We start from the raw sequence: 57,671 nt of genomic DNA, 5'->3' as shown, positions 1-57,671 counted from the left end.
AAGGCGGTCTTTTTGGATACGGAGCCTGCGCAATTCCAGATTGACGAGGACGCACTTCGTGCTTGCGTGACGCCGGCGACCAAGGCCATCGTCATCTGCACGCCCAACAATCCTACGGGTTGCATCCTCAACGCGGCTTCGCTCGACGCCGTGGCGCGCGTGGCAGAGCAGGCGGGCATCTACGTGGTCTGCGACGACGTATACAACCGCCTGGTTTATGTGGATGGCTACGAGCGCTTTGCCCAGCGTCACCCGGAGCTGCGTGAACAGACGGTCATCATCGAGAGCTTCTCCAAGCCCTGGTCCATGACCGGCTGGCGCCTGGGCTGGCTCGCGGCAGCGGCACCCGTCATCGCCGAGATCGCCAAGGCTCACCAATACTTAGTATCGAGTGCCGTCTCCTTCGAAATGGACGCCGCAGCGCGAGCCCTGACCGTCGACCCCACCCCCATGCTCGAAGTCTACCGAGCCCGCCGCGAACGCGTGCTCGCAGCCTTAAACGCCATGGGCCTCGACGTAGTTGAACCGGCGGGAGCCTTCTACGCCTTCCCCAGCATCAAACAGTACGGCCTAACCAGCGAAGCCTTCTGTATCAAAGCCATCAAAGAAGCAAACGTAGCCCTAGTCCCGGGCGACTGCTTCGGCACCGAAGGCCACATCCGCTTAAGCTACTGCGTAAGCGATGAAAATCTGGACGAAGGCCTCCGCCGCCTGTCCGCCTTCATTTCAACTTTGTAGCCCTAAGGGATGCAACACATCAGCCCACCGACCCAAGCATTATGAGTGGGGCGCGCCGGCCAACGGAAAACCGGGCTGCCCCATAGTTGACGCAGGCCGCGCCGCCGAAGGCCAGGCGCAAGGTTTTCGTAGATTCCGCACGAGCCGAAGAGCACTTAATGTGCTCTTCGTGCGAGCCAGGACTTGACCGAGCGAAAACCTTGCGCCTGGCCTTCGGCGGCGCGGCCGGATGGTGGAATTGTGTACAGCCCGGTTTTCCGTTGACCGACGCCGGGGTCCCCGCCATAATACTTTCGGTTCACGCACGAATCCGCTGCCAGAGACAGCCGGCGCAAACGGGCATTGCCCGCGAGCTTAATGGGATATCCCGCCAGCCGAGGTGGTCGAGTAGATATGTCTTCTCGCCCCCGTCGCTCATGCAGCGCGGGGGCTTTCTTTTTGGACATGCCCCCGTCACGTCCTTGTGGCGGACCGTGCCCGGAAAGAATTCGAGGAGGTGTAATTCATGCCCCAGCAGTACAAAATCGACAAGGTTGCAGAGATCGAGTCCCGTATCGCCGAGAACGCCGGTCTGTTCGTCGTCAACTACAACGGTCTGACGGTTAAGCAGGCTCAGGAGCTGCGTCATCAGCTTCGCGAGTGCGGCGCCGAGATGAAGGTCTACAAGAACAACCTGGTCAAGATCGCCCTCAAGAACCAGGAGCAGCCCGAGCTCGACGAGATTCTCGCCGGCCCCGTCGCTTATGTGTTCTACGAGTCCGAGCCGGTCGAGGCCGCTAAGGCCCTTAAGGACTTCTCCGCTAAGTCCAAGGGCGTCCTTGAGATCAAGGGCGGTATCTCCGACGGCAAGGCCGTTTCCGCTGATGATGTTAAGGCTATCGCCGAGCTGCCCACCAAGGATCAGCTTCTCGGCCAGATCGCCGGTCTCATCTCCGGTTTCGCTCGCGACATCGCTGTCTGCGTCAACGGCGTTTCCTCTGGTCTCGCTCGTTCGATCCAGCAGGTCTCCGAGCAGAAGGCAGCCTAGTCGCTGTTTTCACCCGCGGCGGCAACGCCGCACCCCTGGCGCATTCGCGCCGTGTTTTAACTGATCTCCGTGCACAGACACGGAAACCGAAAGGACTTAGAAATGGCTAAGCTTACCACCGATGAGATCATCGATGCTCTTAAGGAAATGACCCTTCTCGAGGCTTCCGAGCTCGTTAAGGCTATCGAGGACACCTTCGGCGTTTCCGCCGCTGCTCCTGCCGCTGTTGTCGCCGCTCCCGCTGCTGGCGCTGCTGAGGCCGAGGAGAAGACCGAGTTTGACGTCGTGCTCGAGGGCTTCGGCGACAACAAGATCCAGGTCATCAAGGCCGTCCGTGAGCTCACCAACCTTGGCCTGAAGGAGGCCAAGGAGGTCGTCGAGGGCGCTCCCAAGGCTGTTCTCGAGGGTGCCAAGAAGGAGGACGCCGAGGCTGCCAAGGAGAAGCTCGAGGCTGCTGGCGCTGCTGTCACCCTCAAGTAATCAGGCTCTCTCGCCAGATTTCTTTGCAGACGGGGCTCGCTATGCGAGCCCCGTCTTTTTTGTTTTGGCCCCTCTATTTTGCTGGCTCGGTATGCAAATTGCTGTCGTTTGCGGCGCTTTGGGATCGCTACCGTTGGGCGATAAAATTGCACCATTCGCGCAATAATTTGCGTTGACCTGCTGAAGAATTGCGTTTGCCTTACGGCGACGTATGTCTCCGGCGGTAAGATACTTCGGTATCGCAATTTGGTCTGCGGCCGTCGCGCCGCACGCATAGGGCGCATTTTGCGCCTGCGAAAGGATCCTTGAATAACATGAAGGCAATCATCCCCGCCGCCGGTCTTGGCACGCGTTTTCTGCCTGGCACTAAGTGCACGCCCAAAGAGATGCTGCCGGTGCTCGACAAGCCGGTCATTCAGTATGTCGTTGAGGAGGCGCTCGACCCCGAGGAGGTCGACGACGCCATCATCGTTACCTCGCCCGGCAAGCCCGAGCTGCTGAGCTACTTCCAGCCCGATCGCTCGCTCGAGAACCTGCTGCGCGAGCGCGGCAAGGATGCTTACGCCGATGCTGTTGCCCACGCAGGCGGCATGCCGGTCGACTTCCGTTATCAGTACGAGCCCAAGGGCCTCGGTCATGCCATTCGCTCTGCTGCCGACGCCGTGGCAGGGGAGAACTTCCTGGTTCTTCTGGGCGACTACGTTGTGCCCAACCGTGACATCTGCGACAAGATGCTTGCCGTTTCCAAGGAGCACGGTGGCGCTTCGGTTATCGCCGTTGCCGCGTGCGCTCCCGAGGAAGTCAGCCGCTATGGCGTCATCGCCGGCGATCGTGTGGGTTCCCTCGAGGGCTTCGAGAATGCTGCCGACGACGAGCCCGGTGCCGTTTGGCGCATCGGCGGTTTGGTCGAGAAGCCTGCTCCCGAGGCGGCTCCGTCCAACCTGTACATCGTCGGTCGCTACCTGCTGAGCCCGCTGGTCATGGACCTGCTCGCCGATCAGCAGGCCGGCAAGGGCGGCGAGATCCAGCTCACCGACGCCATGGCACGCTCGCTCGATCGCGAGGCTATGTACGCTGTCGTCATCGACCCACTCTCGGGCTACGACACCGGCACCCCGTCTGGCTGGATGGCCACCAACGCCCTCATGGCCGCAAGCGATCCTCGCTTTGCCGGCGCCTTCTGGGACGCCATCGACGAGCGCGGCGGCTTGATGCGCAAGTAAGCCTTCGGACATCGACATTTACGGGCGCGGACCTCGGTTCGCGCCCGTTTTTTATAAGAGCTGCGATTGCCGGCTCTCTGTTCACAGAAAATATATGAACAGATGTTCGGTATACCACTATCTACCTGTGTGTTTTCTGTCGAAAAACTTTGCTACTCCAAAAACTCAATCGCGTCAAGGCTTTTCTTGCCCAACGGTCGGTACCTGATAAACTATTAGGTTGCGATAACTGGCGAAGCTATGCCTCGCCAACCCACCGAGCATTTCCGTGAAGGAGGAAAAACCTGGTGACCTACGCATACACTGCCACTGAGCGCAAGCGCGTCAGCTTCGGGAAAATCCCGGAGGCCATGGAGCTCCCCAACCTTATCTCTGTTCAAAGGGAATCCTTTGAGCGTTTTAAGGACGAGGGTCTTCGTGAGGCGTTCAAGGAATCCAGCCCCATCCAGAGCCAGAACCATGTTCTCGAGGTTACCTTCGGCGAGCATCAGTTCGGCGACCCCGCGCACACCGTCGAGGAGTGCCGCGAGAAGGATATGACCTATCAGGCTCCGCTTCTGACCGACGTCCGTCTCACCAACAAGGAGACCGGCGAGATCAAGGAGCAGCTCGTCTTCATGGGCGACTTCCCCATGATGACCGATCAGGGCACCTTCATCATCAACGGTACCGAGCGCATCGTCGTCTCGCAGCTCGTCCGCTCCCCGGGCGTGTACTACAGCTCCGAGATGGATTCGGGCAAGCAGATCTACAAGGCCCAGATCATCCCGTCCCGCGGTGCCTGGCTTGAGTTTGAGGTCGACAAGCGTGACCAGCTCATGGTCTCCATCGACCGTAAGCGCAAGCAGAGCGCCACGATGTTCCTGCGTGCCCTTGGCATCGCCGTCACCAACGACGACATCATCGAGCTGCTCGGCAACTCCGATGTGATCAAACGCACCCTGGAGCGCGACACCGCCCTCACTCGCGAGGACGCCCTCATCGAGATCTACCGTCGTCTGCGCCCGGGCGAGCCTCCCACCGTGGACGCTTCCCGCAGCCTGCTCGAGGGCCTGCTCTTTAACCCGCAGCGCTACGATCTGGCCCGCGTCGGTCGCTACAAGGTCAACAAGAAGCTCAACCTCACCACCGAGGAAGAGGTCACGGTGCTCACCGACGAGGATATCGTCGCGACGCTGCGCTACCTCCTGTCCCTCGCTGCCGGCGAGCAGGGCTTCAAGGTCGACGACATCGACCACTTCGGCAACCGCCGCATCCGTACCGTCGGCGAGCTCGTCGCCAACCAGTTCCGTATCGGCATGAGCCGTATGGAGCGCGTCGTCCGTGAGCGCATGAGCTCCCAGGACATCGACGAGATCACCCCGCAGTCGCTCATCAACATCCGCCCGATCGTGGCCTCCATCAAGGAGTTCTTCGGTTCCTCGCAGCTCTCGCAGTTCATGGACCAGGCGAACCCCCTGACCGGTCTGACCCACAAGCGCCGTCTGTCCGCACTCGGCCCTGGCGGTCTTGCCGGCCACAAGTCCGGCTCCAGCCGCCGCACCAACGTGCCGACGGCCGTCCGCGACGTTCACAACTCGCACTACAGCCGCATGTGCCCGATCGAGACCCCCGAAGGCCCCAACATCGGCCTGATCGGCTCGCTCGCCCTCTACGCCCGCGTCAACGAGTACGGCTTCATCGAGGCCCCGTTCCGCCGCGTCGAGAACGGCGTTGCCACCGATCAGATCGACTGGATGACCGCTGACGAGGAAGAGAAGCACGTCATCGCGCCGGCCAACACGCCGCTCGATCCCAAGACCAACGAGTTCATCACGACCGACGCCGAGGGCAAGATCGTCCGTCCGCACAGCGTGATCGCCCGTACCCGCGACTTCGACGGCTCCTTCGGCGCTCCCGCCGACGTGCCCGTCGAGGACGTCGACTACATGGACGTCTCGCCGCGTCAGATGCTCTCCGTCGCAGCCACGCTGATTCCGTTCCTGGAGCACGACGACGCCAAGCGTACGCTGATGGGCGCTAACATGCAGCGTCAGGCCGTGCCGCTGGTTCACCCCGCCGCTCCCTATGTCGGTACCGGCATGGAGCGCCGCGCCGCTCTGGACTCCGGCGAGGTCACCCTGGCCAAGAACGCCGGCGAGGTCATCTTTGCCGACGCCGCCAAGATCATCGTCAAGCATGCCGGCGGTATGGACGAGTATCACCTGGCCAAGTACCAGCGCTCCAACCAGTCCACCTGCATCAACCACCGTCCGCTCGTTCGCGTCGGTGACACCGTTGAGCAGGGCGAGCCTCTGGCCGATGGTCCTTCGACCGATCACGGCGAGCTCGCACTGGGCCAGAACCTCACCGTGGCCTACATGCCGTGGGAAGGCTTTAACTACGAGGACGGTATCGTCGTGTCCGAGCGCCTGGTGGCCGAGGACCTGCTGACGACCATCAACATCACCCGTCACGAGATCGACGCCCGCGACACCAAGCTCGGTCCCGAGGAGATCACCCGCGAGATCCCGAACCTCTCCGAGGACATGCTTGCCAACCTCGACGAGGACGGCATCATCCGCATCGGCGCCGAGGTCGGCCCTGGCGACATCCTGGTCGGCAAGGTCACGCCTAAGGGCGAGAGCGCTCTGACTGCTGAGGAGCGCCTGCTGCGCGCCATCTTCGGTGCCAAGGCCCACGACGTCCGCGACACCTCCCTTAAGATGCCTCACGGCGCTTATGGCCGCGTCATCGACGTCGTCCGCTTTAGCCGCGAGAACGGCGACGACCTGGCTCCCGGCGTCAACGAGCAGGTGCGCGTCTACGTCGCCCAGCGTCGTAAGATTCAGCAGGGCGATAAGATCGCCGGCCGCCACGGCAACAAGGGTGTTATTTGTAACGTTCTGCCGGTCGAGGACATGCCCTACATGGCTGACGGTACCCCGATCGACGTTATCCTCAACCCGCTGGGCGTTCCTTCGCGTATGAACGTCGGCCAGCTGCTCGAGTGCCACCTTGGCTGGGCTGCTGCCTGCGGTTGGGATACCGAGCAGGCCGACTCCGACAAGTACGTCCCCGGTCCGTTCTTCACCGCGACGCCCGTCTTCGACGGCGCCAAGGAGGACGAGATCGCCGAGGTCATCCGTCGTGCTAACAAGAACATGCTCAACAAGGCCACCGCTGCCTTTGGCGATCACATGCGCCCCGAGTTCGTCACCCAGCTTGACGAGCGCGGCAAGACCCGTCTGTTCGACGGCCGCACCGGCGAGGAGTTCCGTGAGCCCATTACCGTGGGTACGTCCTACATCCTCAAGCTCGGCCACATGGTCGACGACAAGATCCACGCCCGTTCGACCGGCCCCTACAGCCTGGTTACCCAGCAGCCTCTGGGCGGCAAGGCCCAGTTCGGCGGCCAGCGCTTCGGCGAGATGGAAGTTTGGGCACTGTACGCTTACGGTGCTTCCAACGTCCTGCAGGAGATCCTGACCGTCAAGTCCGACGATACCGTGGGTCGCGTCAAGACCTACGAGTCCATCGTCAAGGGCGAGAACGTTCCTGTCCCGGGTATCCCCGAGTCCTTCAAGGTTCTCGTCAAGGAGATCCGCTCCCTCGCACTGGACATCGAGCCCATGCACGATGCCGACGAGGACGCCTCCGCCCCTGTGACCGCCGAGGAGACCTCCGCTCTCGACGACCTGGCTGCGCTCGCCGGCGTTGACGCCGACGTCGAGGCCGAGGATGCCGAGACCGCCGAGGCGCCCGAGGCTGTCGCCGCCACGACCACTGATAAGGAGTAGTTGACTGTGGCAGATTTCGAAGCTACTGATTTTGACTCGGTAAAGATCTCCCTTGCCTCCGCCGACCAGATCCGTTCCTGGTCGCACGGTGAGGTCAAGAAGCCGGAGACCATCAATTACCGTACCCTCAAGCCCGAGAAGGACGGCCTGTTCTGCGAGAAGATCTTCGGTCCCGCCAAGGACTGGGAGTGCTCCTGCGGCAAGTACAAGGGCATCCGCTTTAAGGGCATCGTCTGCGAGCGCTGCGGCGTCGAGGTCACCTCGGCCAAGGTGCGTCGCGACCGTATGGGCCACATCGAGCTCGCCGCTCCCGTGTCCCACATCTGGTACTTCAAGAGCCCCACGAGCTTCCCGATGAGCCGTATGCTCGACATCAAGTCCAAGGACCTCGAGAAGGTTCTGTACTTTGCCAGCTACATCATCACCGAGGTCGACTACGAGGCTCGCGAGGCGGACGCCGACGACCTGCGCGAGGAGCTCGCCGCCGATCTGGAAGAGATCGATGCCGAGTGCGCCCGCCAGATCGAGTCCCTCAAGGAGCAGGGCAACCCCGAGAACTTTGACGAGTTCTCCGACGAGGAGCCGCTGACTCCCGAGGAGATCGCCTCTGGCATCGTCGACATCGAGGAAGAGTGCAAGGACGAGAAGCAGCTCCGCACGGACGCCTTCAACGCCTTCATGAAGCTCAGCGAGCGCGACCTCATTTCCGATGAGCCGCTGTTCCGCGAGATGACCCGCTACTACTCCATGTACTTCAAGGGTGGTATGGGTGCCGAGGCCGTCCGCGACCTGCTCGCTGCCATCGACCTCCCCTCCGAGGCCGAGAAGCTCAAGGCCATCATCGCCGACGAGGACTCCCAGAAGCAGAAGCGCGAGAAGGCCGTTAAGCGCCTCGAGGTCGTTGACGCCTTCCTGAAGGGCGGCAACAGCCCCGCGAACATGATTCTGGACGTCATTCCGGTCATTCCGCCCGATCTGCGCCCGATGGTCCAGCTCGACGGTGGCCGCTTCGCCGCGTCCGACCTCAACGACCTGTACCGTCGCGTGATCAACCGTAACAACCGACTCAAGCGCCTGCTCGACCTGGATGCCCCTGCGATCATCGTGAACAACGAGAAGCGCATGCTCCAGGAGTCCGTGGACGCCCTGTTCGACAACGGCCGTCGTGGTCGCCCGGTCTCTGGCCGTGGCGGTCGCCCGCTCAAGTCGCTCGCCGAGGCCCTCAAGGGCAAGCAGGGTCGTTTCCGTCAGAACCTGCTGGGCAAGCGTGTCGACTACTCCGGCCGTTCGGTAATCGTTACCGACCCCAAGCTGCTGCTGCACCAGTGCGGTCTGCCCAAGACCATGGCGCTGGAGCTCTTCAAGCCCTTCGTCATGAAGCGTCTGGTCGAGCTTGGCAAGGTCGAGAACATCAAGGGCGCCAAGCGCGCTATCGACCGCGGTGCCACCTTTGTGTGGGATATCCTCGAAGAGGTCATCGACGGCCGCGTCGTGCTGCTCAACCGTGCACCGACCCTGCACCGTCTGTCCATCCAGGCCTTTGAGCCGGTGCTGGTCGAGGGCAAGGCTATCCACCTGCACCCGCTGGTCTGCTCGCCCTTCAACGCCGACTTCGACGGCGACCAGATGTCTGTCCACGTGCCGCTGTCCAGCCAGGCTCAGGCCGAGGCTCGCGTGCTCATGCTCTCTGCGAACAACCTGCGCTCGCCGGCATCCGGCAAGCCGGTCAACATCCCTTCGCAGGACATGATCATCGGTGTGTACTACCTCACCCAGGTTCGCGAGGGTCTGCCGGGCGAGAACCACGTGTTCTCGAGCTTCGATGACGCGCTGCACGCCTATGACTGCCGCTCCGAGGTCGACATGCAGGCCAAGATCCAGGTCCGCGTGTCCGCTGCCGATGCCAACGTCATCAACGAGGACGGCACCCGTATCTTCCGCGTTAAGAACGGCAAGAACGAGTTTGTCGACTACGACGTCACCGGCAACAAGACCGCGCGCTTCGAGACCTCTATCGGCCGCATCATCTTCAACCGCCAGTGCCTGCCCGAAGACTATGAGTTCATGAACTACAAGATGGTCAAGGGCGATGTGGCCAAGCTGGTTGCCGACTGCTGCGATCGTTACCCCGAGGCCAAGGTCGGCCCGATCCTCGACGCCATCAAGTACTCCGGCTTCCACTACGCTACCCGCGCCGGCCTCACCATCTCGGTGTGGGACGCTCTTATCCCTGCCGAGAAGCAGGAGCTGCTCGACCGCGCCCAGGCCAACGTCGACCAGATCAACGAGTACTTCGAGGAGGGCTTCATCAACGAGACGGAGCGCCACATCGAAGTCGTTAACGAGTGGACCGCTTGTACCGATAAGGTTGCAGCGCTCATGCTCGACATGTTCGACGAGGAGAACCCGCTGTACATGATGGCCGACTCCGGCGCCCGTGGTTCTAAGACCCAGCTGCGTCAGCTCGGCGGCATGCGTGGCCTGATGGCAGACATGTCCGGCGAGACGATCGACCTTCCCATTAAGGCGAACTTCCGCGAGGGTCTGCTGCCGCTCGAGTACTTCATTTCGACCTACGGCGCCCGTAAGGGCCTGGTCGATACCGCATCCCACACCTCGGACTCTGGTTACCTGACCCGTCGTCTGGTCGACGTGGCCCAGGACGTCATCGTCCGCGAGGAGGACTGCGGTACGCACGAGGGCGTCACCTACAACCTCATCATCCCCGGCACCACCGACCTCAACACCGACCTTGTCGGCCGTTGCTTCATTGAGGACGTCGTGGCTCCCGATGGCACCGTGCTCTTTGAGCAGGACGGCTACATCGAGAAGGTCGCCGACATCCAGAAGATGGTCGATGCGGGCCTTAAGAAGGTCAAGCTTCGCGCGCTGCTCACCTGCCGCTCCAAGTACGGCGTGTGCCAGAAGTGCTACGGCTGGGATCTTTCCACCCGTCGTCCGGTCGCCATCGGCACTGCCGTCGGCATTATTGCCGCCCAGTCCATCGGCGAGCCCGGTACGCAGCTTACGATGCGTACCATTCACTCCGGCGGCGTCGCTGGCGTCGACGATATTACGCAGGGTCTGCCTACGGTCAGCCGTATGTTCGATATCGTCGGCAACGTCAACGAGAAGATTCTGGGTCGCGAGGCCGAGCTGGCTCCGTACTCCGGTCACCTCTCGATTAAGCCCGAGAAGTCCGAGTACGTGCTGACGCTCACCGACTCCGAGGACCACACCCGTGTCCTCGACGAGCGTCGCGTCCCCGCTTCGGTGCGCTTTATGCCCGAGATCGAGGACGGCTGCGAGGTTCGCGCCGGCGATCAGATCACCAAGGGCTTCGTCAACTTCCGCAACCTGCGCAAGCTGACCGACATCGAGTCGACGATGCACACCTTCGTCGAGAGCGTCAAGGACGTCTACACCAGCCAGGGCGTCGACCTGAACGACAAGCACATCGAGGTGCTCGCACGTCAGATGCTGCGTCGCGTTCAGATCACCAACCCCGGCGATTCCAAGTACCTGCTCGGTCAGTACGTCGACCGCTACGAGTTTGCCGACGAGGTCGAGCGCGTTGCCCGTCTGGGCGGTCAGGCTCCTGTGGCCGAGCCCGTCATCCTGGGTACGCTCAAGGTCGCGTCCAACATCGACTCCTGGCTGTCGAGCGCTTCGTTCATCCGTACCGCCGGCGTCCTTACCGAGGCTGCCATTGAGGGCAAGGTCGACCACCTGCTCGACCTTAAGTCCAACGTCATCGTCGGTAAGAAGATCCCGGCTGGTACTGGCCTCAAGCCTTACGCCAACGCCAAGCTGACGTATCGCACGGCCGACGGCTACGTGGACATCGACGGCCCGGCTTCGCCCAACGCCAAGTCGCTGCCCGAGTGGGCTCCTGTGGAGCTCAAGGACCTGGACGAGCAGCTTCCGCAGCAGCTCGACTGGGCCGGCTACGACGAGTTTGGCGGTGCTGACGGTTCGTTCACCCGCAACGGTCACACCATCTCTGCCGAGAAGGCTCGCCTGTACCTGTTCGACGACCTGGGCGTGTCGCAGCGCTGGACCAACAAGTTCAGCGAGGTCGGCATCGAGACGGTCGGCGACCTGGTTGGTAAGTCCGAGGAGGATCTGCTGCGCATCGATGGCATCGGTGCCAAGGCGATCGAGGAGCTCCGTGACGGCCTTGAGGCCCACGACCTGCTCTACATCCTCGAGAACAACGACGACGTTGCCGACGAGGAAGACCTCTCGCAGCTGCTGCAGATGGTCTTTAGCCCCGACGGTCCGGACGACATCCTGCTGGGCACCTCTGCCGCGCCGACGCATCACGCCGACGCCGACGAGGAGCTCCTGGGCGCTCCGATCGACGACAAGAAGGCTCCCGCCAACGGTGCCATCAACGAGGACATGGCTTCCCTCGACGAGCTGCTCAACCAGCTCGTGGACACCGACGACGCCGAAGAGGCCAAGGACAACGACGAGGAGTAACTAGTTCCGCCGTTCTAACGAACGGCGGCGATCTCCGTCGCTGCGCGGCCCCCAGAGCTACAATCTGTCATTCAAAAGGCAGGGCATGACCAAAAGGTCAATGCCCTGCCTTTTTCATGCCACCTTGTACGCTCTGGGGGCCGCTCGCTTGCGTATGCTCAACCTGTTGCGTTCCGTCGATCCCTTGCCAATAAGGGGCAGGGTTTTTTTGGTAGGTTATTCCTGCTTGAATTTGAAACATTTCGTTCGGTCAAAGCGTATCTATGGTGAGGGCCTCAGCAAGAAACATCAGCATCACCGGGAGGTGATTATGGAAGAACAAGCATTTAGACAGGCGGTCGAGGATCACCGTGATGTCGTGTTTCGAATCGCATTGACGTATCTGCGCGATCGTGCCGATGCCGACGATGTCGCTCAAGACGTCTTTCTGAAGTTACTCAAAAGCGATGCCCAATTTGAAAGCTGGGAACATCTTCGTCGATGGCTTATCCGGGTCACGATCAATGAATGCAAATCTCTCTTTCGAAAGCCATGGAGGCGTGTGGAGGATATTGAGAACCTGGCCGATTCGCTTTCGACGGCGCAGGAGGAGACCAAGGCGGTCCTGTCAGACGTTATGCGACTTCCGGAACGATTCCGTGTTCCCATCGTGCTCTATTACTATCTGGGCTTTTCGACCTCAGAGATTGCCGAGTTATTGCATGTGCCAGCCGCGACTGTTCGAACGCGTTTGGCTCGCGGCAGATCGAAGCTCAAGTTCATCCTAGAGGAGGGCGACCGTGAAATCCAATCAAATCAAGCAGGCCTTCGAGTCCGTCCAAGCCGATAGCGATCTTGCTGACCGTGTTCTTTATGCCGCTGCTGGTGAGCCGCTTCGCCGAAAGGGTCACGCGAAGCCTCTGTATGTTGCCGCGATCGGATGCCTTGCCGGAGTGCTGGCGACCGGAGGGGTCGCCTACGCCGTCGTCAATTCCAGCTATTTTGCCTCTGCCTGGGGAAACCACGGCAACGGGGATTCCATTACCTGGACCAACGGCGGCTCATCGGGAACTAAATATACCTACACCAGAGAGTTTGGCGATGGCATCGCGCCCCAAAGCCTGGAAGGCGCAGTCCAGGAGGTTAATCTGTCCGTCGAGGGCAACGGCTATACGCTTGATATCCATGAGATGGCAATCGACCAAAACGGCTGCGGAGCCGTGACGTTTACGTTGTCCAATCCAAATGGAGTTAACTACTACAAGCCAGCAGCAGAGATTGGCGAACTTGTTCTCTATGGTGAAGAAGAGCAGGGCATCGGCACGCCCGATATGAAGTTCGGCGAGGAATGGCCTGACACACGCAGCACAATTGATAAGGACACATCAAGCGATACTGTCATTAATGGCACGATGTACTTTGCCGCTATGGATCGCGAGCGAGATTTGCAACATGCTGTCACCTGGAATATCCATTGGACCGAGGGTGAAGGTGAGAGTGCGAGGCGGTTTGAGGCGTCGACACCCGAGTTCAATATTGGAGCGTACGTCGATACAAAGGAACTCCGCTCCGGTGACTCGCCTCTTGAGATTAGCCCGTTTTCCATCCAGACGCACATCGATGATTTGGGCTATGAAGCAGTTGATAATAAGCTGACCGTCAGCTACAAGGATGGATCGGAGCAGATTATCGAAGATGACGACGCAGGGGTGTTCAACTTATATTTTTCTTATGGGCGCAAAAGCGGAGAGAACATCTGGGTGCCAACGAAGTTGATTGATGTCGATCAAGTTGTCTCGGTAACCCTTGAAATTGTGAGGTATACATCAACAGGGGAGACCGAAACGAAAGAGCCCTTTACCATCGTCTATTCGTAAGATTTGGGGTCGCTTCCTACTAGGGGAAGCGGCCTCTTTTGCGTTAAATGGAAACGCCGCCGATTTCCATGCGACAGATGAGAGCAGATCACCGCTGGAGCGCGACGTTTCCCCAGATAAAACCGACCAAAATAAACCTGTCCCTATTTGGAAGGGAACGTTGCCCCGACAAGCACGTCGGATTCCCGGTCCGGGCGGCCCGCTGTTTAAGTTTGTCGCGAGTTCCGCACGCAAAGGAAAGCACTTAATGTGCTTTCCGTCTTGCGCAGGACTGTAGAGCAGCAAACTTAAACAGCGGGCCGCCCGGGCCGGGAATCCGCCCCCGCGCACAGGAGGGGATTCCTTTTGTGTAGGCTTTGCGGAAATATGGCTATTTTGGGATACGCCTGGCGGCGTGGTCTGTTGACGGCACAGCTAACGCCACGTATCCTATCGAACTGCGTGTTTCGTAGGGGGATGCTGACCCCTCGATTCAAGCCGTTGCACTTTACAGAAAGCTGGAATCATTCGAGAAGGAGTACGCTTTGCCTACTATTAACCAGCTGGTTCGCCAGGGCCGTCGTTCCGTGCCCAAGAAGTCCAAGAACGCTGCTCTGCAGCACAACTCCCAGAAGCGCGGCGTGTGCACCCGCGTCTTCACCACGAGCCCCAAGAAGCCGAACTCGGCTCTTCGTAAGGTTGCCCGTGTTCGCCTCGTCAACGGCATCGAAGTTACTGCTTACATCCCGGGTGAGGGCCACAACCTGCAGGAGCACTCCATCGTGCTCGTCCGCGGCGGTCGTGTCCGTGACCTCCCTGGTGTCCGTTATCACGTCATCCGTGGCGCCTACGACGCTGCTCCGGTCCAGAACCGTATGCAGGCCCGTTCCAAGTACGGTGCTAAGCGCCCCAAGGCTAAATAAGCCAGATAACGTTTTGATACTTTCGCCGTGTGCCGCCTAAGGGCCGCACGGTAGACACTTAAGGAGATTTCACATGCCGCGTCGTGCAGCAGCTAATCGTCGTGAGGTTCAGCCTGACGCCGTTTACAACAACCGCCTGGTGACTCAGCTCATCAACAAGGTCCTTCTTGACGGCAAGAAGGCCACCGCTGAGCGCATCGTTTATACCGCTTTCGAGATCGTTGCCGAGAAGTCCGAGGGTGGCGACGCTCTCGCTACCTTCAAGAAGGCTATGGACAACGTCAAGCCCACGCTCGAGGTTAAGCCCAAGCGTGTCGGTGGCGCTACCTATCAGGTCCCGATGGAGGTCAACTCCCGTCGTTCCACCGCTCTGGGCATCCGCTGGATCGTCAACTTCTCCCGCGCTCGCAAGGAGAAGACCATGGCCGAGCGTCTCGCCAACGAGATCCTCGACGCTTCCAACGGCCTGGGCGCTTCCGTCAAGAAGCGTGAGGACGTCTTCAAGATGGCCGAGGCCAACCGCGCGTTCTCTCACTATCGTTGGTAAGTTAAGGTAAGGAACTAACATGGCTAAGCCTAAGTACAAGCTTTCCGATACCCGTAACATCGGCATCATGGCTCACATCGATGCCGGTAAGACCACCACGACCGAGCGTATTCTTTACTACACCGGTAAGACCCACAAGATCGGTGAGGTCCATGAGGGCGCTGCCACCATGGACTGGATGGTTCAGGAGCAGGAGCGCGGCGTAACCATCACCTCCGCTGCTACCACCTGCTTCTGGAACAAGGACGGTAAGGACTACCGCATCCAGATCATCGACACCCCGGGCCACGTTGACTTCACCGCCGAGGTCGAGCGCTGCCTGCGCGTCCTCGATGGCGCTGTCGCCGTCTTCGACGCTGTTGCCGGCGTTCAGCCCCAGTCTGAGACCGTTTGGCGTCAGGCTTCTACCTTCAACGTCCCCCGCATCGCCTTCATCAACAAGTATGACCGCGTGGGCGCCGACTTCTTCAACGCTATCGAGACCATGAAGGATCGTCTCGACGCCAACGCCGTGGCCGCTCAGGTCCCGATGGGCGCCGAGGACAACTTCTGGGGCGTCATCGACCTGGTCACCATGACTGCATGGGACTTCAAGGCCGACGAGAAGGGTATGACCTACCCCGAGCCGATGGACGAGATCCCGGCTGAGTTTGCCGACATCGCTGCCACCAAGCGCGAGGAGCTCCTCGACGCTGCTGCCAGCTTTGACGACGAGCTCATGGAGAAGATCCTCATGGAGGAGGACTTCACCGTCGAGGAGCTCAAGGCTGCTCTGCGCAAGGGTGTTCTGGCCAACGAGCTCAACCTCGTCTTCGTGGGCTCCGCCTACAAGAACAAGGGCGTTCAGGAGCTGCTCGACGCTGTCGTCGACTACCTGCCCAGCCCGCTCGACGTCGAGGCCGTCACCGGTACCGATCCGGACACCGGCGAGGAGATTCAGCGTCATCCTTCCTTCGACGAGCCCTTCTCCGGCCTGGTCTTTAAGATCATGACCGACCCGTTCGTCGGTAAGCTCACCTATGTCCGCGTTTACTCCGGCCGCGCTGAGTCCGGCTCCTACGTGGTCAACGCTTCCAACGGTCAGCGCGAGCGTCTCGGCCGCATCCTCGAGATGAACGCCGCCGAGCGTATCGACCGTGACGACGCTGCCGCCGGCGACATCGTCGCTTGCGTCGGCTTCAAGAACTCCACCACCGGTGACACCCTGTGCGCCGAGGGCAAGGAGATCGTCCTCGAGAAGATCGAGTTCGCTAAGCCCGTTATCGACGTTGCCATCGAGCCCAAGACCAAGGCCGAGCAGGACAAGATGTCCCTGGCTCTGACCAAGCTCGCCGAGGAGGACCCGACCTTCCAGGTGTCCACCAACCACGAGACCGGCCAGACCATCATCGCCGGCATGGGCGAGCTGCACCTCGAGATCATCGTCGACCGTCTGCTCCGCGAGTTCAAGGTTGACGCTAACGTTGGTAAGCCCCAGGTTGCCTACCGCGAGACCGCTGGTCACGACGTCGAGAAGGCTGAGGGCAAGTTCGTCCGCCAGTCCGGCGGTCGCGGTCAGTACGGCCACGCCGTCATCAAGCTCGAGAAGATGGAGGAGGGCTTCGGCTACGAGTTCGTCAACGCTATCGTCGGCGGCGTCGTGCCCAAGGAGTACATCCCGTCCATCGACAAGGGCATCCAGGAGGCCCTGAACACCGGTGTTATCGCCGGCTTCCCGGTCCTCGACGTTAAGGTCACCCTGTTCGACGGTTCTTACCACGAGGTCGACTCCTCCGAGGCCGCCTTCAAGATCGCCGGTTCCATGGCTATCAAGGACGCCCTCAAGAAGTCCGATCCGCAGCTGCTCGAGCCGATCATGGCTGTCGAGGTCGAGACCCCCGAGCAGTACATGGGCGACGTTATGGGCAACCTCTCCGGTCGCCGCGGCAAGATCGAGGGTATGGAGGATCGCAAGAACAGCAAGCTCATCCGTGCCAAGGTGCCGCTGGGCGAGATGTTCGGTTACGCTACCGACCTTCGCTCCCAGACCCAGGGCCGTGCATCCTACACGATGCAGTTCGACTCTTATGAGCCCGCGCCCAAGTCCATCGTGGACGAGGTCATGAGCAAGAACGCCTAAGTTCGAGCTCCCTGTTACGTAATCCTGCGAGAACATCTCTCGCACTCTTTGGAGGTTTAAGTTGGCTACCCAGAAGATCCGCATTCGCCTCAAGGGCTATGATCACGAGGTCGTCGATCAGTCCGCGAAGCTCATCGTCGAGACCGCTCAGAAGACCGGCGCTCGCGTTTCCGGTCCTGTCCCCCTGCCCACCGAGCGCAACCTGTACACGGTTATCCGCTCGCCGCACGTGAACAAGGACTCCCGTGAGCAGTTCGAGATGCGCACCCACAAGCGCCTCATCGACATCCTCGACCCCACCTCGGGCACCGTTGATTCGCTCATGCGTCTCGACCTCCCCGCTGGCGTCGACATCGACATCAAGCTCTAAGCGATATCGCTCATAGCTTAAAGGGCCCCGCTGCCGTTACGGTAGCGGGGCCCTTTTGTTTTGAGTTTAGATTTTGGGATAGCGAATTCGTCTGCCGAGCCGGCGGCTGCGGCGCCCTATTCGCTCAGGGGGCGCAAGGATGCTTCTTCGAAGTGGAAGACGCACAAGCCGCTCTCGGTCTCAATGCATGCGCGGCCGCAATCGTCGACCGTTCTAAATATGCCTCGTGCCAGCTCGTCTCCAGCGGGGGAGCGGGCGATAACGTGCTCCCCGATCCAATTGAGGTGAGCGACATATTCGCCGTGGACGGGCGCGAGCGGTCCGGTGTTTTCTTCCATGGAGTTGAGGCGTTCTGTCCAGGCATCTACAGCGTCTATAACGGCGTGATAGACCTCATCGAGGAGCATGTCGACGGCAGGAACGTTTTCGTTAAGGTCCGAGAGACCGATTGCTGGCAGGCCGCCATCGGGAACCTCCGCGGGCACATAGTTCACGTTAACGCCGATGCCACAGACCGCAAAAGGGTTGCCTTCGTTATCGCGTGCGGCCTCGACCAGAATGCCGCCGAGTTTGCGTCCACGCGCGACCAGGTCGTTGGGCCATTTGAGGCCAATCTCGTTTGCAAGACCCTGTTTTTCGAGTGCCTCGAGCACCGCTAGGCCGCTGACGGCGGCAAGACCAGAGAACTTTGCAGGATTAACGCATGGGCGCAGGACAATCGAAAGCAATAGGTTGCCGGCGGTTGAATCCCACTTGTGGCCGCGCCGGCCGCGTCCTGCCGTCTGAGCCCGGGCGGCAAGTCCTGTGCCGTGCGGCGCACCCTGTTTTCCTGCCTCGAGCAGGTCATCGTTGGTCGATCCGGTTACGTCGACAATCGTTAATTGGGCATCCATAGCGGCTGCTACCTCCTTATTGAATAAGTGAATGATGCAATGGTGTCGAGAGATAGACACAATGTGAAGCCTTTGTCGCATTTGGACAATATAATGTTAACACGTCAACAAAGACTGAAATGCGTTATCCTCTCTTGGTCGATGTAAACACGTCAACAACTCAAAGGAGGTTAGTGATGGGTTTCACGATTCTGGGAACAGGCTCGGCGCTTCCTAAGCGCAGTGTTTCCAATGACGAGCTGTCTGAGTTCCTCGATACCTCGGATGAGTGGATTTTTACCCGCACAGGCATCAAGAGCCGCCGCGTCTGCACCACCGAGTCACTCGACGACCTTGCCGTAGCGGCGAGCGAGCAGGCACTCCAGGTGTCCGGAATCGACGCGAGCAAGCTGGATCTAATCGTCTGCTCGACGACAACGGGTGACCATCTTGTTCCCGCCGAGGCGTGTGCCGTAGCCGAGCGTCTGGGCGCGACGTGTCCTGCCTTCGATGTCTCGGCGGCCTGCGCCGGCTTCGTATTTGCGCTCGATGTCGCCGAGGGCTATATCGCCCGAGGACGAGCCGAGCATGCGCTTGTCGTTGCGGCCGAGCAGATGACGCGCGCGCTTGACTGGACAGACCGCGCCACCTGCGTGCTCTTTGGCGATGGGGCAGGCGCCGCTGTGATAGAGGCTGGGGGAGACAACCCCCTTGCCGTTGAGCTTTCGACGGCGCCCGACGTCGTGACGTTGCGCGTTCCCGGTCTGGTCGGTACGTCGCCGTTTAAGGCCTCCGCAGATAGCGCGAGTGTGCTGTCCATGAATGGCCGCCGCGTGTTCAAGTTCGGCGTCAACGCCATCTGCGACACGGTCCATAAGCTTGCGATCGATGCGGGCATTTCGGTCGAAGACATCGATCATTTTGTATTCCATCAGGCTAACGAACGAATCCTGAGCCAGGCGGTCAAGCGCCTGGGCGTGCCGGACGAGCGCGTGGTTCGCACGTTGCGCGAGACCGGCAACATTTCGAGCGCATGCATTCCGCTTGCCCTCGACCGGCTGGCAAACGCCGGTGCACTTCACACAGGCGACACCATCGCCTTGGTTGGATTTGGCGCCGGTCTGGATATAGGTGGCTATCTGCTTCGTTGGAAGTAGTCGCACATAGGAAATAAAAACGCCCTAGGGCACAACCAAAGGAGAACTACCATGGCAGATCAGAAGACCTTCGAGCGCGTTTGCGACGTTATCCGCGAGACCGCTGGTCTTGACGACGTTGAGATGAAGCCCGAGTCCACGCTCGAGGAGATTGGTCTCGACAGCCTGGGCACCGTCGAGATCCTCGTCGCCGTCGAGGACGAGTTTGGCATCCAGCTCGATACCGAGGAGAACCCCAAGACGGTCGGCGAGTTCGCCGATACGGTCGAGGCGGCATTGGAGAAGTAGAGATGCTCAAGACTCCTCTCTGCGATCTGCTCGGCATCGAAAAGCCCGTGTTCCAGGGCGGTATGGCCTGGATTGCCGATGCCTCGCTGGCGTCCGCAGTGTCCGAGGCGGGTGGCTTAGGCATCATTGCGGCCATGAACGCCGACGCCAACTGGCTGCGCGACCAGATTCACGAGCTGCGCGCCAGGACGGATAAGCCCTTTGGCGTCAACGTCATGCTCATGAGCCCGTTCGCCGACGAGGTTGCACAGGTTGTGATTGACGAGCGAGTGCCGGTCGTCGTGACGGGCGCCGGCAATCCCGCCAAGTACATGAAGGCGTGGAACGAGGCGGGCATCAAGGTCATCCCGGTCGTTGCCTCGGTGGCGCTGGCGCGCCTCGTGGCACGTCGTGGAGCCACGGCGGTTGTTGCCGAGGGTACCGAATCGGGCGGCCATATTGGCGAGACCTCGACGATGGCACTGGTGCCGCAGGTCGTCGATGCGGTTGACATTCCCGTCGTGGCCGCCGGCGGTATTGCCGACGGCCGCGGCGTGGCGGCCGCCTTTATGCTGGGCGCCGAAGGCGTGCAAGTGGGTACGCGCTTTCTGGTCGCAGACGAGTGCACCGTCTCGGAGCAGTACAAAGAGATGGTCCTGAAGGCCAACGACACTTCAACGCGTGCGACCGGTCGCTCGACGGGACATCCAGTGCGCGCCCTCAAGAGCCCCTTCACCAACGCCTATGCCAAGAGCGAGGGTTCCGGCGCGAGTGCCGAGGAGCTCGGTGCTATGGGAACCGGTGCGCTGCGTAAGGCCGCCAAGGACGGCAACTACGAAGAGGGTTCGTTTTTGTGTGGACAGATTGCCGGCATGGTTAGCGAGCGCCAGAGCGCACGCGAAATCGTTGACGATCTGGTCGATGGCGCCGAGCGCGTCCTGAAGGGTGCGTCCGCATGGGTAGCGTAGCGTTTCTGTTTGCCGGCCAGGGTGCCCAACACCCCGCGATGGGCGTCGACCTGATCGAGACATCGCCGGCGGCCGCCGAGGTGTTCACCATTGCCGACGAGGTGCGCCCGGGGACGAGCGAGCAGTGCCGGAGCGCCTCCAAGGAGGAGCTCTCGCAGACCGAGAACACGCAGCCTTGCGTGTTCGTGCACGACTTGGCTGTCGCCGTCGCCCTGCGCGAGCGCGGCGTGGTGCCTGCCGCCTGTGCGGGATTCTCGCTGGGCGAGGTCGCTGCACTCAGCTTTGCGGGGGCATTCGATACGCGAGCGGGTTTTGAGCTCGTGTGTGAGCGCGCGGCATTGATGGCCACGGCGGCCGAGCGTCACCCTGGCGGCATGCGCGCCGTCATCAAACTTGATGCTGCGCAAGTCGAGAACCTGGCTGCGCAGGCCGGCGAGGACTGCTGGCCGGTCAACTACAACAGTCCCCAGCAGACGGTTGTGGCCGGAGCGCCCGATGCGCTGCAGACCCTCGACGTCCTAGTAAAAGAGGCTGGCGGCCGCGCCATGAAGGTCGCGGTGTCGGGTGCATTTCATAGCCCCTATATGGCCGAGGCGACCTGTGGCCTTGCCGCATATATTGAGGCCGGTCACGCGCCGTCCCCGTTGCTCATTCCTGTTTTGGCAAATATGACAGCGGCGCCCTATCCGGCGGACCCCCAGACGGCATCGGATGTCTTGGCCAATCAGGTGAGCAATGCCGTGCGCTGGGTCGATACGCTGCATGCTCTGCAGGATCAAGGCATCGACACATTTATTGAGGTCGGCCCCGGCAAAACGCTGTCTGGCCTGATCAAGCGTACGTTGAGCGACGTTCGTGTGTATTCGTGCGAGACGGCCGAGCAGGTCGCAGCTATTGCCGACGAGCTCGCATAGTCCACAGGGCTGTAACCCGAAAGGAATGACATGGGCAACTTGAACAATGGCGCGCTCGAGCGCAACGACTCACGTCGCGTGGCACTGGTCACGGGCGGCTCGCGGGGTATCGGCCGCGCCTGCGCTATCGGTCTGGCGGAGGATGGCTACGATATCGCCGTCGTCTATGCCGGCAGCGTCGATGCGGCGCGCGAGACGTGCGACGCCTGCGAGGCGGCTGGCGCCACGGCGCGCTCATATCAATGTGACGTGGCCGACCCCGCTGCCGTCAACGCGTGCGTGGAAGCGGTCCTCAACGACTTTGGCTCCATTTGGGCGCTCGTCAACAACGCTGGCATCACCCGCGATGGCCTGCTCATGCGCATGGGCGATGACGCCTTCGATCGCGTGCTCGATGTCAATCTTAAAGGAACGTTTAACACGACGCGTGCGCTCACCAAGACCTTTATGCGCCAGCGCGGCGGCTGCGTCGTCAACATGAGCTCGGTTGTGGGCCTGATGGGCAATGCCGGGCAGGCCAACTACGCTGCCTCCAAGGCGGGCGTGATCGGCCTGACCAAGGCGGTGGCGCGCGAGCTTGCGCCCCGCGGTGTACGAGTGAACGTGGTCGCCCCCGGGTTTGTCGAGACAGATATGACGGCAAAGCTCTCGGAGAAGGTGTGTACGGTAACCGAGGAGCAGATTCCCCTTAAGCGTATGGCGCGCCCCGAGGAAGTGGCCGGCGTGGTGCGCTTTTTGGCGAGCGATGCGGCTGCCTACATTACGGGCGAGGTCGTGCGCGTCGACGGCGGAATGGCGATGTAGAAACCAGGGCCGAAGAACGGCTTGGATGAGGAGACCATGATGGAACAGAGAGTTGCAATCACCGGCATAGGTGCCGTATCGCCGCTCGGCAACACCGCGCTTGCCACCTGGGCGGCAATGTGCGCTGGCACGTGCGGCATCGGCCCGATTACGCACTTCGATACCGATGCGTTTGCCGTCAAGGTAGCGGCCGAGGTCAAGGGCTTTGACGGCAACGAGTACTTTGGCAAGCGTGATGCAAAGCATCTGGACCCCTGCGTTCAGTTTGCGATGGCGGCTTCGGACGAGGCCATGCGCGATGCGGGCTTTGATGTCGAAGGCGCCATCGATCGAGAGCGCCTGGGCGTCTACGTGGGCTCGGGCGTGGGCGGCATGACGACGCTCGTCGACAACGTCCATACGATTGCCGAACGTGGGCCCCGCCGCGCATCGCCCTATATGATCGCGATGATGATCCCCAACATGGCATCGGGCAATATCGCAATCCGCCACAAGGCAAAGGGCCCGACCCTGCCCGTGGTGACCGCGTGCGCAACCTCGGCCCATGCGGTGGGCGAGGCGTTCCGCGCCATCAAGCACGGCTATGCCGACGCGATCCTCGCGGGCGGCGCCGAGGCTGCAATTATCCCCGATGCCGTTGCGGGCTTTACGTCCTGCCGTGCATTGACCACCAACCCCGATCCCGCGACGGCCTGCCGTCCGTTCGATGCAGACCGCGACGGCTTTGTGATGGGCGAGGGCGCCTGCGTGCTCGTGCTCGAGAGCATGGAACATGCGCAGGCGCGCGGTGCGCACATTTATGCCGAGGTCGTGGGCTACGGCAACACCGATGATGCCTATCACATCACGAGTCCTGATCCCGAGGCTGCCGGCATTGCCCGCGCGATATCGCTGGCGGTGACCGAGGGCGACGTCAGGCCTTCCGAGGGTCTCTACATCAATGCTCACGGCACATCGACCAAGCTCAACGATTCGTCCGAGACGGCGGGCATTAAGCGTGCGCTCGGCGAGGACGCGGCGCGCGCCGCGCACGTCTCGTCGACTAAGTCGATGACCGGCCACATGATCGGTGCCACGGGCGCCATCGAGGTCATGGCCTGCGCCATGGCGCTCGAGCAGGGCGTGGTGCCGCCGACCATTAACTACCGCACGCCCGATCCCGCCTGCGATCTTGACTACACGCCCAATCGCGCAGTTCGCGCCGACCTTACCTGGGCGCTTTCGACCAACCTAGGCTTTGGCGGGCACAACGCCGCCATCGCGCTGCGTAGATATACGAGGAGCTAGAGCATGGATTCCAAAAGACTTGCCGAGATAGCCGATGTTATGGAGGACCGCGGCCTCACGCGCGTGCGCGTTGAGGAGCCCGATGGCACCGCGGTCGAACTCGAGCGCGCGAGCGCCGCACGGCCGGTTGCCGTGCCCATGCCCATGCCGAGCGCTATGGCCGCTCCAGTTGCAGCTCCCACAGTCGCGCCTGCCGCACCGGAGCCCGCCGCGCAGACACCTGCCGCCGCACCGGAGCCCAAGGGCACCGAGGTGACCGCTCCCATGATCGGCGTTTTCTATGCTGCCCCGGCGCCGGGCGACGAGCCGTTTGTGCACGTGGGCTCTAAGGTCAAGGCCGGCGAGACCCTCTGCATTATCGAGGCCATGAAGGTTCTCAACGAGGTGACGGCCGAGGCAGACGGCGAGGTGCTCGAGATCTGCGTGGCCGACGGCGACCTCGTGGAGTTTGGCAGCTGCCTCATGAGGATCGGATAGGTGATATCCATGAACAAAGAAGAGCTCAAGAAGCTGTTACCGCATCGCGAGCCGATGCTTTTGCTCGACGAAGCCGAGCTGGTGGGCGACGAGGCCCACGGCAAGATCACGATTACGGGCGACGAATACTTTTTGCAGGGGCATTTTCCGGGAAACCCGGTGGTCCCCGGCGTGATCCAGTGCGAGATGCTCGCCCAAAACTGCTGCGTGTTGCTGATGGGCGATGAGGAGGCGCGCGGCGCGACGCCGTTCTACACGAGTCTGGACAAGGTGCGCTTTAAGCGTCCGGTGCGCCCGGGCGATACGGTGGATCTGGTGTGCTCCATCACGCGTGCGCGCGGGCCGTTCCGCTTTGCGACGGGTACTGCAAGCGTCAACGGTGAGGTCTGTTGCCGCGCCGACATGTCTTTTGCACTCATGCACGAAAGTTAAGGAAGGCTTCATGTTCGACAAAGTGCTCATCGCCAACCGCGGCGAAGTCGCGGTCCGTGTTATCCGCGCGTGCCGCGATATGGGCATCAAGACCGTCGCCGTTTATTCCACGGCCGATGCGGACGCGCTGCACGTGCAGCTTGCCGACGAGGCGTATTGCATCGGCGGTCCGCGTCTTGCCGAGAGCTACCTCAACGACGATGCTGTGCTCACCTGTGCCGTAAAGTCGGGAGCTAAGGCAATTCATCCCGGCTATGGCTTCTTTTCCGAGAAGGCGAGCTTTGTACGCGACTGCGACAAGTATGGCCTGGCTTTTGTCGGTCCTTCGGCCGAGGTGATCGACAGCATGGGCGACAAGGACGCCGCACGCCGAACGGCTGCCGCGGCGGGCGTGCCCATTGTGCCGGGCTGCGATTTGCTCAAAAGTCCCGAGGAGGCGACGGCCGAGGCCGAGCGCATTGGCTGTCCCGTGCTCATTAAGGCGCGCGCGGGCGGTGGCGGTCGCGGCATTCGCAAGGTCGAGCGCGTGGAAGATGCGGCAAAGGCGTTCATCGAGGCGCGTGCCGAGGGCGAGGCCGTTTTTGGCGACGGCGAGTGCTACATGGAGAAGTTCGTCGCGCCGGCGCACCACGTTGAGGTGCAGATTATGGCCGATAAGCAGGGCCATGTATTTTCGCTCGGCGAGCGCGAGTGCTCGGTGCAGCGTCGCAACCAAAAGCTGATCGAAGAGAGTCCCGCGCCGTGCCTCGACGGACACAACGACATTCGTGCTCGCATGCACAAGGCAGCGCGTGACCTGGCTCGTGCCGTCGGCTACGAAGGAGCCGGTACCATCGAGTTTCTGTATTCGGACGACGGCAATTTCTACTTTATGGAAATGAACACGCGCTTGCAGGTGGAGCATCCGGTTACAGAGTTTGTGACCGATACCGACTTGGTCAAGTGGCAGCTGCGCGTGGCAGCCGGCCAGCCTCTGCCCTTTGAGCAGGAGGACATGCCGGTCCGCAACCACGCCATGGAGTGCCGCATCAATGCCGAAACGCCGGACTTTCTGCCGTCATGCGGAACGGTCACCGCGTTGCGTGTGCCGGGTGGTCCGCGCGTGCGCTGGGATTCCGCCATGTTTACCGGTGCGAAAGTTCCGCCGTACTACGACTCCATGCTCGGCAAGCTCATCGTGTGTGCGCCCACGCGTGACGGCGCCATTCGTAAGATGCGCTCGGCCCTGGGCGAGCTCGTGATTGAGGGCGTGAGCGAAAACAGCGAGCTTCAGCTCGACGTGCTGGCAAACGACGAGTTCTTGTCGGGCATGTACCACACCGATCTGATGGGGCATCTCTATGCTGATGAATAGAAAAGCAAAGACGGTCAACGTCCTCGAGGGGCCGATGACCGAGTCGTGCGCCGAGTTTCCCGCGCGCCACGTGTTTATCAAGTGCCCGGAGTGTCGCCGCGTGATCGATGAAGCACGCCTGCACGACAACCTCGAGGTCTGCCCTCGTTGCGGCAAACACTTTCGCGTGAGCGGTCGCGCGCGCATGCGCATGACGGTCGACGAGGGCACGTTTGAGGAATGGGATGCCAATCTGGCGTCGGAGGACTTCCTCTCGTTTCCCGGCTATGCCGACAAGCTTAAGAGCGTGTGCGAGCGTTCGGGCGAGCGCGACGCCGTTGTGTGCGGCAGGGGCAAAATCTGCGGTTGCGATACCGCGCTCTTCTTTATGGACGCCAACTTTATGATGGGCTCGATGGGTTCCGTGGTGGGCGAGAAGATCTGTCGCACATTTGAGCGAGCGACCGAGCTTGGATTGCCAGTTGTCGGCTTTACCGTTTCGGGCGGCGCGCGCATGCAAGAGGGCGTGACGTCGCTTATGCAGATGGCCAAGATTTCTGCGGCGGTTAGGCGCCACAGCGAGGCGGGCGGTCTGTATATCACGGTGCTCACCGACCCCACGACCGGAGGCGTAACCGCGAGCTTTGCCATGGAGGGCGATATTATCCTGGCCGAGCCCGATGCCCTGACGGCATTTGCCGGCCCGCGCGTGATCGAGCAGAACATGCACAAGCGCCTGCCCAAGGGATTCCAGCGCTCCGAGTTTTTGCTGGAGCACGGCTTTTGCGATGCCGTTGTTCCGCGTGGCGAGATTGCGCTCACGGTAGGCGAGCTGCTGGCACTGCACGAAGGGCACGCGCCCGGCCTGGGGGCACCGCATGAGATCGTGCATACGGGTCGTCGCGGCAAAAAGCTGGGACACTTGTTCAAGCGCTCGACCGCACCAAAAACCGCGCTCGAGATTGTCAAGCAGACCCGCTCGGCAGATCGCGCCACGGCGGGCGAGATGATCTCGCTGGGCCTGGATGGATTTGTGGAGCTGCATGGCGACCGTTACTTTGGCGACGACGCCGCCGTGGTGGCTGGCATTGGCTGGAAAGACGGGCGACCCGTGACGGTTATCGCCGTCGAGCGCGGTACCACGACCAAAGAGCGCATGCGTCGCAACTTTGGTATGGCACATCCCGAGGGCTACCGCAAAGCGCGTCGCCTTATACGCCAGGCCGAAAAGTTTGGTCGACCGGTTCTGTGTCTGGTCGATACTTCGGGCGCGTTTTGCGGCATCGGTGCCGAGGAGCGCGGCCAGGGCGAGGCGATTGCCCAGAATCTCATGGAGATGAGCGGCCTCAAGACGCCGATTGTCTCGGTGGTGACAGGCGAGGGCGGCTCTGGTGGCGCGCTGGCGCTGTCCGTGGCCGACCGCATCCTGATGCTCTCGAGCTCGGCCTATTCGGTCGTGAGCCCCGAGGCCTGTGCGTCGATCCTGTGGAAGGATACCGAGCGCGCGAATGAGGCCGCCGAGGCGCTTAAGCTCACGGCCCCCGATCTGTTGGCGCTCGGCATCATCGACGGCATTGTTGACGATAGGGGCCTGTCGCATGAGGAGATCGCCGGTGCCGTCATGTTCTCGGCATTTGATGTCTTCGATACGCTTGGGCAGCTCGACGACGCGACCCTCACAAACCTCCGCTACGAAAAGTACCGCGCAATCGGTCAGTACCGCACGATGTGACAAAGGGGCAGCCCGCATGTCATATTGGGAAAGGCGTTCCATGCTACAAGTTTCTAACACCTCGTTTACAACGACGGTTTCATCAAACGCCATGGCCGTGGTGGACTATCTGTCCAAAAGCATGATGTCGGCGCTGCCGTTTATTGTCTGCGCGGCGTTGTTCCGCACCGTTGCCGTCATTATGGGCGAAGGTATGCTGGGCCTGTGGTCTGCCGATTCCGAAATCTATCGCCTGTTCTACAGTTGGCTCTATAACGCCGGCTACTACTTTTTGCCCATTTATCTTGGTTGGGCGGCCGCCCGCCAGCTCGGTTGCTCGGAGCAGCTAGGCATGATGCTGGGCGGCGTATTGATTGCGCCCGATCTGCTTAAGCTCGTCGATGCCGCATCGACGACGGGGGCATCGATGACTTCCGTGTATGGTCTGCTTCCCGCGCCGGTCAACGATTACACGACGACTGTTATTCCGGTTCTCATCTCGGTGCCCGTGCTATGGCGAGTGGAGTGTTTCTTTCAGCGCGTTATCCCTAAGGCCGTGGCGTTTTCGTTCGTTCCGTTTGCGACCATGCTTGTCATGGTTCCGGTTTCGCTGTGTATTACGGCGCCGGCGGGCAGCTATCTGGGCATGCTGTTGGGCCAGCTTATGTTTATGCTTGGCAATTCCGGTGGCATCGTGTCGCTGCTCACGCTCATGGGGCTTGCCGCGGGTTGGGAGTTTCTTAAGATTGCAGGCGTCAGCAACGTTGTCCTATCGCTTGCCTATGCTCAGTTTATGAGTGTGGGAACGGATTCGTGCATCCTGATCGCCGCGACGATGGCGACGTTCGCCGTTTGGGGCATGCCCTTTGGCGCGTCGCTCCGCGTTGCGGATAAGGACGAGAAGGCACTCATGCTGGGCTATTCAATCTCGGGTATTCTTGGCGGCGTAAGCGAGCCGGCGCTGTACGGTTGCGGCTTTAAATATGGCAGGTGCCTGACGTACATGGCCATTGGCGGCGCCGTCGGAGGCCTTGTTGCGGCCGTGGGCCACGTTACGGCCTATACCATCGGCATGACGAATGTCCTTATGGTCATTGGCTTTGCCACGGGCGGCATCTCGAACCTGCTGTGGTGCTGCGTTGCCGGCGGTGTGGCATTTGCGGTGTCTGCGGCGCTGAGCTACTGCTTTGGCGTGGTGCCGGCGCAGGGACAGGCGGCAGAAGACGGGGCCGATTCACCCGAAACAGTGGCGAGCGCTGCTGAAGTAAGCGCGTAAACCTGTGCGACAAAAGGACGATTCTTTTGTCATGCTCCAAGGCCGTGGCCCGTGCGGGCTGCGGCCTCTTTGTATCTGGGAGACAAAGTGGCTACACTACAATCCGTTTGAGCAATAGATATATAGGTAGTACCGTGGGGGCGGATGCAGATGGTCGAGTGGATAGTTAAGCGCGCGCAGGGCGATCGTGCGCGTGTGGGCACGTTAGCGGGCATGGTGTGTATTGTCGCCAATGTGGCGCTTTGTGCTGCGAAGGGCGCAATCGGTGTGGTTTCGGGATCGGTTTCGATTGTGGCGGATGCCATGAACAACCTGTCCGATGCCAGCTCGAATATCGTGAGCGTGCTGGGCTTTAAGCTGGCGAGCAAGCCCGCCGACCCCGAGCATCCATACGGCCATGGTCGCTACGAGTACCTCTCGGGTCTTGTCGTGGCGGCGCTCGTGCTTCTCATTGGCCTTGAACTGGTGAAGTCCTCGTTTGAGCGTATCATCCACCCCGAACCTGTCGAGTTCTCGCTTGCCCTGGTGGCAGTCCTGGCGCTTTCGATGGTTGTTAAGCTGTGGATGGCGGCGCTCAACCAAAAGCTCGGCGACCGTATCGAGTCCGAGACACTGCATGCGACTGCCCAGGATTCCAAGAACGATGTTCTTGCCACAGGCGCCGTGCTGGCATGTGCAATTGTTTCGCAGGTGACGCACATCAATCTTGACGCATGGGTTGGCCTTGCCGTTGGCGCCTATATTGGCTGGAGCGGCTTTGAACTTATTCAAGATACGGTGAGCCCGCTTTTGGGTCAGTCGCCCGATCCTAAGCTGGTCAAGCACATTCGAGACAAGATCATGAGCTATCCCGGCGTTTTGGGAGTTCACGATTTGATGGTTCACGACTACGGCCCGGGCAGGAAGTTCGCAAGCGCTCACGCCGAGATGGCAGCCGAGGCCAGCCCGCTGGAAAGTCACGGCACGCTCGATAACATCGAGCAGTCGTTTAGGAACGAAGACGGCATGATTGTCACACTTCACTACGACCCCATCGTGACCGACGATCCAAAGGTGGCGAGCATGCGCTTGCGCATCAACGCTATGGCTCAAGAGATCGATAGCCGCCTTTCGATTCATGATTTGCGCTGTGTGCCGGGCCCCACGCACACCAACGTGATCTTTGACTGCGTGCGTCCCTCGGATCTGCAGATGAGTGCCGAAGACGTAAAGCACGCGCTGGCACAACGGGTCGAATCGGAATATCCCAAGTCGATTGCCAAGATTACGATCGACGAAGACTACGTAGGGCATACCCACGAGTAGGGCTGTGCCGGCAAAGCAAGTTATACAGAAGAGGAGAGCATGAAGCGCCTATACCTACTCCGCCACGGCCAGACGGAATTCAACGTCAAAAAGCTCGTCCAGGGTCGCTGTGATTCACCGCTCACCGATCTGGGCCGTCAGCAGGCACGGGCAGCGGCCGCATGGCTCAAAGCCCACAGCGTCGTCCCCGACAAAGTGGTCTCATCACCCTTAGGCCGAGCCATGGACACGGCAAGTCTTGTCGCAACCGAACTCCTTGGCCCGGACGCAGCAGTCGAGTCCTGCGAAGGCATCATCGAGCGCTGCTACGGCTCCTTCGAAGAAGGCCCGCACGACGCCCTTCCCACCGACGTCTGGGATCCGGGCGAGGATCTGGTCCCCTTCGGAGGAGAAGGAAGCCGCGCGCTGCAAGAGCGCATGGTAGACACCCTCACCAATCTCATGGGCGCCGAGGGCATAGAAACCCTCCTAGCAGTAAGCCACGGCAGCGCCAGCCGCCAATTCATCAAGGCTGCAGTCCCAGAGGGCTTCGAGCTCCCAGCAAAACTCCCCAACTGCGCCATCATGATCTTCGATTTCGAAGAGGCAAAGCCACAAGCAGAAGGCGAGCCAATGCAATGCAAGTTCACCCTCCAGCAAATAGTGGACCCCCAACAAAGTCATTAGCCTGAGCGAGCAAGGTTTAGCAGACATCAACGTGGCGTTCCCAGTGTGCGGCGGAGGGGGCGGCCCTGAGACATATTAAGGTTGTCGCGAGTTCCGCACGAACAGGAGAGCACTTAATGTGCTCTCCGTCGTGAGCAGGACTGTAGAGCAGCAACCTTAATATGTCTCAGGGCCGCCCCCTCCGCCGCACACTGGGAACGTGCCACGCGCTTTACCTGCGTAAACAATGTGAGTGAAATATGAATCTCGATGGATACGCCCGCAGCCGTGTATACTAAACAGCTGTGTGAAACCAGGGGAGTATTCTGGCTGGACAAAATGCCTGCTTAATAGGGTTGTCAGGTAGTCCGGGCGAAATACAAGGCTGGGGAGCACGTCGTGTAAGTAGTGGTCCTCTAGGGGCGTACGCTCGGTGGTGTACGCATTGTCCCAAGACCACGCGAGAGTTGGGATCATATCTTGATCAGCATGATTCTCGGCCGCAAGATTGGCATGACCCAGGTTTGGGACGAGGACGACAACGTCGTTCCCGTCACGGTCATCCAGGCTGGCCCCTGCGCTGTCTCGCAGGTTAAAACTCAGGCAACCGACGGCTATGACGCCGTCCAGATCGGTTTCGGCGACATCAAGGCCAAGAACGTGAACAAGCCCATGGCTGGTCACTTCGCCAAGGCTGGCGTCGAGCCTGTCCGCTTCCTTCGTGAGGTCCGCGTCGAGAACGGCGAGGAGCACAAGGTCGGCGAGGTCGTCACCGTCGCTGATTTCGCTGATGTCGAGAAGGTCGACGTCATCGGTACCTCCAAGGGTAAGGGCTTCCAGGGTCGCATCAAGCGCTGGGGTCAGCGCCGCGGTCCTATGACGCATGGTTCTCACTTCCAGCGTCACCCCGGTTCTATCGGTCAGTGCGCCTATCCTGCGCGCGTCCTCAAGGGCGTCAAGATGGCCGGTCACATGGGTAACGAGCGCGTTACCGTCAAGAACCTTTCCGTTGTCCGCATCGATGCCGAGCAGAACCTCATCTTGGTCAAGGGCGCTGTCCCGGGTGCCAAGAATGGTCTCGTCGCCATCCGTATGGCCTAAGGGCCCAGCCCATTTAGCCCAGCGTCATACCAAGGAGAACACTTAAATGGCAAAGTTTGAAGTAAAGAACAGCGAGGGCAAGAAGGTCGCCGAGGCCGAGCTCGCCGCTGAGGTGTACGGCATCGAGCCGAACATCCACGTTATGCACCACATCGTCAAGTGCCAGATGGCCTCTTGGCGTCAGGGCACCCAGTCCGCTAAGGGCCGCTCTGAGGTTTCCGGTGGCGGCAAGAAGCCTTGGCGTCAGAAGGGCACCGGCCGTGCCCGCCAGGGTTCCATCCGTGCTGCCCAGTGGCGTCACGGTGGCGTTGTCTTCGCCCCCAAGCCCCGTTCCTACGCTAAGCGTATGAACAACAAGGAGGTCAAGCTGGCTATGCGCTCCGCGCTGTCCGCCAAGCTGGCCGATGGCGAGCTCGTGCTCGTCGACGACTACGGCTTCGAGAAGCCTTCCACCAAGGCTGCCGTCGCCATGCTCAAGGCTCTCGGCCTTGAGGGCAAGCGCCTGACCATCATCGTTCGCGATGAGGACGTCAACGCCTACCTGTCGTTCCGCAACATTCCCAAGACGTTCATCATCACTGCCGACGAGGCCAACACCTACGATCTCGTCAACAACAACGCCGTGCTGATGCCCGCCGACATCGCCGCTCACTTCGGGGAGGTGCTTGCATAAATGACCGCCCACGAGATCATCATCCGTCCGATCGTGTCCGAGCGTTCCTTCTCCGGCATGGAGCAGAACAAGTACACGTTCGAGGTCGCCAAGGATGCTAACAAGTATCAGATCAAGGACGCTGTCGAGGAGATCTTCGGCGTCAAGGTCGTTCGCGTGAACACCCTGACGGTCAAGCCCAAGACCAAGCGCGTGCGCTATGTCGCCGGCAAGACCCGTTCTTGGAAGAAGGCCATCGTCACGCTGGCCGAGGGCGACACCATCGAGGTCTTTGGCAACCAGGCCTAAGACTCGCTGCTGTTGAGTGAGCTCATGCCTCCCAAATAGGGGAGGCGAGAGCTCAAGGTTTTGGGCGTATAAAATGGACACGCCCGGAACCGTGTATACGTCCGGTGTCATCGCACCCGAGGCAGAACCTCGAATCCCTGTCTGCGATGGCTAACGGATTCCTATTGAAAGGGATTGTAATGGCTGTAAAGCACCTTAAGCCGACCTCCGCTGGTAGGCGTTGGCAGACGATCTCCGATTTCTCCGAGATCACCTGCACCAAGCCCGAGAAGTCTCTTCTCGAGCCCCTGCCTAAGAAGGCCGGTCGTAACAACAACGGCCGCATCACCACCCGCCACCAGGGCGGCGGCGTGAAGCGTCGTTACCGTGTGATCGACTTCAAGCGCAACAAGGACGGCGTGCCCGCCAAGGTTGCCACGATCGAGTACGATCCGAACCGTTCTGCTCGCATTGCTCTGCTGCACTACGCTGACGGTGAGAAGCGCTACATCCTGGCCCCCAAGGGCCTCGAGGTCGGTCAGACCATCATGTCCGGTTCTGACGCCGACATCAAGCCGGGCAACGCTCTGCCCCTCGCCGACATCCCCGTCGGTACGCTCATCCACGCCGTCGAGTTCCAGCCGGGCAAGGGCGCTGCTATCGCCCGTTCCGCCGGTAACTCCTGCCAGCTGATGGGTAAGGAGGGCAAGTACGCTATCGTCCGTATGCCTTCCTCCGAGATGCGCCGCATCCTCGTTACCTGCCGCGCCACCGTCGGTGAGGTCGGCAACGCCGATCACTCCAACATCGTCATCGGCAAGGCCGGCCGTAAGCGTCACATGAACGTGCGCCCGACCGTCCGCGGTACCGTCATGAACCCTGTCGACCACCCGCACGGCGGTGGCGAGGGCAAGAACCACACCTCTGGTCGTCCCTCTGTTACCCCCTGGGGTAAGCCGACGAAGGGCCTTCGTACGCGCAAGAAGAAGAAGGTCTCGAACCAGCACATCATTCGTCGCCGTAAGAAGTAATTTCGGATACCGAGTTTTAGGAGAAAGCACTTATGAGCAGAAGTCTCAAAAAGGGCCCGTTCGTGGAGACTCGCCTTCTCTCGCGTATCACCGCGATGAACGAGGCTGGCAAGAAGGACGTCGTGAAGACCTGGTCCCGCGCGTCCACCATCTTCCCCGAGATGGTTGGTCACACCATCGCCGTCCACGACGGCCGCAAGCATGTGCCCGTGTATGTTACCGAGTCCATGGTTGGTCACAAGCTCGGCGAGTTCGCGCCGACTCGTACGTTCCGTGGCCACAAGGCCAAATAGGGGGTTAACCGTAAATGGCAACTAAGTCTATTGAAACTGAGGCCACCGAGGTTCGCGCCGTCGCTAAGTACGTGCGTGTTTCCCCCAGCAAGGCCCGCCTGGTGGTCGATCTGATCCGCCGCAAGCCTGTCGCTCAGGCCTTCGACATCCTCCACTTCTGCGACCGCGCCGTCGCCGTGGATGTCGAGAAGGTTCTCCGTTCCGCCGTTGCGAACGCCGAGAACAACAACGGTCTGCGTGCCGACAACCTGGTTGTCGCCGCTGCCTATGTTGACGAGGGTCCGACGCTTAAGCGCATCCGTCCCCGCGCCAAGGGTTCCGCTTCTCGCATTCTGAAGCGTACTTCCCACATCACCGTCGTCGTTGCTCCTCGAAAGGAGGCGTAAAGCTGTATGGGTCAGAAAGTCTACCCCACCGGCTTCCGTCTTGGCATCACCGAGAACTGGCGCTCCCGCTGGTTCGCAGAGAAGGATTACGCTAAGACCCTCGGTAACGATCTCGAGATCCGCAAGTACCTCGAGAAGCGTCTTTCCCGCGCAGCTGTCTCCCGCGTCGAGATCGAGCGCGCTGGCGACAAGGTGAAGGTCATCATCCTCACCGCTCGCCCTGGCGTTGTCATCGGTAAGAAGGGTGCCGAGATCGATACCCTCCGCACCGAGCTCGAGAAGGTTGCTGGCGTCTCCAAGGGCCAGCTCTCCGTCGACGTTGTCGAGATCAAGCGCCCCGAGCTCGACGCCAACCTCGTTGCTCAGTCCATTGCTGAGCAGCTCGAGGGCCGCGTTGCCTTCCGTCGCGCTATGCGCAAGGCTGTCCAGTCCGCCCGCAAGGCTGGCGCTAAGGGCATCCGTATCCAGTGCTCCGGTCGTCTCGGCGGTGCCGAGATGGGCCGTCGTGAGTGGTACCGCGAGGGTCGCGTGCCTCTGCACACCCTCCGTGCCAAGATCGACTACGGCACGGCTGTCGCCAGCACCACCATGGGCGCTTGCGGCGTGAAGGTCTGGATCTACCTGGGCGAGAAGCTCCCGGGCCAGCCTGTTCCCAACCCTGCACTCGAGGGCTCTTCCCGTCCTCGTCGTCGTAACTCCGAGAGGAGGGGTCAGTAGTGCTTGCCCCTAAGCGTATTCTTCACCGCAAGGTGCAGCGTGGCTCCATGAAGGGCCAGGCCAAGGGTAATACCGAGCTGCATTTCGGCGAGTTTGGTATCCAGGCTCTCGAGGCCCATTGGATCACCAACCGTCAGATCGAGGCCGCTCGTATTGCCATGACCCGCTACATGAAGCGTGGCGGTCGTGTCTACATCACGATCTTCCCCGATAAGCCCATCACCAAGAAGCCTGCCGAGACTCGCATGGGTTCTGGTAAGGGTAACCCCGAGGAGTGGGTGGCCGTCGTCAAGCCCGGCCGCATCATGTTCGAGGTCAAGGGTGTTCCCGAGGAGGTCGCTCGCGAGGCTCTGCGTCTTGCGCAGCACAAGCTCCCCATCAAGACCAAGATTGTTGCTGCCAAGAACGCTGAGCAGCGCATCGAGAAGGAGATGGCTGAGGAGGCCGCTCTCGAGGCCAAGTGGGCTGCTGAGGACGCCGCCGCCGCCAAGGAGGAGAACTAATGAAGCCCGCAGAGATTCGTGAGCTCTCGGACGCTCAGCTCGTTGAGAAGCTGAAGGAAATGCGCGCCGAGCTCTTTAACCTTCGTTTCCAGATGGCCACCAGCCAGCTGGACAACACCGCTCGCGTCAACACCGTGAAGAAGGACATCGCTCGCGTCCTCACGGAGCAGCGCGCCCGCGAGATCGCAGCGGAGAAGTCCGCTGTCGCCGAGTAGGACCTAAGGAGAGAACATGACTGATTCGCGTAACTCGCGTAAGGTCCGTACGGGTGTCGTTACCTCTGTCTCCGGTGCCAAGACCATTGTTGTCACCATCACCGAGCGCAAGCGTCACCCCAAGTACGGCAAGATGATGACCAGCTCCAAGAAGCTGCACGCTCACGACGAGGAGTGCACGGCTGGCGTGGGCGATACCGTCCGCGTTATGGAGACCCGTCCTATGTCCAAGATGAAGCGTTGGCGCCTCATCGAGGTCGTCGAGCGCGCTAAATAAGCAGTCGCTCTTACGACTTGTACGTTTCCGAAGATGTGCGTATGCCTGGCTTGCATACCACAGGCCGTATAAAGGCTGCGCACCTCTCTTCGGTTCTTAGTTCGGAGGAACATCTACCATGATTCAGATGCAAACCATGCTGAACGTCGCCGACAACTCCGGCGCTCGCAAGATTCGCTGCATCAAGGTGCTTGGCGGTTCCAAGCGTCGTTATGCAGGCATCGGCGATGTGTTCATCGGTGCTGTCCAGGAGGCTACCCCTGGCGCCAACGTCAAGAAGAAGGACGTTGTCCGTTGCGTCGTCGTTCGCACCGTTAAGGAGATCCGCCGCAAGGATGGCTCCTACATTCGCTTTGATGAGAACGCTTGCGTTGTCATCAACAACGATGGTTCGCCCGTCGGCACCCGTATCTTCGGGCCCGTCGCTCGCGAGCTTCGTGACAAGAAGTACATGAAGATCGTCTCGCTCGCTCCCGAGACCCTGTAGTTAGGGGAGATATATGTATATCAAGAAGGGCGATAAGGTCCAGGTTCTCTCTGGCAAGGATCGCGGCAAGCAGGGCGTTATCCTGCGTGCTCTCCCCGCCGAGAACAAGGTCGTTGTCGAGGGCGTTTCGGTCGTCAAGAAGGCCGTCAAGCCCAACGCTGCCAACCAGCAGGGCGGCATCGTTTCGCAGGAGGCTCCCATCGATGCCTCCAACGTCAATCTCGTTTGCCCCGAGTGCGGTAAGGTTACCCGCGTCGGTCACGAGAAGGACGGTAAGAACAAGCTGCGCGTCTGCAAGAAGTGCGGCCACAAGTTCTAAGCTGCCCGCAACATCAAGTTGCTAGCAAAGGCCCGGATGCCCCACGGCACCCGGGCCTTTTTCTATCCCCACTCATTGGGGATACTCATTGGGGACAGACTTACATGAGTGATTGTGCTCATTGGGGACAGACTTAAATGAGTAGTCCCGGCAGTTGGGGACAGTCCCCATGTGTCGGCACCTAGGGACAGTCCTTTGATGTCTGGTGCCCCCGGAGGGGTGAAGTAATACAGCTGGCTCTGTCTTTAGGGCTTTGGTGCTCCGCTCCTATATGTTTCACAAGGATTGTCGCATGCGCATTTACGCGCAGAGTCTTGCGCGATGATGCGCATGACCGCGCAAACATCTGTCAACCATGGCCAAATAATGACCGAAAAGCAAATATACACGCAAATACAAGCAAATGCGCGCTCATTTGTGCGAATATAAGGCTGTTGGAAATGAAGAACTTCCGATGACTCAGGAGGCACATAATGGCAGATTCCAAGCAGGCTCCACTCGATTCCGCGGCAGCCGCAAAGGCAGCGTTCGCTTCGGTTCAGGACAAGCCATTCCCCGATGATATCTTTACGGCTCCCGAGCTCCGCTGGGCCGTGATCGGTTGTGGCGTTATCGCCAACCAGATGGCCCAGTCTCTCGCTCTTGCCGGCCGCAAGCTTGCGGGCGTCGCCAACCGCACGCTGTCTAAGGCTCAGGCTTTTGCCGAGCAGTATGGCATCGAGAAGGTCTATGACACGGTCGAGGACCTCTATGCCGATCCGGATATCGACGCCGTCTATATCACCACCCCGCATCACACGCATATCACTTACCTGCGCGCCGCTCTGGCAGCTGGCAAGCACGTGCTCTGCGAAAAGGCCATTACCCTAAATTCTGCCGAGCTCGACGAGGCCTGTGCCATTGCCGACGAGCATAACGTGGTCCTCATGGACGCCACCACGGTGCTTCACATGCCCTTGTATCAGGAGCTGCGTCGTCGCATGGATGCTGGCGAGTTCGGCCGCATGAACCTCGCTCAGCTCAACTTTGGCAGCTACAAGGAGTACGGCGATTTGACCAATCGTTTCTACAATCGCAACCTTGCTGGCGGTGCCATGCTCGATATTGGCGTGTATGCCCTGTCCGTCATGCGCCTCTTTATGGCAAGCCAGCCCGCCGAGGTCGTTTCGCTGGGCAACACCTGTGAGACCGGCGTGGACGTTGCGGGCGGCATCGTCTGCCGTAATGCCGAGCAGCAGCTGGGTGTTGTGAGCCTTACGCTCCACTCCAAGCAGCCCAAGCGCTCGGTCATCAGCTTTGACAAGTGCTATATCGAGGTCAACGAGTATCCGCGTGCCGATCACGCGACCATCGTGTGGACTGCGGACGGTCACCGCGAGGAGGTCCACGCCGGCACCGAGGCTTACGCCCTTTGCTATGAGATGGCCGATCTTGAGCAGGCCGTTGCCGGCGACGACTCCAAGCGCGAGCTGCTGGATTATGCTTCTGATGTTATGGAGCTTATGACCAAGCTCCGCGCCGACTGGGGAGTCGTGTACCCCGAGGAGGAGTAAGCGATGCTTGCGGAAGATAGGCTCAACGCGATTGTGTCGATGGTGCAGCGAGCCGGCTCGGTTACCGTGCTGGAGCTTGCTGAGGCCCTGGGCGTGACGGCATCTACCATTCGGCGCGACCTGCAGACGCTCGACCGAGCGCACCGTATCGCCAAGGTCCACGGTGGGGCGACGAGTCTTGAGCGCGCGCACGTGACGCGCGACCTAACGCTTAATGAGCGCAGCGACCTCCATAACGATGACAAGGAGCGTATATGCGCCCGTGCGGCGGCGCTCGTGGAGCCCGAGAGCTTTGTGTACATCGATTCGGGTTCGACAACGCTCAGACTCATCGAGCATCTTCCGCATCTCGAATCGGTCACCTATGTGACTGATTCCGTGCTCCATGCTCAGCATCTCGCTGTGCGCGGCATGCGCACCGTGGTGCTGGGCGGCGAGCTTAAACCCGAGACCGAGGCGCTCGTTGGCCCCGATGCTCTGGCAACCCTAGACCGCTACAACTTTAACTGCGGCTTTTGGGGTTCTAACGGCATTGCCGCCGAGCAGGGCTTTACGACGCCCGATATCGAGGAAGCGCAGGTCAAGCGTATCTCGATGCGCCATACAGCCAAACGCTTCGTAATCTCGGACGCCAGTAAGTTTGGCATGGTGGCTCCCGTAAAATTCGCGGACTTCCGTGACGCAACGGTTATCACCGCGGGCGAGGTGCCCGCCAAGTACCAGACGATGAAAAACGTCATCACGGTTTAGCAACGGGGCGAAGTAAGGCCAAAACCACCGCGAAGGGGCAGGAACCTTTGTGGTGGTTTTGACGTTTGTCCAGATAAAACCTGCCAAAATAAACCTGTCCCTTTTCGGCAGGTTTTAGGGCTCCCAGGGGCAGGGGGCTTCGATGTGGATGTGCTCGCCGGTTACGGGATGCGTGGAGGACACGCTGTGGGCGTGGAGCATCAGGCCGCAGGGACGCGGCGTTCCGTACAGGTCGTCGCCTACCAGGGGATGACGCTCGCTCGCCAGATGCACACGGATTTGGTGCTTGCGGCCGGTGAGCAGCTCGACATCGATATACGAGCGCGTGGGCAGGCCACGACGGCTCTTAAGACGCTTGAGCACCTTCACGCGCGTCTGAGACGGCTTGCCGCTGGCGCCGACGCGCATCTTGCGGCTGTCGTGACGGTCGCGGGCGATGGGCTTGTCGATGAGCTTTTCGTTCCAGTCGATCTTGCCCTCGGCGAGCGCCAGGTAGTGCTTTTCGAAAGCGTGGTCGATGACCATCTGGTCAAAGGTGGGCTGCGTCTGCTTGTCGAGCGAGAACAGCACCACGCCGGTGGTGTCGCGGTCTAGGCGGTTGAGCGGCTGCATATCGGTCGCGGCAAAGCCGTCGCCCATCGCCAGCAGCAGGTCGCTGGCGTAGTCGGTGAGTGTGCGCTCGCCGGTGCCGTCGCCGTGGACGATCATGCCGGCGGGCTTGTCGATGGCCATGAGCCAGGCGTCGCAGTAGAGGACTTGAGGTTCTTCGTTCACGTGTAAGCCTTTCGGTTAGCTGATTCCCACAAACATGCAGCCCGAGGTCGCCCCGCGTAGGCGGGCGGCGGGCTTGCGGCCGGCCTGCGCGGCTTCGACGGCACGACGGACGCGGGCGACGGCACGGCCCACCTCATCTGCCTCGAGCAGCGTTCCGTCCACCATGAGACGACGCACGCCGGCATCGAGCAGCTGAGGAACCTGCGGCGTGAGGTCGATGGGGTAGGCATCGTACAGGCGAGAGCGGCCGTGGATGTCGGTGCGGACGGGCATGACCTTTCCGTCGATATTCTTGAGCGAGAGCTTGCGGGCACGCAGACGGCAGTTGACACAATCGTGGATGCAGCCGTTGGCAACCTGCAGAATGCAATGCTCGCTTGTCATGACGCGCGGGCGGCCAAAGACGGTGATGCCCAAAGCCGCGGGCGCGGCGGCACCGAGCGAGACAATCTCGTCGAGCGTGATTTCGGGCGAGAGCCAAAACGCACCGGCTCCGCGCTCGGCAAGCGCCTCCATGCAGGGCGTGTTGTGCACCGGCAGGCAAGAGCGAATTTCGGCCGTGGCGCCGGCCCGCGCGGCTACGGCGAGCTCGGAGATATTACCGACGGCGACGGTAGCTCCGGCATTGATCCAGGGATCGACGCGCTCGTGGTCGACGGCGCGGCAGACCTCGTCGAGTACGGGTACGATGCCCTGCTCAAATGCATCGGCGGGGGAGAGCTCGGCCGCATCGAGTGCGTCGGTGGTCATGTAGATGCGCGTTACACCCTCGGCGCGAGCGGCCTCGGCGGCCTCGAGCGAGGTGACGGTGGCGCAGATCTGCGGCTCGTCGCGGTAGTGCTCGGGCATGGGCCGCGTACATTTGTCGAGCACCGGCAGCTCGAGCGTGCGGGCACGCTCGTCATACGGTGCCAGAATGGCCTCCTCCAGCGCCTTGCAGGCGGCGGCGCGCACCTTGTGCACAGCGGAGAAGCCCATGCCGCAGCCCTTATCGAGCGCCACATCAAAGCTCGCTGCCTCGAAGGGCGAGGAGCCCATGCGGCCCACATGCTCAACCAGGTCTGCCGCCTCGACGGCACGGGTCTTGGCGGCCTCGACGGTGAAGCCTGTGCCCGTGGCCGTAAGCGATGGGTCGTCGCAGCAAGTAAGCGTGACGGCAAACGGTTCACCCAAACGTGCCACGACGGTTACATCCACGGCGCGACGGCGCAGCACATCGCGCTTGAGCGCGGCGCCGGCGGCGTCAATGGCACGCTGACTGCGAATCACGCGGACGCGGCAGCCCTCAGGCATGCTGCGGGGAACGCGACATTCGATGATGTCGCCCGCGGCGGCATCATCGGCGGCGATGGTGGTCAGGAATTGGTCGAACTCATCGTCGTGGCGAAGCTCCAGCAGGTCGCCCTTGCCCACGGGCTCAAACAGCTCAATGCGGGCGATGGCGGCGCGGCGACGGCGGTCGTCGGGCTTAAGGCCGCGCACATCGCGGTTGGCCGGGCGGCTGCCCAGCACCGTGCCCACGATCTGGCCGCGGTTGTTGGAACGCTCATAGCTCATCATCTCATCGCCCGAGGTGCCGTCCTGATAGGCGTGCGTAAAGTCGCGGTTAAAGCAGCGCTTGAGCTGTCGCTGGCGGGCCGCATCCTCATCCTTAGAGGTCGAAACATCGGCCAGCATGTCATCAATCTGATGACGATACACGTCGACGATGGAATACACGTAATCGGGGGCCTTCATGCGGCCCTCGAGCTTGAGCGATGCGGCGCCGGCGTCATACAGACGGCGAACAAGCTGCGAAGTGTTGGTGTCGCGCGGGCACAGCGCGCGCTCGCGACCGGCAGGGGAGAGCGAGCGGCCGTTCTCGTCAATTAGCTCGTAGGGTAGGCGGCAGGGCTGGGCGCACATGCCGCGGTTGGCCGAGCGGCCAGCCATGGCAAAGCTCGACAGCAGGCACAGACCCGAGTAGCAAAAGCAGATGGCACCGTGGCTAAAGACCTCAAGGTCCACATCGGGCGCGGCGTTGTGAATGGCGGCGATCTCGTCGATGGAGAGCTCGCGCGAGAGAGTCACGCGGTCGGCGCCCTGCTCACGGCACCAAAGGGTTCCGCGGTCGTCGTGGATGTTCGCCTGGGTCGAGATATGTGTCTCGATGCCGGGCATGGTGCGCTTGGCCTCAAAGAACAGACCCCAGTCCTGGATAATGAAGGCATCGGCGCCCAGCGTGGAGCAGCGATGAATGAGCTGCAGTGCATCGCCCATCTCGGACTGCTTGATGACGATGTTGACCGTGACGTAGACGCGCGACCCGGCTAGATGCGCGGCGCGGCAGGCTTGCTCAAAGGCCTCGTCGGTAAAGTTGGTTGCCTTGCGGCGGGCGTTGAAGCTGCCCATGCCGCAGTAGATGGCGTCTGCCCCGGCGGCGAGCGCGGCGGCAAAGGGCTCCGGGCCTCCGGCGGGGGCCAAAAGCTCGGGCCTGCGGTTAGTGGTTCGGCTGGCGGTTGCGGTCATATCCTGCCTTTCAAAATGCTCAGATATTCAAAAGTATAGTGGCGTCGCTGCGGTGGGCGACGCCCGCAGCCTAAGCAGGACAAAGTCTTCAGCAGCTTGGACTGGCTGCTCCACATGAGAACCGTTCAGCGGTTCGGGGAAACCGTTGGGCGATAAAATATTCTCGCAAGCTGATAATATTCTTGCATCAAACAGAAACCTTGAGTACTATCCCAATCAAGCGCGGTGTTCAGACCGAACTGTGCCTCCCGGTGTGAACACCGCGCTCACGCTCTCTCAATTGATCGTAAGGAGAAAAACATGAGCAAGACCGTCGTGTCTTCCGATAACGCACCCGCAGCCATCGGCCCGTATTCCCCCGGTATCCAGGCCGGCAACATGGTGTTCCTGTCCGGCCAGCTGGGCATCGATCTCGCGACCGGCAAGATGCCCGAGGGCGTCGAGGCCCAGGCCAAGCAGTCCCTCGCCAACGTCGAGGCCCTGCTGACCGCTGCCGGCGCTACCTTTGCCGATGTCGTCAAGACCACGGTCTACCTGGCCGACATCGCCGACTTCGCCGCCGTGAACGAGATCTACGCCTCCAAGTTTGAGGCCCCGTTCCCCGCGCGCAGCGCCTTCCAGGTTGCCGCCCTTCCGGCTGGCGGTCTGGTCGAGATCGAGGTCGTTGCCGCTCTCTAAGGCGTTGGCCACAACTAAACATGACATGCAAAAAGACCCTGCAGCGCGTGCGAGCTGCAGGGTCTTTTATCAAGTGACGGATCGCTTGTGGAGCCGCACTCCATTTTGCTCGTTAGCCTTCCTTGCGGACTTTTTGCAGGTAGCGGTAGACGCTGGGCTCAGAGATGCCCAGCGCGGCGGCGGCGCAGGCCACGGCGCCCTTGAGCATGAACACCCCGTTACCGTTGAGGTGGCGAATGACGTCCACGCGGTCGCTCTGACCAAGCGACGCTACATCCAGCCCGCGCGCGCTCAGCAACTCGGCAATGCTGCGGTCGATGAGCTCCTGTGTAGACTCCGAAAGGCTTTCGACCTCGATAGGGGCGGGCTCCGTGCGCGTCGGCGCCGCGTCGAAGCACGCCATGAGCTGCTGCGCCATGGCGTTGATGGAGCGCACGGTCGAGAGGTCGGTGTTGACGCAGAGCATACCGACGATCTCATCATTCTCGCGGATAAAGTACGTCGCTGACTCCAACGTCTTGCCGCCGGCACCGCGCCCCTCGTAGCCCGTAATAAACGGCAGGTCGCGATACTTGGCGTCGTGCATGATCTTGAGTGCCAGATCGGTGGCGGGACCGCCGACCTTGCGGCCGCTCACGATGCCGTTGCGAATATCGACGATGGCGTGGTCGGGATCCGAGAAATCGTGCAGCACGATTTCGCTGTTTTTGCCGAGTATCTGCTCCAGAAAATCGACCATCGGCAAAAAGCGACGTACGGTCTCGTTCACGGGCAACTCCTTTGGGTGAAATCGGAAATGTTCATAACAATTTTTTCTCATGGTAACACGCTGCCCATCATCTCGTATATCCGCAGGTACATTGCGTAATGCAGACGAACGGTAGGAATTTAGCGGTAAACGGTTGACCAAAAGAAATGTTAGATGTTATTTTGACCAGACACTTTCCTGACCTGCGGAAATGCGTAATTTCAGCTGAAGAATAGTCTGATAACAAAAAATTATTATTGAGAATGAGAATCATCTTTAATACGATATGCAATGAAGGCACAACCTCAACCCCGCACTGCGTCACAATAGAGCGTCAGATGCGAAAACAACTACTTCGAGGATTGGTGGTCAAATGACCCAGGAGACGGTTACGAACGGCACTGAAGCCCTGTTCACTCGCGAAGGCATGCCTCCCGTTAAGGAAATGATCCCGTGTGCCCTTCAGCACGTACTGGCATCGTTTGCCGGCATCATTACCCCGGCGGTCATCATGGCCGGCGTCTACGGCTTTAATAGCCAGCAGAGTACCGACATCATCCAGGTCGCGCTCATTCTTTCGGCGATCGACACGGCCCTTCAGGCCTTCGCTCCCTTCCGTCGCATCGGCGGCGGCCTGCCCATCGTCATGGGCGTTTCGTTCGCGTTCCTGCCGGCCCTGCAGGCCATGGGTGCCTCGGGCTTTAGCTTTGGTGCGCTGCTGGGTGGCGAGATCGTCGGCGGCGCCGTCGCGGTCCTCTTTGGTCTGGCCTACAGCAAGATCAAGTGGCTGTTCCCGCCCGTCGTGACCGGTACGGTCATCTTCTCCATCGGCGTTTCGCTGTATCCCACGGCCGTCAAGTATATGGCCGGCGGTATGGGTACGCCGCTGTGGGGCACCCCGCAGGCCTGGTGCGTCGCTCTTATCACCTTCGCCGTGGTCTTTGCGCTCGCCAACTTTGGCAAGGGCACGCTCAAGCTGGGATCCGTGTTCTTTGGCATGATCGTTGGCATGATCGTCTCCATCCCCTTTGGCATGATCGACTTCTCCAGCGTCGCCACCGCTCAGGTCTTCGCTCTTCCCAAGCTCATGCCCTACGCGCTCGAGTTTGATCCCGAGGTCTGCATTACCCTCGCCGTCGTGTTCCCCATGGTTGCCATCCAGGTTATCGGTGACGTCTCCGCCGCCTGCCTGGGCTCCATCGACCGTATGCCCACCGAGCGCGAGCTCTCCGGCGCTATCGTGTCCCAGGGCCTCACCTCTATGGTCGGCGGTCTGCTGGGCGGTCTTCCCACCAGCGCCCTTGGCCAGAACGTGGGCATCATCTGCTCCAACAAGGTCGTCAACAAGTGGGTCTTTGTGATCATTGCGGCCGTCTTTGCCATCGCCGGTCTGTTCCCGCAGCTCTCTGCCGTCCTTTCCGCTATCCCGCAGCCCGTCATCGGCGGCGCGACCGTCGGCGTCTTTGGCACCATCACCATGAACGGCGTGCGCATGTTCACCCGCGAGGGCCTCACGCAGCGCACTACCACCATCGTCGGCACCTCCGTCGTCTTTGGCCTGGGTATCTGGATGGCCAGCGGTTGCCTTGCCGGCGAGGGTATGCCCGCCTGGGTGTCCACCGTCATCGGCTCCAATGCCGTAACCCCCACCGCCATCATGGCCATTGTCCTTAACCTGATCCTTCCGCAGACGCCGGTCGTGGCTCAGCACATCGATGCTGCCAAGGACGCTGCCGTGGATCTGGTCTTGCCCGAGAGCAAGAAGTAACCAATTCGGTGCTATTCGTCGGCGGACGCATCGCCTCGTCCGCCGACGCCATGCGGCACCAAGCCGCACTTCAAAGGGTTTGTCCCTTTGGTGAAGCGTTGACGGGAGAGGGCCCGTTTCCGGTGTAGGCCGGCGCTTCGCACTCCGCCATGTCAGAGGTGTCAAACCCCGCCTCTGATGTTGAAGGGAGCATCCATGCTTCTGGTCGCTAACGGTTCCGTCTTTACCCGCAACGCTCAGACCCCGTTTATTCCAAACGGTGCGGTCGCCATTGACGGAGATACGATCGTCGAAGTGGGCCCCGAGCGCGAGCTCAAGGCCAAGTACCCGGATGCCGAGTACGTCGATGCCCAGGGCAACCTCATCATGCCCGGACTCATCAACTGCCACACCCACATCTACTCGGGTCTGGCCCGCGGCCTTGCCATTAAGGGCTGCAACCCCACCAACTTCTTGGAGAATCTCGAGCAGCAGTGGTGGAAGATCGACGACAACCTGACGCTCGACGGCACCAAGGCCAGCGCCTATGCTACGATTTTGGACTCCATCCGCGATGGCGTCACCACGATCTTCGATCACCATGCGAGCTTCTGCGAGATTCCGGGAAGCCTCTTTACCATTAAGGATGCAGCTCAGGAGCTGGGCATGCGTTCGTGCCTGTGCTACGAGGTCTCCGATCGCCGCGGCCAGGAAAAGTGCGACCAGGCCATTGCCGAGAACGCCGAATTTGCCCAGTGGGCCGCCAAGGAGCGTCGCGATAACGACAACCACATGATCGCCGCCATGTTTGGCGGACATGCTACCTTTACGCTTTCGGACGAGACCATGGATAAGATGGCCGAGGCCAACAACGGCCTGACCGGCTTCCACATCCATGTGTGCGAGGGCATGAACGACGTGTGGGACTCCCGCCTCAACCGCGGTGGCATCAGCCCCGTCGAGCGCCTGCTGCAGCACAACCTGCTGGGTCCCGACACCATGCTGGGCCACTGCATCCACGTGACGCCTGCCGAGATGGACATCGTCAAGGAGTCCGGCACTTGGCTGGTCAACAACCCCGAATCCAATATGGGCAACGCCGTGGGCTGCGCCCCCGTGCTCGAGTTCTTCCGCCGCGGCATCCCCGTGTGCATGGGCACCGACGCCTACACCCACGATATGCTCGAGAGCCTTAAGGTCTTCCTGATTATTCAGCGCCACAACGCCGCCATGCCCAACGTGGGCTGGTGCGAGGCCATGACGATGCTGTTCGAGAACAACGCCAAGATGGCGAGCAAGTACTTCGATCGCAAGCTCGGTGTGCTAGAGGCCGGCGCTGCCGCCGACGTTATCGTTATGGACTACAAGCCCTTTACGCCGCTGAGCGAGGAGAATATCGACGGCCACATGCTCTTTGGCATGATGGGCAAAAACTGCCGCACCACCATCATCAACGGCCGCGTCCTGTACAAGGATCGCGAGTTCGTTGGCATTGATGAGGACAAGATCAACGCGTGGACCACGGCCGAGTCCAAGAAGCTCTGGAGCACGCTCAACGATCGCACCTACTAATTCACAAGTAGATTCGCGCGCGTCGGATGTTTCGCCACATCCGGCGCGCGCATAGGCGGCCTCCGCGGGGTCGCCGGCGCTGTGCTAGCGCTACACCGTATTTGCGCCCGCCGCGCGGTCTCGCCGGGCGTTACAGAGAGGAGCTCACTATGAGCGACATCATGAGGCCGATCCCGTTTTCGCAGCTGATGAACTGGATCATCGAGGAGCACAAGACTCAGGGCGCCGTCTTTGGCGTGCGCAAGATGGTCACGACCAACCAGGAGGGCGCGCTTCCCATTTTTGACGAGCGCATCGAGACTCCGTTTGGCCCGGCCGCCGGTCCCAACACGCAGCTTGCCCAGAACATCGTGGCCTCTTATGTGGCCGGTTCCCGCTTCTTTGAGCTTAAGACCGTTCAGGTTATGGACGGCGAGGAGCTCTCCAAGTGTGTGAACAAGCCCTGCATCGTGGCGCAGGACGAGTGCTACAACTGCGAGTGGTCGACCGAGCTCGAGGTTCCGCAGGCCTTTGCCGAGTACGTGAAGGCATGGTTTGCCTGCCACCTGATCGCTCGCGAGTACGGCCTGGGCAGTCCGGACGGCTTTGTCTTCAACATGTCCGTGGGTTATGACCTCGAGGGCATCAAGAGCCCCAAGGTCGATGCGTACATTGAGGGCATGAAGGACGCCAGCGGCTCCGAGGTTTGGAACGAGTGCCGCACGTGGGCGCTCGCTAACCTGGACAAGTTTGAGCATGTCGATGCCGCGTTTGTCGAGTCCATCCCGGCGCGCGTCTCCAACTCCATTACCGAGTCTACCCTGCATGGCTGCCCGCCGGCGGAGATCGAGCGCATCGCGACCTATCTGATTACCGAGAAGGGTCTCAACACCTACATCAAGTGCAACCCCACGCTGCTGGGCTATGAGTTTGCTCGCCAGCGCCTCAACGAGCTGGGCTTTGACTACATCGTCTTCGATGACACGCACTTCCGCGAGGACCTGCAGTGGGCCGATGCCGTGCCTATGTTCGAGCGCCTGATTGCCCTGTGCGCCGAGCGCGGCCTGGAGTTTGGCGTCAAGCTGACCAACACGTTCCCCGTCGACGTGACGAGGAACGAGCTACCCTCCACCGAGATGTACATGTCCGGCCGTTCGCTGTTCTCGCTGACCATCGAGGCTGCCCGCCGCATTACCGAGCAGTTTGATGGCAAACTGCGCATCAGCTACTCCGGCGGTGCCACGGTCTACAACATCCGCGCCCTGTACGATGCCGGCATTTGGCCCGTCACCCTGGCGACCGACGTGCTCAAGCCTGGTGGCTACGAGCGCTTTAGCCAGATGGCCGGCGAGTTTACCGACCTGGACGGCAAGCCGTTCGCGGGCGTCTCTCTCGAGGCCGTGACTGCGATCCAGACCGACTCGCTCGCCAATCCGCTCTACAAGAAGCCGCTGCGCCCGCTGCCCGACCGCAAGGTCGCCGGCAAGAGCCCGCTTTCCGATTGCTTTACCACGCCGTGCCGCACGAGCTGCCCCATCCAGCAGGATATTCCCGCCTATCTGGCGGCTGTTGACGAGGGCCGCTACGAGGACGCGCTCAACATCATCATCGAGCGCAACGCTCTGCCGTTCATTACCGGCACCATCTGCCCGCATCCCTGCGGCTGTGCCTGCGAGCGTGCGTTCTACGAGCCCGAGGGCGCCCAGATTCGCGCCAGTAAGCTCAAGGCCGCCCGCGAGGCCATGACCGCCGTGCTGCCCAAGCCGCGTGCCCAGGCCATCGCAAACGACGGCGAGCGCAACGTTGCCGTTATCGGCGGCGGCCCGGCCGGCCTGGCGACGGCGTTCTTCCTGACGCGTGCCGGCGTGCCCGTCACCATCTTTGAGGCCCGCGATTCGCTCGGTGGCGTGGTCCGTCACGTGATTCCCGAGTTCCGCATCGCGAGCGACGATATCTCCCACGATGCCGAGCTCTGCCTAGCCTTTGGCGCCAAGGTGCAGCTCAACGCTCGCGTGGATTCCATCGACGAACTCAAGGCTCAAGGCTTTACCGACGTGGTCGTGGCCACCGGTGCCTGGATGCCCGGCTCTGCGGGCTTGGGCGAGGGCGCCGAGCTCGATGTGCTGGAGTTCCTCGAGGCCGCCAAGAAGGGCGAGAAGCTCGAGCTGGGCGAGGACGTCGTGGTCATTGGCGCCGGCAACACCGCCATGGACGCGGCCCGCGTGGCCAAGCGCCTGGCCGGCGTGAAGAACGTGCGCCTGGTGTATCGCCGCACCAAGAAGCAGATGCCCGCCGACGAGGAAGAGCTCGATCTTGCTCTTGCCGACGGCGTTGAGTTCTGCGAGCTGCTGGCACCTAAGGCGCTCAACGGCGCCGTGCTGACCTGCGACGTTATGGAGCTTGGCGAGCCGGATGCAAGCGGCCGTCGCAGCCCCGCCGCCACGGGCGAGACCATCGAGCTTCCCGCCACCACGGTGATCTGCGCCGTGGGCGAGGGCATCGATGCCAGCCTGTACGATGCCGCGGGCGTCGAGCACGACCGTCGCGGCCGCCTTGCCGCCACCTCCACCGGCGTCGAGGGCGTCTGGGCTGCGGGCGACTGCCGCCGCGGTCCTGCCACCGTGGTCGAGGCCATCGCCGATGCCGCCGAGGTCGCTCGTGCCATCGCCGGCGTGGACTTTAACAAGTACGCCGACTGTAACGAGCAGGCCGGCCGCGAGGACACCTGCTACGAGCGCAAGGGGTCGCTGTGCCGCGACAAGCGCAACTGCACCAAGACCCGCTGCCTGGGCTGCGGCTCGGTGTGCGAGGTCTGCTGCGACGTGTGCCCCAACCGCGCCAACGTTGCAATTAAGGTGCCGGGCCTGGCCAAGCATCAGGTCGTCCATGTCGACGGCATGTGCAACGAGTGCGGCAACTGCGCCGTGTTCTGTCCCTACCAGGAGGGTCGTCCCTACAAGGACAAGCTCACCCTGTTCTGGAGCGAGCAGGACATGGAGAACTCCGAGAACGAGGGCTTCCTGGCGGTGGACGAGGACCACTTTAAGGTCCGCGTGGCCGGCACGGTCCGCACCGTCTCGGTCGATGCCGTCAACACCGGTCTTCCCGAGGCCGTCCGCCTGACCATCAGGGCTGTGCGCGACAACTATTCGTACCTTCTTAAGAAATAGGCGAGTCTCTTATGGCCAAATCCATTCAACATAACGTGGCCTACGTTGCCTGCGGAAGCGGTTGCGCCTCCGCAGGCGGCGACGCCCGCTGCAGCGAAGGCTGCATTGGCTGTGGCGCTTGCGTCGCGGCCTGCCCCCACGGCGCCATTGCGCTGGTCGATGGCATCGCCCGCGTGGATCGCTCCAAGTGCACGGGCTGTGGCCTGTGCGGCATGGCGTGCCCGCAGCGCGTGATTGCCTTCGTTCCCGGCTACCAGAACATTCTGGTGCGCTGCAACAACACCGATAAGGGCGCCATTGCGCGCAAGATCTGCGACACGAGCTGCATCGGTTGCGGTATGTGCGCCAAAAAGTGCCCTGCCGGCGCTATCCGCATCGAGGACAACTGCGCCCATATCGACGGCGTGGACTGCCTGTCGTGCGGCATGTGCGCCGTCGTCTGCCCTCATGGCGCCATCCACGACCGCACCGGCATCGCCGCCGGCGTGTAGAAGGGAATCACCATGGCACAGGAATTCACTTTTACCGTTAACGGTGTCGAGCACACGACGACGGAGAATAAACCACTGCTGCGCTATCTGCGCGACGACCTGCACATTCACTCCGCCAAGGACGGCTGCTCCGAGGGCGCCTGCGGCACCTGCACCATCCATGTGGACGGTGCGGCCGTCAAGGCGTGCGTACTGACCACTGCTCTTGCCGCCGGCCGCAACATCGTGACCGTCGAGGGCCTGCCCGAGGACGTGCGCGAGGCCTTTGTGTACGCCTTTGGCGCCGTGGGCGCCGTGCAGTGCGGTTTTTGCATCCCCGGCATGGTCATGGCGGGTGCAGCGCTGATCGCCGAGGACCCCGAGCCCACCGAGGAGCAGATCAAGTACGCCATCCGTGGCAATGTCTGCCGCTGCACCGGCTACAAAAAGATTATCGAGGGCATTTCGCTGGCAGCTGCGGTGCTCCGTGGCGAAAAGCAGATCGACGAGGATTTGGAGCGCGGCGACGACTACGGCGTGGGCAAGCGCGCCTTCCGCATCGACGTGCGCAAGAAGGTGCTCGGCGAGGGCAAGTATCCCGACGACATCGACGAGCTCGATCAGCCGGGTCTGACCTATGCCAGCGCCGTGCGCTCCAAGTACCCGCGCGCCCGTGTGCTCTCCATCGACACCTCCAAGGCCGAGGCCCTGCCCGGCGTGGTGGGCATCCTGCGCGCCGAGGACGTGCCGGTCAACCAGGTCGGCCACCTTATCCAGGACTGGGACGTCATGATCGCCCAGGGCGATATCACCCGCTGCGTGGGTGACGCCATCGTGCTGGTGGTTGCCGAGGACGAGGCGACGCTCGAGAAGGCCAAGAAGCTCGTAAAGATCGATTACGAGCCTCTGGAGCCCGTGCGCAACATCGCCGAGGCCAAGGCCGCCGACGCGCCGCGCCTGCATGACAGTTTCTTTGCCTTCGGCAACACGGTGGAGCTCAAGGACAACGTGTGCCAGAGCCGTCACGTGACGCGCGGCGACGCCGCCAAGGCGCTGGCAGAGAGCGCGTTTACCGTGACGCAGCGCTTTACCACGCCCTTTACCGAGCATGCCTTCTTGGAGCCCGAGTGCGCCGTTGCCTTCCCGTACAAGAACGGCGTCAAGGTGCAGTCGACCGACCAGGGTGCCTACGACACGCGCAAAGAGTGTGCCCACATGTTTGGCTGGGATAGCGAACCCGAGCGCGTGGTCGTCGAGACCATGCTCGTGGGTGGCGGCTTTGGCGGCAAGGAGGACGTGTCCATCCAGCACCTGGCCGCGCTCGCCGCATATAAGTTCCAGCGTCCTGTGAAGTGCAAACTCACACGTGCCGAGTCGCTTGCGTTCCATCCCAAGCGCCATGCCATGGACGGCACCTTTACGCTGGGCTGCGACGCCGAGGGCAACTTTACCGGCCTGGACTGCGAGATTAACTTTGACACCGGCGCCTACGCGTCGCTGTGCGGCCCGGTGCTCGAGCGCGCTTGCACGCATGCTGTCGGCCCCTACAAGTACCAGAACACCGACATTCGCGGTTATGGCTACTACACCAACAACCCGCCCGCCGGCGCGTACCGTGGCTTTGGCGTCTGCCAGTCCGAGTTTGCGCTCGAGAGCCTAATCGACCTGCTGGCCGAGAAGGTCGGCCTGGATCCGTGGGAGATTCGCTACCGCAACGCCATCGAGCCGGGCGAGGTTTTGCCCAACGGTCAGATTGCCGACTGCTCCACGGCGCTGAAGGAGACACTGCTCGAGGTCAAGGATGCCTACTATGCGCATCCCGGACACGCCGGCATTGCCTGCGCCATGAAGAACGCCGGCGTGGGCGTGGGCCTGCCCGATGCCGGCCGCTGCAAGATTCGCATCGAGAACGGCGCGGCCGTGGTCTATGCCGCCACGTCCGACATTGGCCAGGGCTGTAACACCGTCTTTTTGCAAGACGTTGCCGAGGCATGCGGCCTGCCGCTTCGCTGCATCGCCAACGGCGAGTGCTCCACCGAGAACGCTCCCGACTCCGGCACCACGTCTGGCTCGCGTCAGACGGTCGTGACCGGCGAGGCCGTGCGCGGTGCCGCCTTCCTGCTGCGCGATGCCATGCTTGATATCGAGGCCGGCAAGTCTGCGCCCGCCGCTCCCGTGAGTGCGCATGGCGACGGCGTCAAGATCGAGTATGACGACGGCCGCGCCTATCAGCTGCACACGCAGGAACTCGTCGCCGGCCAGGGTATGCATCCTCAGGATCCCGCGGCCGCCATCAAGGCGCTCGAGGGATGCGAGTTTGGCTACGTGTACCTGGAGCCGACCGACAAGCTGGGCGCCGACGTTCCCAATCCCAAGAGCCACATCTGCTACGGCTTTGCCACGCATGTGGTCATTCTGGACGATGACGGTCGCGTGAGCGAGGTCTATGCCGCGCACGATTCCGGCAAGGTGGTCAACCCCATCTCCATCCAGGGTCAGATCGAAGGCGGTGTGCTTATGGGTATGGGCTATGCGCTTACCGAGGACTGGCCGCTCAAGGACTGCGTACCCCAGGCAAGGTACGGTACGCTCGGGCTGTTCCGTGCGCCCGAGATTCCGGATATCCACGCCATTTACGTGGAGAAGGACGAGCTGTTGCCCGTGGCATATGGCGGCAAGGGCATCGGCGAGATCGCGACGATCCCCACGGCGCCCGCCGTACAGAACGCTTACCGCGCGTTTGACGGCAAGCTGCGTCCCGATCTGCCCATGGTGAATACGCCCTACAGCCGCGTCCGCAACCGCGGGTAGGGTAGGGCGCGGATAGCCATTGCTGACGAGCTGTTCGCGCTCAACATCAACTACATACGCTGCGCCTTTGGTCCCGGCTCCATCGCGAGCCGGGGCCTTTTGTTTGGAGCGGAAACTGTGTCCCGGAATTGCCACTCAGAGCGGGACGCGCTTTCCGGATCGGTCCTCAACCGGAAGCTGTATCCCGGAACCAGGCTCCAGAACGGGGTACATTTTCCGGAACGGTCCACGTGCGGTGATGTACCGCCCCTTTTGCGTGCGCCGCTTGTCGAATTACGTTATAGCTAGCTATATTATAGGAAGGTATAATATAGCTAGCTATAACGTAAAGGAAGGATGGCCCTATGTTTATCGGAAGAACAGTGGAAATGTCCGAGCTCAATCGACTGTATGGCACGGGCTCCTTTGAGATGCCTGTGATTTACGGCCGTCGTCGTGTGGGCAAAACGCGTCTTATCACAGAATTCATCCAAGACAAGAAGGCTATTTACTTTCAAGCTCGTCGTACCAATGCAGAGGCAAACCTGCACGGCTTTAGCCAGGCGATACTTGCGGGTTCGGTTGGTGCTGCAGGCGTGTCGTTTCGTAGTTTTGACGAGGCGTTCGATGCATTGGCCACCATGGCTCGCACGGAACGTTTGATTGTCGTGATTGACGAGTATCCCTATCTCGCCCAATCGAATCCCGAGATCAGTTCGTTGCTGCAAGACAAGATTGATCACTTGTACAAAGAGACTAGGCTCATGCTGATTCTATGCGGCTCGTCTCTTTCGTTTATGGAGGAACAGGTGTTGGGCTACGAGAGCCCACTATACGGTAGGCGTACGGCCCAGTTTAAGATCATGCCGCTCGATTTTACGACGACCCTCGACCTGTGGCAGAGCATGAGTCGCGAAGACGCTGCAGTTTGCTATGGTATGACGGGCGGCATTCCTGCATATATCGAGAGAGTCGATCCTGCCGCATCGCTCAAGGACAACATCAAACGTCTTTTTCTTACTTCTACGGGCTATCTCTTTGAGGAGCCGAGTAACCTGCTAATGCAAGAGTGCCGCAATCCCGAGCAATATGATGCGATCGTGCAAGCAATTGCTCAGGGGCGCTCGAGGATCTCGGAGATTGCGAGCTCTACGGGAATCCCTGCGAGCAACGTAAAGAGCTATGTGGATAAGCTGGCGTCGCTTGGGATTGTCGAGCGCGAGCTGCCCCTAAACGAGACGAGCAATAAGCGAGCCGTGTATCTGCTGAGCGACCAGATGTTTAGGTTCTGGTACAAGTTTGTGCCGCAGAACATTGGGCTGATTCAAAACGATATGGCCGAGATGGCGTATAAGCGCATTGAGCCGCACGTATCGGATTACATGGGTACGGTCTTTGAGCTTATATGCAGGCAATACGTGTACGAACTCGCGCGCGCGGGCCAGTTCGATGTGGTTCCGGCGAGCGTCGGGCGCTGGTGGGGGACGGACAATCGCACACATGCGCAGGAAGAAATCGACTTGATTGTTGACGATGGCGAGGGCGCTGCGCTGTTTGCGGAGTGCAAATGGCGCAATGAACCGGCGGGCGAAGACGTGCTGCAAAAGCTCGTATACCGAAGCGAGCTCTTTAGGCGGCAGCACAAAAGCTATGCGATCTTCTCGAAGCGAGGCTTTACGCAAGGATGTCAGGAAGCTGCGGCGAGCAGGGGAGATGCCAAGCTGATTTCGTTTGCCGAGATGTGCGAGCGGAGATAACCAAGCACGCTCTGATGTGATGCTCGGAATGGGTCGCGCTAAGGATGCCAAGCGTAAAACCTTCAATGAAAATGGCGTAAAGACTACATCTGTCATGGCGTAAAAACTACATTGAAAGTAGCGTAAAATCAGCATTGAGAATGGCGTAATTTCGCATATCGCGTGATAGAGAGGGACGGCCGTCTATGGATGCACCAAAGAGATTGACCCAAAAGGGATATAGGCCCCGGCTCATAGAGGAGCGCCTCGACACCCTTATGCGGGCGTTTGGCTGTGTGGAGATCAACGGCCCCAAATGGTGCGGCAAGACCTGGACGGCGCTCTCTCGCTCGGCGAGCGTCTCCAGGCTCGATGAGCCTGCGCAGCGTGCGGCGGCAGAGGTCGACCCAAGCCTGGCGCTCATCGGCGATGCGCCACACCTGGTCGATGAATGGCAGGAGGTGCCCGAGGTTTGGGATGCCGCCCGGCGTTTCGTGGACGCGAGCGGCAACGAACGGGGGACACTTTTGCTCACGGGCTCGACCGCGCTCAAAAGCGAGGAGCGCAGCCATGTTCGTCATTCCGGCACGGGTAGGATCGCCCGTCTGTCAATGCGCCCCATGGCCCTGTGTGAGTCGGGCGACGGCGAGCCGCTCGTGTCACTGGCAAGCCTCTTTAAGGGCGAGGATTTTGCCCCTCAGCGTCGCGAGAGCACGGTGGATGACGTCGCCCGCTGGTGCTGCAGGGGCGGTTGGCCTGCAAATCTTGGGCTTTCGGAAGATCTTGCGCGAGAGACGGCAAGCCAGTACGTGCACTCGGTGCTCGACGTCAACGTGCTGGACGAGGGCATGTCGCCCGAGCTTGCACACGGCCTTTTGCGAGCTCTTGCCATGAACGAGAGCCAGGCTGTCACGTACAAGACGCTCGTAAAGGACGCCTCGTACGGTGAGGCGGGCCCCGACGAGAGGACCATCGCTGCGTACTTGGACCTCTTCAACAGGCTCAAGCTGACCGAGGACCTGTGCGGATGGGAGCCGCCCATGCGCTCGAAGGCCCGCGTTCGCGTGCGCCCCAAGCGCTACTTCTGTGACCCGTCACTTGCGGCGGCGTTGCTGGGGGCTACCCCTGAGCGGCTGCTTGGCGATATGCAAACGCTGGGGATGCTCTTTGAGAATCTCGTCCTGCGCGACGTGCGCGTGTTCCTTTCCACCTACGGCGGTGTCGACAACAGTGTCCATTATTTCCGAGATGAGAAGGGCCTTGAGGTCGATCTGATCGTTGAGCACGACGGGCGCTGGGGAGCCATCGAGGTCAAGCTGAGTGATGCGAAAGCAGACGATGGAGCGAGAAATCTCAAGGCGCTGGAGAGGAAAGTGCTCTCCAATCCTGCCGCCCAGAATGCCGCGCCGGCGTTTTTGGCGGTCGTGGTTGGAAAGGGGAGCATTGCCTACACACGCGACGACGGCGTGGCGGTGATTCCCATGGCGGCACTTGGGGCGTAGTGGTTTTGCGGGCGTGCCGTGCTTCCTTTACCGAAAATCCATTTGGTAAACCAGATGCTCGCGGATAGAATAAAGTTGACGGCAGCCCAAGGGTGATAGCTGGGCAGCGCCGTTGCTTGGTCAAGGGGTCAAAGCCTTAATTGTAGTGACTTGTTATGCTTCGAACGCTGCTTGAGTGCCTCGGAAAGCCCGACAAACGCCGTGAAAAGCGAGACCAAAGCAACCAAGAGCTCTGTGAGCTCTGATGGGCCCGGGATGACCTCTGATTCAAGTCACCGGGCCTCAATCTTTTTCACACATTCGAATAGGCGGGCGACTCTCTTGGGGCCGTCTGCATGGCGCGTGCCTGGCGCGCGTGGCACAGCATCCCATTTTAATATGAGAAAGCCATTGTCAATAGGCGTGTTTGTTCGAGCCCGGTTTTAAACCGGGCTTTTTCGTTTCCCGTCGG

50 protein-coding genes and 1 pseudogene (1 of these 51 running past the window's edge) are annotated in these 57,671 nt (G+C 61.0%); 47 read left to right on the top strand and 4 right to left on the bottom strand.

From position 1 onward, the window contains the following. From AB5202_RS01080 to rpsJ, 12 genes are all read left to right on the top strand, one after another. A protein-coding gene (locus tag AB5202_RS01080; RefSeq protein ID WP_215674034.1) for a pyridoxal phosphate-dependent aminotransferase crosses the window boundary here: on the top strand, window positions 1-738 show its 3' portion. The gene continues 399 nt to the left of window position 1, outside the view; 738 of the gene's 1,137 nt are visible here — the last part of the coding sequence; the start codon falls outside the window, past its left edge; it ends in the stop codon at window positions 736-738. Window positions 739-1,243: 505 nt separating this feature from the next. Beyond that, the gene (gene rplJ, locus AB5202_RS01075; protein WP_006235004.1) at window positions 1,244-1,765 is read left to right on the top strand and encodes a 50S ribosomal protein L10; all 522 of its coding nucleotides are present in this window, start codon (window positions 1,244-1,246) and stop codon (window positions 1,763-1,765) included. A gap of 102 nt (window positions 1,766-1,867) precedes the next feature. Beyond that, entirely contained in the window at window positions 1,868-2,245 is a 378-nt protein-coding gene (rplL, locus tag AB5202_RS01070; RefSeq protein ID WP_006235005.1) for a 50S ribosomal protein L7/L12, read from the top strand. A 314-nt stretch (window positions 2,246-2,559) separates the two neighbouring features. Then, a complete protein-coding gene (locus AB5202_RS01065; RefSeq protein WP_006235006.1) occupies window positions 2,560-3,468 on the top strand; it encodes a UTP--glucose-1-phosphate uridylyltransferase in 909 nt (302 codons plus the stop codon). Between the two features lie 287 nt (window positions 3,469-3,755). After that, window positions 3,756-7,247: a DNA-directed RNA polymerase subunit beta gene (rpoB, locus tag AB5202_RS01060; RefSeq protein WP_226798425.1), complete on the top strand. Its 3,492-nt coding sequence runs from the start codon at window positions 3,756-3,758 to the stop codon at window positions 7,245-7,247. Window positions 7,248-7,253: 6 nt separating this feature from the next. After that, on the top strand, window positions 7,254-11,732 hold the full coding sequence (locus AB5202_RS01055) for a DNA-directed RNA polymerase subunit beta' (RefSeq protein ID WP_175406066.1): 4,479 nt from the start codon (window positions 7,254-7,256) through the stop codon (window positions 11,730-11,732). A gap of 310 nt (window positions 11,733-12,042) precedes the next feature. After that, on the top strand, window positions 12,043-12,561 hold the full coding sequence (locus AB5202_RS01050; protein ID WP_252204670.1) for an RNA polymerase sigma factor: 519 nt from the start codon (window positions 12,043-12,045) through the stop codon (window positions 12,559-12,561). Beyond that, the gene (locus tag AB5202_RS01045) at window positions 12,512-13,588 is read left to right on the top strand and encodes a DUF4179 domain-containing protein (RefSeq protein WP_215674036.1); all 1,077 of its coding nucleotides are present in this window, start codon (window positions 12,512-12,514) and stop codon (window positions 13,586-13,588) included. Before AB5202_RS01050 ends, AB5202_RS01045 begins: the two co-directional genes overlap by 50 nt. A gap of 524 nt (window positions 13,589-14,112) precedes the next feature. Beyond that, on the top strand, window positions 14,113-14,490 hold the full coding sequence (gene rpsL / locus AB5202_RS01040) for a 30S ribosomal protein S12 (protein WP_006235012.1): 378 nt from the start codon (window positions 14,113-14,115) through the stop codon (window positions 14,488-14,490). Window positions 14,491-14,563: 73 nt separating this feature from the next. Next, the gene (gene rpsG / locus AB5202_RS01035) at window positions 14,564-15,037 is read left to right on the top strand and encodes a 30S ribosomal protein S7 (RefSeq protein ID WP_006235013.1); all 474 of its coding nucleotides are present in this window, start codon (window positions 14,564-14,566) and stop codon (window positions 15,035-15,037) included. A gap of 19 nt (window positions 15,038-15,056) precedes the next feature. Further along, a complete protein-coding gene (gene fusA, locus AB5202_RS01030; protein ID WP_022094183.1) occupies window positions 15,057-17,156 on the top strand; it encodes an elongation factor G in 2,100 nt (699 codons plus the stop codon). Window positions 17,157-17,217: 61 nt separating this feature from the next. Then, complete coding sequence (gene rpsJ / locus AB5202_RS01025; protein ID WP_022094184.1) at window positions 17,218-17,526, top strand: 30S ribosomal protein S10; 309 nt, start codon at window positions 17,218-17,220, stop codon at window positions 17,524-17,526. Between the two features lie 116 nt (window positions 17,527-17,642). Here rpsJ and AB5202_RS01020 read toward each other — a convergent pair whose 3' ends face one another. Continuing rightward, the gene (locus AB5202_RS01020; protein WP_215674038.1) at window positions 17,643-18,419 is read right to left on the bottom strand and encodes a biotin--[acetyl-CoA-carboxylase] ligase; all 777 of its coding nucleotides are present in this window, start codon (window positions 18,417-18,419) and stop codon (window positions 17,643-17,645) included. A gap of 176 nt (window positions 18,420-18,595) precedes the next feature. Between AB5202_RS01020 and AB5202_RS01015 the strand changes: the two genes are divergently transcribed. From AB5202_RS01015 to AB5202_RS00885, 27 genes and pseudogenes are all read left to right on the top strand, one after another. After that, on the top strand, window positions 18,596-19,555 hold the full coding sequence (locus AB5202_RS01015; protein WP_196025296.1) for a 3-oxoacyl-ACP synthase III family protein: 960 nt from the start codon (window positions 18,596-18,598) through the stop codon (window positions 19,553-19,555). Window positions 19,556-19,606: 51 nt separating this feature from the next. Then, window positions 19,607-19,843 (top strand): acyl carrier protein, encoded by a 237-nt coding sequence (locus tag AB5202_RS01010; protein ID WP_006235019.1) that lies wholly within the window; start codon window positions 19,607-19,609, stop codon window positions 19,841-19,843. Window positions 19,844-19,845: 2 nt separating this feature from the next. Beyond that, the gene (gene fabK / locus AB5202_RS01005; RefSeq protein WP_195520903.1) at window positions 19,846-20,790 is read left to right on the top strand and encodes an enoyl-[acyl-carrier-protein] reductase FabK; all 945 of its coding nucleotides are present in this window, start codon (window positions 19,846-19,848) and stop codon (window positions 20,788-20,790) included. Further along, window positions 20,778-21,704 carry an ACP S-malonyltransferase gene (locus tag AB5202_RS01000; protein WP_195520902.1) on the top strand — a complete coding sequence of 309 codons (927 nt, stop codon included), beginning with the start codon at window positions 20,778-20,780 and terminating at the stop codon, window positions 21,702-21,704. Before fabK ends, AB5202_RS01000 begins: the two co-directional genes overlap by 13 nt. 30 nt (window positions 21,705-21,734) lie before the next feature. Continuing rightward, entirely contained in the window at window positions 21,735-22,508 is a 774-nt protein-coding gene (gene fabG, locus AB5202_RS00995) for a 3-oxoacyl-[acyl-carrier-protein] reductase (protein WP_368144582.1), read from the top strand. Window positions 22,509-22,547: 39 nt separating this feature from the next. Continuing rightward, window positions 22,548-23,795 (top strand): beta-ketoacyl-ACP synthase II, encoded by a 1,248-nt coding sequence (gene fabF, locus AB5202_RS00990; RefSeq protein WP_196025294.1) that lies wholly within the window; start codon window positions 22,548-22,550, stop codon window positions 23,793-23,795. 3 nt (window positions 23,796-23,798) lie between these two features. Then, window positions 23,799-24,272 (top strand): acetyl-CoA carboxylase biotin carboxyl carrier protein, encoded by a 474-nt coding sequence (accB, locus tag AB5202_RS00985; RefSeq protein ID WP_368144600.1) that lies wholly within the window; start codon window positions 23,799-23,801, stop codon window positions 24,270-24,272. Window positions 24,273-24,281: 9 nt separating this feature from the next. Continuing rightward, window positions 24,282-24,704, top strand: coding sequence for a 3-hydroxyacyl-ACP dehydratase FabZ (fabZ, locus tag AB5202_RS00980; RefSeq protein ID WP_099432064.1), 423 nt, complete (start codon window positions 24,282-24,284; stop codon window positions 24,702-24,704). 10 nt (window positions 24,705-24,714) lie between these two features. After that, window positions 24,715-26,058 (top strand): acetyl-CoA carboxylase biotin carboxylase subunit, encoded by a 1,344-nt coding sequence (locus tag AB5202_RS00975; RefSeq protein ID WP_152067433.1) that lies wholly within the window; start codon window positions 24,715-24,717, stop codon window positions 26,056-26,058. Further along, window positions 26,045-27,769 carry an acetyl-CoA carboxylase, carboxyltransferase subunit beta gene (accD, locus tag AB5202_RS00970; RefSeq protein WP_368144602.1) on the top strand — a complete coding sequence of 575 codons (1,725 nt, stop codon included), beginning with the start codon at window positions 26,045-26,047 and terminating at the stop codon, window positions 27,767-27,769. Before AB5202_RS00975 ends, accD begins: the two co-directional genes overlap by 14 nt. A 40-nt stretch (window positions 27,770-27,809) precedes the next feature. Then, window positions 27,810-29,024, top strand: coding sequence for a PTS sugar transporter subunit IIC (locus AB5202_RS00965; RefSeq protein WP_215674041.1), 1,215 nt, complete (start codon window positions 27,810-27,812; stop codon window positions 29,022-29,024). A gap of 150 nt (window positions 29,025-29,174) precedes the next feature. Further along, window positions 29,175-30,329, top strand: coding sequence for a cation diffusion facilitator family transporter (locus AB5202_RS00960; protein ID WP_368144604.1), 1,155 nt, complete (start codon window positions 29,175-29,177; stop codon window positions 30,327-30,329). 39 nt (window positions 30,330-30,368) lie between these two features. Then, window positions 30,369-30,995, top strand: a complete 627-nt coding sequence (locus tag AB5202_RS00955) for a histidine phosphatase family protein (RefSeq protein WP_215674044.1) — start codon at window positions 30,369-30,371, stop codon at window positions 30,993-30,995. 459 nt (window positions 30,996-31,454) lie between these two features. Then, on the top strand, window positions 31,455-32,075 hold the full coding sequence (rplC, locus tag AB5202_RS00950; RefSeq protein WP_035137484.1) for a 50S ribosomal protein L3: 621 nt from the start codon (window positions 31,455-31,457) through the stop codon (window positions 32,073-32,075). Window positions 32,076-32,121: 46 nt separating this feature from the next. Further along, on the top strand, window positions 32,122-32,748 hold the full coding sequence (rplD, locus tag AB5202_RS00945; protein WP_006235032.1) for a 50S ribosomal protein L4: 627 nt from the start codon (window positions 32,122-32,124) through the stop codon (window positions 32,746-32,748). Continuing rightward, window positions 32,749-33,036, top strand: coding sequence for a 50S ribosomal protein L23 (gene rplW, locus AB5202_RS00940; protein ID WP_006235033.1), 288 nt, complete (start codon window positions 32,749-32,751; stop codon window positions 33,034-33,036). 179 nt (window positions 33,037-33,215) lie between these two features. Next, window positions 33,216-34,046 (top strand): 50S ribosomal protein L2, encoded by an 831-nt coding sequence (gene rplB, locus AB5202_RS00935; RefSeq protein WP_022094198.1) that lies wholly within the window; start codon window positions 33,216-33,218, stop codon window positions 34,044-34,046. A gap of 32 nt (window positions 34,047-34,078) precedes the next feature. Further along, on the top strand, window positions 34,079-34,339 hold the full coding sequence (gene rpsS, locus AB5202_RS00930) for a 30S ribosomal protein S19 (protein ID WP_006235035.1): 261 nt from the start codon (window positions 34,079-34,081) through the stop codon (window positions 34,337-34,339). Between the two features lie 14 nt (window positions 34,340-34,353). Then, window positions 34,354-34,725, top strand: coding sequence for a 50S ribosomal protein L22 (rplV, locus tag AB5202_RS00925; RefSeq protein WP_006235036.1), 372 nt, complete (start codon window positions 34,354-34,356; stop codon window positions 34,723-34,725). A gap of 6 nt (window positions 34,726-34,731) precedes the next feature. Continuing rightward, a complete protein-coding gene (gene rpsC, locus AB5202_RS00920; RefSeq protein WP_006235037.1) occupies window positions 34,732-35,442 on the top strand; it encodes a 30S ribosomal protein S3 in 711 nt (236 codons plus the stop codon). Further along, window positions 35,442-35,858: pseudogene (gene rplP, locus AB5202_RS00915) on the top strand (50S ribosomal protein L16); the annotation flags it as partial. The gene rpsC and the pseudogene rplP, both read left to right, overlap by 1 nt. Before the next feature lie 86 nt (window positions 35,859-35,944). Beyond that, complete coding sequence (gene rpmC, locus AB5202_RS00910; protein ID WP_006235039.1) at window positions 35,945-36,160, top strand: 50S ribosomal protein L29; 216 nt, start codon at window positions 35,945-35,947, stop codon at window positions 36,158-36,160. A gap of 16 nt (window positions 36,161-36,176) precedes the next feature. Continuing rightward, window positions 36,177-36,437 carry a 30S ribosomal protein S17 gene (rpsQ, locus tag AB5202_RS00905; protein ID WP_006235040.1) on the top strand — a complete coding sequence of 87 codons (261 nt, stop codon included), beginning with the start codon at window positions 36,177-36,179 and terminating at the stop codon, window positions 36,435-36,437. A gap of 118 nt (window positions 36,438-36,555) precedes the next feature. Further along, window positions 36,556-36,924, top strand: a complete 369-nt coding sequence (gene rplN, locus AB5202_RS00900; protein ID WP_006235041.1) for a 50S ribosomal protein L14 — start codon at window positions 36,556-36,558, stop codon at window positions 36,922-36,924. A gap of 13 nt (window positions 36,925-36,937) precedes the next feature. Then, on the top strand, window positions 36,938-37,243 hold the full coding sequence (gene rplX / locus AB5202_RS00895; protein ID WP_099432059.1) for a 50S ribosomal protein L24: 306 nt from the start codon (window positions 36,938-36,940) through the stop codon (window positions 37,241-37,243). 473 nt (window positions 37,244-37,716) lie between these two features. Further along, window positions 37,717-38,796 (top strand): Gfo/Idh/MocA family protein, encoded by a 1,080-nt coding sequence (locus tag AB5202_RS00890; RefSeq protein ID WP_368144215.1) that lies wholly within the window; start codon window positions 37,717-37,719, stop codon window positions 38,794-38,796. A gap of 3 nt (window positions 38,797-38,799) precedes the next feature. Beyond that, window positions 38,800-39,546, top strand: coding sequence for a DeoR/GlpR family DNA-binding transcription regulator (locus tag AB5202_RS00885; RefSeq protein ID WP_215674049.1), 747 nt, complete (start codon window positions 38,800-38,802; stop codon window positions 39,544-39,546). A 114-nt stretch (window positions 39,547-39,660) separates the two neighbouring features. On the opposite strand, the gene AB5202_RS00880 is transcribed toward AB5202_RS00885, so the two are convergent. Both AB5202_RS00880 and AB5202_RS00875 read right to left on the bottom strand, forming a co-directional pair. After that, window positions 39,661-40,320, bottom strand: coding sequence for an RluA family pseudouridine synthase (locus AB5202_RS00880; protein ID WP_368144214.1), 660 nt, complete (start codon window positions 40,318-40,320; stop codon window positions 39,661-39,663). A gap of 15 nt (window positions 40,321-40,335) precedes the next feature. Then, the gene (locus AB5202_RS00875) at window positions 40,336-42,828 is read right to left on the bottom strand and encodes a U32 family peptidase (RefSeq protein ID WP_196025286.1); all 2,493 of its coding nucleotides are present in this window, start codon (window positions 42,826-42,828) and stop codon (window positions 40,336-40,338) included. 300 nt (window positions 42,829-43,128) lie between these two features. On the opposite strand from AB5202_RS00875, the gene AB5202_RS00870 reads away from it, so the two are divergent. After that, window positions 43,129-43,506 (top strand): Rid family detoxifying hydrolase, encoded by a 378-nt coding sequence (locus AB5202_RS00870; RefSeq protein ID WP_196025285.1) that lies wholly within the window; start codon window positions 43,129-43,131, stop codon window positions 43,504-43,506. 112 nt (window positions 43,507-43,618) lie between these two features. Here AB5202_RS00870 and AB5202_RS00865 read toward each other — a convergent pair whose 3' ends face one another. Beyond that, window positions 43,619-44,275: a helix-turn-helix transcriptional regulator gene (locus AB5202_RS00865; RefSeq protein ID WP_233506175.1), complete on the bottom strand. Its 657-nt coding sequence runs from the start codon at window positions 44,273-44,275 to the stop codon at window positions 43,619-43,621. A 352-nt stretch (window positions 44,276-44,627) separates the two neighbouring features. Between AB5202_RS00865 and AB5202_RS00860 the strand changes: the two genes are divergently transcribed. The 7 genes from AB5202_RS00860 (at window position 44,628) to AB5202_RS00830 (ending at window position 57,220) form a co-directional block, all read left to right on the top strand. Continuing rightward, window positions 44,628-46,022, top strand: a complete 1,395-nt coding sequence (locus tag AB5202_RS00860) for a uracil-xanthine permease family protein (RefSeq protein WP_055285183.1) — start codon at window positions 44,628-44,630, stop codon at window positions 46,020-46,022. Window positions 46,023-46,217: 195 nt separating this feature from the next. Then, window positions 46,218-47,573, top strand: coding sequence for a putative aminohydrolase SsnA (gene ssnA / locus AB5202_RS00855; protein WP_196025284.1), 1,356 nt, complete (start codon window positions 46,218-46,220; stop codon window positions 47,571-47,573). Between the two features lie 149 nt (window positions 47,574-47,722). Continuing rightward, window positions 47,723-50,722, top strand: a complete 3,000-nt coding sequence (ygfK, locus tag AB5202_RS00850) for a putative selenate reductase subunit YgfK (RefSeq protein WP_368144212.1) — start codon at window positions 47,723-47,725, stop codon at window positions 50,720-50,722. A gap of 11 nt (window positions 50,723-50,733) precedes the next feature. Beyond that, the gene (locus tag AB5202_RS00845) at window positions 50,734-51,213 is read left to right on the top strand and encodes a 4Fe-4S binding protein (RefSeq protein WP_195364342.1); all 480 of its coding nucleotides are present in this window, start codon (window positions 50,734-50,736) and stop codon (window positions 51,211-51,213) included. A 12-nt stretch (window positions 51,214-51,225) separates the two neighbouring features. After that, complete coding sequence (gene xdh / locus AB5202_RS00840; protein WP_215674052.1) at window positions 51,226-54,003, top strand: selenium-dependent xanthine dehydrogenase; 2,778 nt, start codon at window positions 51,226-51,228, stop codon at window positions 54,001-54,003. Between the two features lie 344 nt (window positions 54,004-54,347). Further along, the gene (locus AB5202_RS00835) at window positions 54,348-55,739 is read left to right on the top strand and encodes an ATP-binding protein (RefSeq protein ID WP_368144211.1); all 1,392 of its coding nucleotides are present in this window, start codon (window positions 54,348-54,350) and stop codon (window positions 55,737-55,739) included. Window positions 55,740-55,924: 185 nt separating this feature from the next. Beyond that, on the top strand, window positions 55,925-57,220 hold the full coding sequence (locus tag AB5202_RS00830) for an ATP-binding protein (protein ID WP_006235059.1): 1,296 nt from the start codon (window positions 55,925-55,927) through the stop codon (window positions 57,218-57,220). Window positions 57,221-57,671 lie beyond the last annotated feature (451 nt).

The sequence above is a fragment of the Collinsella aerofaciens genome (genome assembly GCF_040915545.1).
Taxonomy (GTDB): domain Bacteria; phylum Actinomycetota; class Coriobacteriia; order Coriobacteriales; family Coriobacteriaceae; genus Collinsella; species Collinsella aerofaciens_BE.
Note: the sequence above shows the minus strand (reverse complement) of the source record. Positions and strands in the feature narration are given on the sequence as shown.

Excerpts from the sequence above, each read along its gene's own strand:
- fabZ (WP_099432064.1), top strand. The coding sequence starts at position 24,282 with ATGAACAAAGAAGAGCTCAAGAAGCTGTTACCGCATCGCGAGCCGATG.
- rplB (WP_022094198.1), top strand. The coding sequence starts at position 33,216 with ATGGCTGTAAAGCACCTTAAGCCGACCTCCGCTGGTAGGCGTTGGCAG.
- rplJ (WP_006235004.1), top strand. The coding sequence starts at position 1,244 with ATGCCCCAGCAGTACAAAATCGACAAGGTTGCAGAGATCGAGTCCCGT.
- AB5202_RS00835 (WP_368144211.1), top strand. The coding sequence starts at position 54,348 with ATGTTTATCGGAAGAACAGTGGAAATGTCCGAGCTCAATCGACTGTAT.
- rplW (WP_006235033.1), top strand. The coding sequence starts at position 32,749 with ATGACCGCCCACGAGATCATCATCCGTCCGATCGTGTCCGAGCGTTCC.
- AB5202_RS01000 (WP_195520902.1), top strand. The coding sequence starts at position 20,778 with ATGGGTAGCGTAGCGTTTCTGTTTGCCGGCCAGGGTGCCCAACACCCC.
- accB (WP_368144600.1), top strand. The coding sequence starts at position 23,799 with ATGGATTCCAAAAGACTTGCCGAGATAGCCGATGTTATGGAGGACCGC.
- rpsQ (WP_006235040.1), top strand. The coding sequence starts at position 36,177 with ATGACTGATTCGCGTAACTCGCGTAAGGTCCGTACGGGTGTCGTTACC.
- rplN (WP_006235041.1), top strand. The coding sequence starts at position 36,556 with ATGATTCAGATGCAAACCATGCTGAACGTCGCCGACAACTCCGGCGCT.
- AB5202_RS01050 (WP_252204670.1), top strand. The coding sequence starts at position 12,043 with ATGGAAGAACAAGCATTTAGACAGGCGGTCGAGGATCACCGTGATGTC.
- fabG (WP_368144582.1), top strand. The coding sequence starts at position 21,735 with ATGGGCAACTTGAACAATGGCGCGCTCGAGCGCAACGACTCACGTCGC.
- AB5202_RS01020 (WP_215674038.1), bottom strand. The coding sequence starts at position 18,419 with ATGGATGCCCAATTAACGATTGTCGACGTAACCGGATCGACCAACGAT.
- rplD (WP_006235032.1), top strand. The coding sequence starts at position 32,122 with ATGGCAAAGTTTGAAGTAAAGAACAGCGAGGGCAAGAAGGTCGCCGAG.
- AB5202_RS00830 (WP_006235059.1), top strand. The coding sequence starts at position 55,925 with ATGGATGCACCAAAGAGATTGACCCAAAAGGGATATAGGCCCCGGCTC.
- rplL (WP_006235005.1), top strand. The coding sequence starts at position 1,868 with ATGGCTAAGCTTACCACCGATGAGATCATCGATGCTCTTAAGGAAATG.
- ssnA (WP_196025284.1), top strand. The coding sequence starts at position 46,218 with ATGCTTCTGGTCGCTAACGGTTCCGTCTTTACCCGCAACGCTCAGACC.
- AB5202_RS01015 (WP_196025296.1), top strand. The coding sequence starts at position 18,596 with ATGGGTTTCACGATTCTGGGAACAGGCTCGGCGCTTCCTAAGCGCAGT.
- AB5202_RS00885 (WP_215674049.1), top strand. The coding sequence starts at position 38,800 with ATGCTTGCGGAAGATAGGCTCAACGCGATTGTGTCGATGGTGCAGCGA.
- rpsG (WP_006235013.1), top strand. The coding sequence starts at position 14,564 with ATGCCGCGTCGTGCAGCAGCTAATCGTCGTGAGGTTCAGCCTGACGCC.
- AB5202_RS00870 (WP_196025285.1), top strand. The coding sequence starts at position 43,129 with ATGAGCAAGACCGTCGTGTCTTCCGATAACGCACCCGCAGCCATCGGC.
- AB5202_RS01065 (WP_006235006.1), top strand. The coding sequence starts at position 2,560 with ATGAAGGCAATCATCCCCGCCGCCGGTCTTGGCACGCGTTTTCTGCCT.
- rpsS (WP_006235035.1), top strand. The coding sequence starts at position 34,079 with ATGAGCAGAAGTCTCAAAAAGGGCCCGTTCGTGGAGACTCGCCTTCTC.
- AB5202_RS01010 (WP_006235019.1), top strand. The coding sequence starts at position 19,607 with ATGGCAGATCAGAAGACCTTCGAGCGCGTTTGCGACGTTATCCGCGAG.
- AB5202_RS00960 (WP_368144604.1), top strand. The coding sequence starts at position 29,175 with ATGGTCGAGTGGATAGTTAAGCGCGCGCAGGGCGATCGTGCGCGTGTG.
- fusA (WP_022094183.1), top strand. The coding sequence starts at position 15,057 with ATGGCTAAGCCTAAGTACAAGCTTTCCGATACCCGTAACATCGGCATC.
- AB5202_RS00845 (WP_195364342.1), top strand. The coding sequence starts at position 50,734 with ATGGCCAAATCCATTCAACATAACGTGGCCTACGTTGCCTGCGGAAGC.
- fabK (WP_195520903.1), top strand. The coding sequence starts at position 19,846 with ATGCTCAAGACTCCTCTCTGCGATCTGCTCGGCATCGAAAAGCCCGTG.
- ygfK (WP_368144212.1), top strand. The coding sequence starts at position 47,723 with ATGAGCGACATCATGAGGCCGATCCCGTTTTCGCAGCTGATGAACTGG.
- AB5202_RS00965 (WP_215674041.1), top strand. The coding sequence starts at position 27,810 with ATGCTACAAGTTTCTAACACCTCGTTTACAACGACGGTTTCATCAAAC.
- rpsC (WP_006235037.1), top strand. The coding sequence starts at position 34,732 with ATGGGTCAGAAAGTCTACCCCACCGGCTTCCGTCTTGGCATCACCGAG.
- fabF (WP_196025294.1), top strand. The coding sequence starts at position 22,548 with ATGGAACAGAGAGTTGCAATCACCGGCATAGGTGCCGTATCGCCGCTC.
- AB5202_RS00860 (WP_055285183.1), top strand. The coding sequence starts at position 44,628 with ATGACCCAGGAGACGGTTACGAACGGCACTGAAGCCCTGTTCACTCGC.
- AB5202_RS00875 (WP_196025286.1), bottom strand. The coding sequence starts at position 42,828 with ATGACCGCAACCGCCAGCCGAACCACTAACCGCAGGCCCGAGCTTTTG.
- AB5202_RS00975 (WP_152067433.1), top strand. The coding sequence starts at position 24,715 with ATGTTCGACAAAGTGCTCATCGCCAACCGCGGCGAAGTCGCGGTCCGT.
- AB5202_RS00955 (WP_215674044.1), top strand. The coding sequence starts at position 30,369 with ATGAAGCGCCTATACCTACTCCGCCACGGCCAGACGGAATTCAACGTC.
- AB5202_RS00890 (WP_368144215.1), top strand. The coding sequence starts at position 37,717 with ATGGCAGATTCCAAGCAGGCTCCACTCGATTCCGCGGCAGCCGCAAAG.
- rpmC (WP_006235039.1), top strand. The coding sequence starts at position 35,945 with ATGAAGCCCGCAGAGATTCGTGAGCTCTCGGACGCTCAGCTCGTTGAG.
- rplX (WP_099432059.1), top strand. The coding sequence starts at position 36,938 with ATGTATATCAAGAAGGGCGATAAGGTCCAGGTTCTCTCTGGCAAGGAT.
- rplV (WP_006235036.1), top strand. The coding sequence starts at position 34,354 with ATGGCAACTAAGTCTATTGAAACTGAGGCCACCGAGGTTCGCGCCGTC.
- xdh (WP_215674052.1), top strand. The coding sequence starts at position 51,226 with ATGGCACAGGAATTCACTTTTACCGTTAACGGTGTCGAGCACACGACG.
- accD (WP_368144602.1), top strand. The coding sequence starts at position 26,045 with ATGCTGATGAATAGAAAAGCAAAGACGGTCAACGTCCTCGAGGGGCCG.